The sequence below is a fragment of the Streptomyces flavidovirens DSM 40150 genome (genome assembly GCF_000429085.1).
Lineage (GTDB): Bacteria > Actinomycetota > Actinomycetes > Streptomycetales > Streptomycetaceae > Streptomyces > Streptomyces flavidovirens.
In genome coordinates this window covers 398,646-454,238 of the sequence record NZ_AUBE01000001.1, presented here as the reverse complement: position 1 = coordinate 454,238, position 55,593 = coordinate 398,646, and the positions used below count along the sequence as shown (strand labels likewise).

At 70.6% G+C, this 55,593-nt stretch carries 54 protein-coding genes and 1 pseudogene (2 of these 55 running past the window's edge); 29 read left to right on the top strand and 26 right to left on the bottom strand.

Features of this window, described 5'->3' with window-relative positions:
* The 4 genes from G412_RS0102135 to G412_RS0102120 form a co-directional block, all read left to right on the top strand.
* A protein-coding gene (locus G412_RS0102135) for an alpha-ketoacid dehydrogenase subunit beta (RefSeq protein WP_028810622.1) crosses the window boundary here: on the top strand, positions 1-144 show its end. It extends 846 nt beyond the left edge of the window; only the last 144 of its 990 coding nucleotides appear in the window; the start codon falls outside the window, past its left edge; its stop codon occupies positions 142-144.
* A 14-nt stretch (positions 145-158) separates the two neighbouring features.
* Entirely contained in the window at positions 159-1,619 is a 1,461-nt protein-coding gene (locus G412_RS0102130; RefSeq protein WP_028810621.1) for a dihydrolipoamide acetyltransferase family protein, read from the top strand.
* A 119-nt stretch (positions 1,620-1,738) separates the two neighbouring features.
* Entirely contained in the window at positions 1,739-2,404 is a 666-nt protein-coding gene (locus tag G412_RS0102125) for a GntR family transcriptional regulator (protein ID WP_028810620.1), read from the top strand.
* Between the two features lie 32 nt (positions 2,405-2,436).
* Positions 2,437-3,738, top strand: coding sequence for an MFS transporter (locus G412_RS0102120; protein ID WP_028810619.1), 1,302 nt, complete (start codon positions 2,437-2,439; stop codon positions 3,736-3,738).
* A gap of 45 nt (positions 3,739-3,783) precedes the next feature.
* Here the strand turns inward: G412_RS0102120 and G412_RS0102115 are convergent, their stop codons facing one another.
* Positions 3,784-4,608, bottom strand: coding sequence for a maleylpyruvate isomerase family mycothiol-dependent enzyme (locus G412_RS0102115; RefSeq protein ID WP_028810618.1), 825 nt, complete (start codon positions 4,606-4,608; stop codon positions 3,784-3,786).
* Between the two features lie 168 nt (positions 4,609-4,776).
* Between G412_RS0102115 and G412_RS0102110 the strand changes: the two genes are divergently transcribed.
* Positions 4,777-5,562 carry a carbon-nitrogen family hydrolase gene (locus tag G412_RS0102110; RefSeq protein ID WP_028810617.1) on the top strand — a complete coding sequence of 262 codons (786 nt, stop codon included), beginning with the start codon at positions 4,777-4,779 and terminating at the stop codon, positions 5,560-5,562.
* Positions 5,563-5,809: 247 nt separating this feature from the next.
* On the opposite strand, the gene G412_RS0102105 is transcribed toward G412_RS0102110, so the two are convergent.
* Positions 5,810-6,304 (bottom strand): LURP-one-related/scramblase family protein, encoded by a 495-nt coding sequence (locus G412_RS0102105; RefSeq protein ID WP_051338059.1) that lies wholly within the window; start codon positions 6,302-6,304, stop codon positions 5,810-5,812.
* A gap of 92 nt (positions 6,305-6,396) precedes the next feature.
* On the opposite strand from G412_RS0102105, the gene G412_RS0102100 reads away from it, so the two are divergent.
* Positions 6,397-8,211: an NHL domain-containing thioredoxin family protein gene (locus G412_RS0102100; protein WP_028810615.1), complete on the top strand. Its 1,815-nt coding sequence runs from the start codon at positions 6,397-6,399 to the stop codon at positions 8,209-8,211.
* Positions 8,212-8,310: 99 nt separating this feature from the next.
* Here the strand turns inward: G412_RS0102100 and G412_RS0102095 are convergent, their stop codons facing one another.
* From G412_RS0102095 to G412_RS0102080, 4 genes are all read right to left on the bottom strand, one after another.
* On the bottom strand, positions 8,311-8,532 hold the full coding sequence (locus G412_RS0102095; protein ID WP_028810614.1) for a DUF6458 family protein: 222 nt from the start codon (positions 8,530-8,532) through the stop codon (positions 8,311-8,313).
* A 132-nt stretch (positions 8,533-8,664) separates the two neighbouring features.
* Positions 8,665-9,972 (bottom strand): M18 family aminopeptidase, encoded by a 1,308-nt coding sequence (locus tag G412_RS0102090; RefSeq protein ID WP_028810613.1) that lies wholly within the window; start codon positions 9,970-9,972, stop codon positions 8,665-8,667.
* A 108-nt stretch (positions 9,973-10,080) separates the two neighbouring features.
* Positions 10,081-10,794, bottom strand: a complete 714-nt coding sequence (locus tag G412_RS0102085; RefSeq protein ID WP_028810612.1) for a hypothetical protein — start codon at positions 10,792-10,794, stop codon at positions 10,081-10,083.
* An 89-nt stretch (positions 10,795-10,883) separates the two neighbouring features.
* A complete protein-coding gene (locus G412_RS0102080; protein ID WP_028810611.1) occupies positions 10,884-12,710 on the bottom strand; it encodes an acyl-CoA dehydrogenase in 1,827 nt (608 codons plus the stop codon).
* A 134-nt stretch (positions 12,711-12,844) separates the two neighbouring features.
* On the opposite strand from G412_RS0102080, the gene G412_RS0102075 reads away from it, so the two are divergent.
* From G412_RS0102075 to G412_RS0102060, 4 genes are all read left to right on the top strand, one after another.
* Positions 12,845-13,309, top strand: a complete 465-nt coding sequence (locus G412_RS0102075; RefSeq protein WP_028810610.1) for an SseB family protein — start codon at positions 12,845-12,847, stop codon at positions 13,307-13,309.
* Positions 13,310-13,459: 150 nt separating this feature from the next.
* Positions 13,460-13,975 (top strand): LppU/SCO3897 family protein, encoded by a 516-nt coding sequence (locus G412_RS40405; protein ID WP_028810609.1) that lies wholly within the window; start codon positions 13,460-13,462, stop codon positions 13,973-13,975.
* Positions 13,976-14,106: 131 nt separating this feature from the next.
* Positions 14,107-15,069 (top strand): pirin family protein, encoded by a 963-nt coding sequence (locus G412_RS0102065; RefSeq protein WP_028810608.1) that lies wholly within the window; start codon positions 14,107-14,109, stop codon positions 15,067-15,069.
* 92 nt (positions 15,070-15,161) lie between these two features.
* Complete coding sequence (locus tag G412_RS0102060; RefSeq protein WP_028810607.1) at positions 15,162-16,241, top strand: AI-2E family transporter; 1,080 nt, start codon at positions 15,162-15,164, stop codon at positions 16,239-16,241.
* A 101-nt stretch (positions 16,242-16,342) separates the two neighbouring features.
* On the opposite strand, the gene G412_RS0102055 is transcribed toward G412_RS0102060, so the two are convergent.
* Positions 16,343-18,466, bottom strand: coding sequence for an ATP-binding SpoIIE family protein phosphatase (locus G412_RS0102055; RefSeq protein WP_028810606.1), 2,124 nt, complete (start codon positions 18,464-18,466; stop codon positions 16,343-16,345).
* Positions 18,467-18,622: 156 nt separating this feature from the next.
* Between G412_RS0102055 and aspS the strand changes: the two genes are divergently transcribed.
* Positions 18,623-20,389: an aspartate--tRNA ligase gene (gene aspS / locus G412_RS0102050; RefSeq protein ID WP_028810605.1), complete on the top strand. Its 1,767-nt coding sequence runs from the start codon at positions 18,623-18,625 to the stop codon at positions 20,387-20,389.
* Positions 20,390-20,576: 187 nt separating this feature from the next.
* Positions 20,577-21,374 carry a hypothetical protein gene (locus tag G412_RS0102045; protein WP_244282821.1) on the top strand — a complete coding sequence of 266 codons (798 nt, stop codon included), beginning with the start codon at positions 20,577-20,579 and terminating at the stop codon, positions 21,372-21,374.
* A 42-nt stretch (positions 21,375-21,416) separates the two neighbouring features.
* Here G412_RS0102045 and G412_RS0102040 read toward each other — a convergent pair whose 3' ends face one another.
* The 4 genes from G412_RS0102040 to G412_RS0102025 all read right to left on the bottom strand — a co-directional run bounded on the left by G412_RS0102040 (position 21,417) and on the right by G412_RS0102025 (position 27,893).
* The gene (locus G412_RS0102040; protein WP_028810603.1) at positions 21,417-23,501 is read right to left on the bottom strand and encodes a hypothetical protein; all 2,085 of its coding nucleotides are present in this window, start codon (positions 23,499-23,501) and stop codon (positions 21,417-21,419) included.
* Positions 23,502-23,813: 312 nt separating this feature from the next.
* Entirely contained in the window at positions 23,814-25,433 is a 1,620-nt protein-coding gene (gene metG, locus G412_RS0102035; RefSeq protein ID WP_028810602.1) for a methionine--tRNA ligase, read from the bottom strand.
* Between the two features lie 118 nt (positions 25,434-25,551).
* Positions 25,552-27,447 carry a VWA domain-containing protein gene (locus G412_RS0102030; protein WP_028810601.1) on the bottom strand — a complete coding sequence of 632 codons (1,896 nt, stop codon included), beginning with the start codon at positions 27,445-27,447 and terminating at the stop codon, positions 25,552-25,554.
* Positions 27,448-27,560: 113 nt separating this feature from the next.
* Positions 27,561-27,893 carry a barstar family protein gene (locus tag G412_RS0102025; RefSeq protein WP_051338058.1) on the bottom strand — a complete coding sequence of 111 codons (333 nt, stop codon included), beginning with the start codon at positions 27,891-27,893 and terminating at the stop codon, positions 27,561-27,563.
* A 188-nt stretch (positions 27,894-28,081) separates the two neighbouring features.
* Between G412_RS0102025 and G412_RS0102020 the strand changes: the two genes are divergently transcribed.
* Positions 28,082-30,136: a PhoX family protein gene (locus tag G412_RS0102020; protein ID WP_028810599.1), complete on the top strand. Its 2,055-nt coding sequence runs from the start codon at positions 28,082-28,084 to the stop codon at positions 30,134-30,136.
* A 75-nt stretch (positions 30,137-30,211) separates the two neighbouring features.
* Here G412_RS0102020 and G412_RS0102015 read toward each other — a convergent pair whose 3' ends face one another.
* Both G412_RS0102015 and G412_RS0102010 read right to left on the bottom strand, forming a co-directional pair.
* Positions 30,212-31,195: a hypothetical protein gene (locus G412_RS0102015; protein ID WP_028810598.1), complete on the bottom strand. Its 984-nt coding sequence runs from the start codon at positions 31,193-31,195 to the stop codon at positions 30,212-30,214.
* Between the two features lie 32 nt (positions 31,196-31,227).
* Positions 31,228-32,703: an APC family permease gene (locus G412_RS0102010; protein ID WP_028810597.1), complete on the bottom strand. Its 1,476-nt coding sequence runs from the start codon at positions 32,701-32,703 to the stop codon at positions 31,228-31,230.
* A gap of 196 nt (positions 32,704-32,899) precedes the next feature.
* Here G412_RS0102010 and G412_RS0102005 point away from each other — a divergent pair, with 196 nt between their 5' ends.
* Together G412_RS0102005 and G412_RS0102000 are read left to right on the top strand one after the other, a co-directional pair.
* Positions 32,900-33,298 carry an RNA-binding S4 domain-containing protein gene (locus tag G412_RS0102005; protein WP_028810596.1) on the top strand — a complete coding sequence of 133 codons (399 nt, stop codon included), beginning with the start codon at positions 32,900-32,902 and terminating at the stop codon, positions 33,296-33,298.
* Between the two features lie 20 nt (positions 33,299-33,318).
* Positions 33,319-33,537 (top strand): hypothetical protein, encoded by a 219-nt coding sequence (locus G412_RS0102000; protein ID WP_028810595.1) that lies wholly within the window; start codon positions 33,319-33,321, stop codon positions 33,535-33,537.
* 114 nt (positions 33,538-33,651) lie between these two features.
* Here G412_RS0102000 and G412_RS0101995 read toward each other — a convergent pair whose 3' ends face one another.
* The 3 genes from G412_RS0101995 to G412_RS0101985 form a co-directional block, all read right to left on the bottom strand.
* Positions 33,652-35,622, bottom strand: a complete 1,971-nt coding sequence (locus tag G412_RS0101995; protein WP_037647284.1) for an FUSC family protein — start codon at positions 35,620-35,622, stop codon at positions 33,652-33,654.
* Between the two features lie 115 nt (positions 35,623-35,737).
* Complete coding sequence (locus G412_RS0101990) at positions 35,738-35,998, bottom strand: DUF2630 family protein (protein ID WP_028810593.1); 261 nt, start codon at positions 35,996-35,998, stop codon at positions 35,738-35,740.
* A 113-nt stretch (positions 35,999-36,111) separates the two neighbouring features.
* Positions 36,112-36,906 carry an alpha/beta fold hydrolase gene (locus G412_RS0101985; protein WP_028810592.1) on the bottom strand — a complete coding sequence of 265 codons (795 nt, stop codon included), beginning with the start codon at positions 36,904-36,906 and terminating at the stop codon, positions 36,112-36,114.
* Between the two features lie 100 nt (positions 36,907-37,006).
* Between G412_RS0101985 and G412_RS0101980 the strand changes: the two genes are divergently transcribed.
* The 5 genes from G412_RS0101980 (at position 37,007) to G412_RS0101960 (ending at position 41,574) form a co-directional block, all read left to right on the top strand.
* Entirely contained in the window at positions 37,007-38,383 is a 1,377-nt protein-coding gene (locus G412_RS0101980; protein WP_037647506.1) for an aminotransferase-like domain-containing protein, read from the top strand.
* Positions 38,384-38,465: 82 nt separating this feature from the next.
* The gene (locus G412_RS0101975; protein WP_028810590.1) at positions 38,466-38,918 is read left to right on the top strand and encodes a hypothetical protein; all 453 of its coding nucleotides are present in this window, start codon (positions 38,466-38,468) and stop codon (positions 38,916-38,918) included.
* 90 nt (positions 38,919-39,008) lie between these two features.
* Positions 39,009-40,037: a daunorubicin resistance protein DrrA family ABC transporter ATP-binding protein gene (locus G412_RS0101970; RefSeq protein WP_028810589.1), complete on the top strand. Its 1,029-nt coding sequence runs from the start codon at positions 39,009-39,011 to the stop codon at positions 40,035-40,037.
* Positions 40,034-40,900, top strand: coding sequence for an ABC transporter permease (locus tag G412_RS0101965; RefSeq protein ID WP_028810588.1), 867 nt, complete (start codon positions 40,034-40,036; stop codon positions 40,898-40,900). Before G412_RS0101970 ends, G412_RS0101965 begins: the two co-directional genes overlap by 4 nt.
* A gap of 110 nt (positions 40,901-41,010) precedes the next feature.
* Complete coding sequence (locus tag G412_RS0101960) at positions 41,011-41,574, top strand: tellurite resistance TerB family protein (protein WP_028810587.1); 564 nt, start codon at positions 41,011-41,013, stop codon at positions 41,572-41,574.
* A gap of 186 nt (positions 41,575-41,760) precedes the next feature.
* On the opposite strand, the gene G412_RS0101955 is transcribed toward G412_RS0101960, so the two are convergent.
* The 4 genes from G412_RS0101955 to G412_RS0101940 form a co-directional block, all read right to left on the bottom strand.
* Entirely contained in the window at positions 41,761-42,417 is a 657-nt protein-coding gene (locus tag G412_RS0101955; protein ID WP_028810586.1) for a DUF433 domain-containing protein, read from the bottom strand.
* 63 nt (positions 42,418-42,480) lie between these two features.
* Positions 42,481-43,398, bottom strand: a complete 918-nt coding sequence (locus G412_RS0101950; RefSeq protein WP_028810585.1) for a hypothetical protein — start codon at positions 43,396-43,398, stop codon at positions 42,481-42,483.
* Positions 43,399-43,598: 200 nt separating this feature from the next.
* Complete coding sequence (locus G412_RS0101945) at positions 43,599-43,841, bottom strand: DUF397 domain-containing protein (RefSeq protein ID WP_028810584.1); 243 nt, start codon at positions 43,839-43,841, stop codon at positions 43,599-43,601.
* Complete coding sequence (locus G412_RS0101940) at positions 43,838-44,707, bottom strand: helix-turn-helix domain-containing protein (protein ID WP_028810583.1); 870 nt, start codon at positions 44,705-44,707, stop codon at positions 43,838-43,840. The genes G412_RS0101945 and G412_RS0101940 overlap by 4 nt, the downstream gene beginning before the upstream one ends.
* 123 nt (positions 44,708-44,830) lie before the next feature.
* Here G412_RS0101940 and G412_RS0101935 point away from each other — a divergent pair, with 123 nt between their 5' ends.
* Complete coding sequence (locus G412_RS0101935; protein ID WP_028810582.1) at positions 44,831-45,247, top strand: ATP-binding protein; 417 nt, start codon at positions 44,831-44,833, stop codon at positions 45,245-45,247.
* Positions 45,248-45,411: 164 nt separating this feature from the next.
* On the opposite strand, the pseudogene G412_RS40690 reads toward G412_RS0101935, so the two are convergent.
* The 5 genes and pseudogenes from G412_RS40690 to G412_RS0101910 form a co-directional block, all read right to left on the bottom strand.
* Positions 45,412-45,692, bottom strand: a pseudogene (locus tag G412_RS40690) (methyltransferase); the annotation flags it as partial.
* 44 nt (positions 45,693-45,736) lie between these two features.
* The gene (locus tag G412_RS0101925; protein ID WP_028810580.1) at positions 45,737-46,567 is read right to left on the bottom strand and encodes a helix-turn-helix domain-containing protein; all 831 of its coding nucleotides are present in this window, start codon (positions 46,565-46,567) and stop codon (positions 45,737-45,739) included.
* A gap of 82 nt (positions 46,568-46,649) precedes the next feature.
* Positions 46,650-47,888, bottom strand: coding sequence for a cation:proton antiporter (locus G412_RS0101920; RefSeq protein ID WP_028810579.1), 1,239 nt, complete (start codon positions 47,886-47,888; stop codon positions 46,650-46,652).
* A gap of 3 nt (positions 47,889-47,891) precedes the next feature.
* A complete protein-coding gene (locus tag G412_RS0101915) occupies positions 47,892-48,362 on the bottom strand; it encodes a cation:proton antiporter regulatory subunit (RefSeq protein WP_028810578.1) in 471 nt (156 codons plus the stop codon).
* Positions 48,363-48,644: 282 nt separating this feature from the next.
* Positions 48,645-48,830 carry a hypothetical protein gene (locus tag G412_RS0101910; RefSeq protein ID WP_028810577.1) on the bottom strand — a complete coding sequence of 62 codons (186 nt, stop codon included), beginning with the start codon at positions 48,828-48,830 and terminating at the stop codon, positions 48,645-48,647.
* Positions 48,831-49,560: 730 nt separating this feature from the next.
* On the opposite strand from G412_RS0101910, the gene G412_RS0101905 reads away from it, so the two are divergent.
* Positions 49,561-50,139: a DM13 domain-containing protein gene (locus tag G412_RS0101905; protein WP_425274430.1), complete on the top strand. Its 579-nt coding sequence runs from the start codon at positions 49,561-49,563 to the stop codon at positions 50,137-50,139.
* 22 nt (positions 50,140-50,161) lie between these two features.
* Here G412_RS0101905 and G412_RS0101900 read toward each other — a convergent pair whose 3' ends face one another.
* Positions 50,162-50,611 carry an ATP-binding protein gene (locus tag G412_RS0101900; RefSeq protein ID WP_051338057.1) on the bottom strand — a complete coding sequence of 150 codons (450 nt, stop codon included), beginning with the start codon at positions 50,609-50,611 and terminating at the stop codon, positions 50,162-50,164.
* 308 nt (positions 50,612-50,919) lie between these two features.
* On the opposite strand from G412_RS0101900, the gene G412_RS0101895 reads away from it, so the two are divergent.
* From G412_RS0101895 to G412_RS0101865, 7 genes are all read left to right on the top strand, one after another.
* Positions 50,920-51,303, top strand: a complete 384-nt coding sequence (locus G412_RS0101895) for a VOC family protein (RefSeq protein ID WP_425274429.1) — start codon at positions 50,920-50,922, stop codon at positions 51,301-51,303.
* Positions 51,304-51,445: 142 nt separating this feature from the next.
* Positions 51,446-51,691, top strand: coding sequence for an acyl carrier protein (locus tag G412_RS37615; RefSeq protein WP_279626751.1), 246 nt, complete (start codon positions 51,446-51,448; stop codon positions 51,689-51,691).
* Complete coding sequence (locus G412_RS0101885) at positions 51,688-52,941, top strand: beta-ketoacyl-[acyl-carrier-protein] synthase family protein (RefSeq protein WP_028810573.1); 1,254 nt, start codon at positions 51,688-51,690, stop codon at positions 52,939-52,941. Before G412_RS37615 ends, G412_RS0101885 begins: the two co-directional genes overlap by 4 nt.
* Before the next feature lie 30 nt (positions 52,942-52,971).
* The gene (locus G412_RS0101880; RefSeq protein WP_028810572.1) at positions 52,972-53,880 is read left to right on the top strand and encodes an alpha/beta fold hydrolase; all 909 of its coding nucleotides are present in this window, start codon (positions 52,972-52,974) and stop codon (positions 53,878-53,880) included.
* A gap of 119 nt (positions 53,881-53,999) precedes the next feature.
* Positions 54,000-54,653: a hypothetical protein gene (locus G412_RS37075; protein WP_028810571.1), complete on the top strand. Its 654-nt coding sequence runs from the start codon at positions 54,000-54,002 to the stop codon at positions 54,651-54,653.
* Between the two features lie 186 nt (positions 54,654-54,839).
* Positions 54,840-55,061: a chaplin gene (locus G412_RS0101870; RefSeq protein WP_028810570.1), complete on the top strand. Its 222-nt coding sequence runs from the start codon at positions 54,840-54,842 to the stop codon at positions 55,059-55,061.
* Between the two features lie 54 nt (positions 55,062-55,115).
* Positions 55,116-55,593: the 5' portion of a chaplin gene (locus G412_RS0101865; RefSeq protein WP_028810569.1), read on the top strand. 305 nt of this gene lie beyond the right edge of the window; the window shows 478 of its 783 coding nt (coding positions 1-478); the start codon lies at positions 55,116-55,118; its stop codon lies beyond the right edge, outside the window.

Below are 55,593 nucleotides of genomic sequence, written 5' to 3'. Positions count from 1 at the left end.
GAGCGGTGCTTCTACCACCTGGAGGCGCCGGTGCTGAGGGTGGGCGGCTTCCACGCGCCGTACCCGCCGGCGCGCCTGGAGGAGGAGTACTTGCCGGGGCTTGACCGGGTACTCGACGCCGTCGACCGCTCGCTTGCGTACTGAGGAGAGCCGTGACGATGACTGAGACTTCCCAGCGTTTCCGCGAGTTCAAGATGCCCGACGTGGGCGAGGGGCTCACCGAGGCCGAAATCCTCAAGTGGTACGTCCAGCCGGGCGACACGGTCACCGACGGCCAGGTGGTGTGCGAGGTCGAGACGGCGAAGGCCGCCGTCGAGCTGCCCATCCCGTACGACGGCGTGGTGCACGAGCTTCGCTTCGGCGAGGGCGTGACGGTCGACGTCGGCCAGGTGATCATCACGGTGGACGTGGCGCCGGGGACGCCGGCCGAGGCGGCTCCGGCCGCCGCTCAGGCTGCGGCTCCCGCGCAGGCCCCCCCTCAGGCTCCGGTGGCGCAGCCCGCTCCCGCGCAACGGGAGCCCGAGGCGGCCAAGCCCGCCGCCCGCCAGCCGGTGCTCGTCGGCTACGGCGTCTCCGAAGCCTCCACCAAGCGCCGTGCGCGCAAGGGGACGGCGGCTCCGGCGGCCGCGGTGGCGGCGGTCCAGACCGAGCTCAACGGCCACGGGCCCGACGCCGCCACCACGGCGGTGCCCGCGTCGCGCCCGCTGGCCAAGCCTCCGGTCCGCAAGCTCGCCAAGGACCTGGGCCTCGACCTGGCCACGATCACCCCGACCGGCCCCGACGGGATCATCACCCGCGAGGACGTCCACGCGGCGGCCGCGACTTCGGCGGCCGTGGCGCCGGCGCAGCCGGCGGCGCCCGGGCCCGAGCCGGCCGCGGTCCCGGCACCGGCGCCCGCCGCTGCCACCGCCGGTGCGGCCCGTGAGACCCGTACCCCCATCAAGGGCGTACGGAAGGCGATCGCGTCGGCCATGGTGAACAGCGCGTTCACCGCGCCGCATGTCACGGAATTCATCACCTTCGACATCACGCGCACGATGAAGCTCGTCGAAGAGCTGAAGTCCGACAAGGACATGGCGGGCCTGCGCGTCAACCCGCTCCTCCTGGTCGCCAAGGCGTTCCTGGTCGCCATCAAGCGCAACCCGGACGTCAACGCGGCCTGGGACGAGGCGAACCAGGAGATCGTGCACAAGGAGTACGTGAACCTGGGCATCGCGGCGGCCACGCCGCGCGGCCTGATCGTCCCGAACATCAAGGACGCCCAGGCCAAGACCCTGCCGGAACTCGCGGCGGCGCTGGGCGAGCTGGTGGCGACGGCCCGCGAGGGCAAGACGTCACCGGCGGCGATGCAGGGCGGCACGGTGACCATCACCAACGTCGGCGTCTTCGGCGTCGACACCGGTACGCCGATCCTCAACCCGGGCGAGTCCGCGATCCTCGCGGTCGGCGCGATCAAGCTCCAGCCGTGGGTGCACAACGGCAAGGTAAAGCCCCGTCAGGTCACCACCCTGGCACTCTCCTTCGACCACCGCCTGGTCGACGGCGAACTGGGCTCAAAGGTCCTGGCAGACGTGGCGGCCATACTGGAACAGCCGAAACGCCTGATCACCTGGGCCTGACGGCCACACGTGTGCGGCGCCGAGTCAAGCTCGGCGCCGCACACGTGCGTGACCGTCCGCCCCGTTCCGGGATGCGGACGGCGCTTTTGTTGAACACCTGTTGTATCTATGCTGTGCGCATGCCTGCCGCGCCCGCCCTCACCGCCATCAAGCAGCCCCCTGCCGCCGAGCGCGTCTACGCCCATGTCAAGAAGGGCGTACTCGACCGCCACTACGAAGGCGGCACCCTCCTCACCGAGGGCGACCTCGCCGACGCCGTCGGGGTGTCCAGGACGCCGGTGCGCGAAGCGTTGCTGCGGCTCGAAGTCGAGGGGCTCATCAAGCTGTATCCGAAGAAGGGCGCCCTCGTCCTCGCCGTCTCCGCCCAGGAGATCGCAGACGTCGTCGAAACCCGGCTGCTCGTGGAGGAGTTCGCGGTACGCCGCGCCGTACCGGCGTCCCCCACCCTCATCGCCCGGCTCGAAGAGCTGCTGGAGGAGCAGAAGCAGCGCGCCCGCGAAGGGGACCTCGCCGAAGTCGCCGTCACCGACCGGTGCTTCCACGCCGAGATCGTCCGCAACGCCGGGAACCAGATCCTCTCCCGCCTCTACGACCAGCTCCGCGACCGCCAACTGCGCATGGGCGTCACCATCATGGAGGCGCACCCCGACCGCATCGCCAAGAACATCACCGAGCACGCCGAGATGCTCGAAGCCATCAGGGCCGGTGACGCCGAAGGCGCCGCCCAGTGCGTACGCCGCCACGTCAGCCGGGTCAGGGTGCTCGTCCGGGGTGAGGACCGGTGAGGTGGAGTTCCAGGCCGGGTTCCAGAAAGGGGATCGCCGCTCCCGCCGTTTCCCTGCCCGGCGATCCGCCCGGCGGCCGGCGTGCCGCCGCCGTCTGGGGGATAGGTGTCGCCGTCTACTTCGTCGCCGTCATCTTCCGTACGAGCCTGGGCGTCGCGGGCCTCGACGCCGCTGACCGGTTCGACGTCAACGCCTCCGCGCTGTCGACGTTCTCGATCCTCCAGCTCCTCGTGTACGCGGGCATGCAGATACCCGTCGGCCTCCTCGTCGACCGCCTCGGGACCAAAAGAGTCCTGACCCTGGGCGTCGTGCTCTTCACCCTCGGGCAGGCCGCCTTCGCCTTCTCCCCCTCGTACGGCATGGCCCTCGCCGCCCGCGCCCTCCTCGGCTGCGGCGACGCGATGACGTTCATCGCCGTACTGCGCCTCGGCGCCCGCTGGTTCCCCGCCCGCCGCGGACCGCTCATCGCGCAGCTCGCGGGCCTGTGCGGGATGGCGGGCAACCTCGTCTCGACGCTCGTCATCGCGCGCCTGCTGCACGGCGTCGGCTGGACCGCCACCTTCGCGGGCAGCTCGCTCGCCGGTGTGCTCGTGCTCGTACTGCTGCTGCTGTTCCTCAGGGACCACCCCGACGGCCACGAGCCGGCGCCCGCCGAGCACGCGGGTGCGGCCTACGTCCGCAAGCAGATCGCCGCCGCGTGGCGCGAGCCCGGGACCCGGCTCGGGCTGTGGGTGCACTTCACGACGCAGTTCCCCGCGATGGTGTTCCTGCTGCTGTGGGGCATGCCGTTCCTGGTCGAGGCCCAGGGGCTCTCGCGCGGGACGGCCGGTGAGCTGCTGACGCTCGTCGTGCTGTCCAACATGGCGCTGGGGCTCGTGTACGGGCAGGTCATCGCCCGCCACGGCGCCGCCCGCGCACCGCTCGCCCTCGGCACCGTCGGGACCACCGGCCTGCTGTGGGCGGCGACCATCGCGTACCCGGACGACCACGCCCCCATGTGGCTGCTGGTGACGCTCTGCGCGGTGCTCGGCGCCTGCGGTCCCGCGTCGATGATCGGCTTCGACTTCGCCCGGCCCGCCAACCCGCCGGAGCGTCAGGGCACGGCATCCGGCATCGTCAACATGGGCGGCTTCGTCGCCTCGATGACGACGCTGCTCGCGGTGGGCGTGCTGCTCGACGCGACCGGCGACAACTACCGGATCGCGTTCGCCTCGGTCTTCGTGCTGGAGACCGTCGGGATCATCCAGATCCTGCGCCTGCGCAAGCGGACCGCCCGCCGGGAGCGCGACCACCTGGTCGCCAGCCGCGTCGAGGCGGTGCACGTCCCGGCGTGAGGGGGACCGCGGTGAGGGCCCGGCTGCCGTGAGGTCCGGCCGCCGTTACGGCGTGACCGCGAAGTTGCGCAGGATCGCGTCCGCCAGCCCCTGGTCGCCCTCGACCTTGACGCGGTCGGCGACCGCCTCGTGGCGGACCCGGCCGCAGGCCAGGCGTACGTACGTCTCCCAGTCCAGGGCGATCGTCGCCAGCGGGCCCAGCGACGGCGTGCCGTCGACCGTGCCGCGGCCGTCCGCGTCCACGCGGACCGTGCGCATGAACTCGACCGGGCCGTGTACGTCGAAGACGACCGCGGAGTTCGCGGGCGCGCCCGCCTCCTTCGCGACGACCTTCGGCAGGCCGTGGACGAGGATGTCGCGGGCGACGATCGCGCCGGGCGAGTCGAGGTTGCCGGGCCGGCCGAAGGTCGTACGCAGGTCCTGCTCGTGCACCCAGGTGTCGAAGGCCCGCATCCGCAGCGCCAGTTCCAGCGTCTGCTCGGCGCCGAGCGGGGCGCGGACCATGGTGTCGGGGGACCGGGTCTCGTTGCGGAGCTGACGCTGGCGGCGGATGATCGTGTACTCGAGCTCCGAGGTCATCTCCGGCGCCGTGTGGTGGCGTCGTACGTCGACCTGCATCTCCATGTACCGGGCGAACTCCGAGGTCACGTGGTACAGGTCGCGCGGCAGCGAGTGGATCGGCCGGGGGTCGCCGAGCATCTCGCTCTCCATGCCGATGATGTGCGAGACGATGTCGCGCACCGACCAGCCTGGGCACGGCGTGCGGCGGTTCCACTCCGCTTCGACGAGCGGTGTCACCAGCTCGGATATCGCTTCGATGGAGTGGGTCCAGGCTTCGGCGTATGTCTGGAGGCTGGGATGGACGGTCACGGGACCCCTCGTGCGGTTCACTTGCGGGCGGGCTGGACTTGACGGTGCGTGCCGGACTGCGTGGGAGGCTCGCACGCTAAGTTACGCTGCCCCGTGGCACCCTGGCAGTGCTTTGGTGTGACGATCGTAGGCCCGTGTTGACGGCTCGAATGCCAGGACGGTGGTAGTGTGCGCGCCTCCCTCATCCAGATCGCAGTAGACCAGGACGAATCGGTCAATTCCCGTCGGCAGCGCGTCGCTTCGCTCGTGCGCGAGCAGCGTGAGCAGCGCGGTGCGGATCTCGTGGTCCTTCCCGAACTGTGGCCGACCGGAGCCTTCGCGTACGAATCCTTCGTCGAGGAGGCCGAGCCGCTGGAGGGCCCGACGTACGACGTGATGTCGAAGGCGGCGGCCGACGCCGGGGTGTGGCTGCACGCCGGGTCGATCGTCGAGCGCGACCCCGAGGGCCCCCTCTACAACACCTCCCTCGTCTTCGCTCCCGACGGCGAGCTCGTCCGTACGTACCGCAAGATCCACCGCTTCGGCTTCGACAAGGGCGAGGCCGTGATGATGGGCGCGGGCGAGGAACTGGTGACGGTCGCGGCCGCGGGCCTCACGTTCGGCCTGGGCACCTGCTACGACCTGCGCTTCCCCGAGCTCTTCCGCGGCCTCGTCGACGCCGGCGCGCAGGCCTTCGTCGTCCCGGCCGGCTGGCCCGCCAGGCGCCGCGAGCACTGGACGCTGCTGGCGCGTGCCCGCGCGGTCGAGAACCAGGCGTACGTCCTGGCCTGCGGCACCGCCGGCACGCACGCGGGGGTGGAGCAGGCGGGGCACAGCATCGTCGTGGACCCGTGGGGCGAGGTGCTGGCCGAGGCGGGAGCGGCGGAGGAGACGCTGGTCGTGGACCTCGATCCGGCGAAGGTGGCGTCGACGCGGGAACAGTTCCCGGCCCTGAAGGACCGGCGCCTGCGGTAGGTGCGGTGGCGGCGGGAGTGCGGGTGAGCGGTGCGGGTACGGGTGCCTCTGGCGCTGTTCCCCTGCCCGCCGCCCCTGCCCGCCCCACTGGGGCGCTGCCCCAGACCCCGCTCCTCAAGCGCCGGAGGGGCTGAGAGTTGCCGTTGCGCGGCAAACTTGCCCACCCCGCGCGGCGGAGCCGCAAATGTCGCGGCCCGGAAGGGGCAGGGTGGGGATCAAGCACCGCAGGCACCCGTACCCGCACCGCTCAGCCGTCGCCGCGCTCCTTCTCCGCCATCCGGATCACGCACACCGCGACCGCGATCAGCAGCGCCGCGTCCGCGTCGTCCCGTACGACATCCACCGCGTACGTGTCCCGCACCCGCAGCCACTTGCGCGAGATGCGGGCCAGCAGCTCGCCGTCGTGCTCGACCGAGAACTCGCGGTTGAGCACGCGGCCGGTGACGTCCAGCTCGGTCCCCCCGGCCAGCGTGACGCGGTAGTGGTTGCGCAGCAGCGACAGCCGCTTCTTGCGTACGGTCGCGAGCGTCTGATCGTTCCGCTCGATGGTCATCGCATCCCGGATGCTGAGCACCTTCGCGCGCAGCGTGATGAGGACCCGGCCGGCCGGATCCTTGATCTCCAGGGTGTCGCGCAGCCGCAGCGCCTTGCCGTCGACGAGGAAAGCATGGCGGCCGTGCTCGTCCTCGATCCAGTAGTCGTCACCGATGCCGAAGATTTTGTCGCGTACGAGGTATTTCATGTGATGAGCGCTACCCCGCAGTGGCGACCTCGCACCACACGTACTTCCCGGCCGACCCGAATGCGGCAAAGCGGGGATGGCACCCTGGATCCATGAACGACGCCGCCGCCCCCAGTCCCCGCCGTGCCCGTGTCCGCGCCCCCGAACTGATCGGCAAGGGCGGCTGGCTGAATACGGGAGGGAAGGAGCTGACCCTTTCCGACCTGCGGGGACGCATCGTCATCCTCGATTTCTGGACATTTTGCTGCGTCAACTGCCTGCATGTCCTGGACGAGCTGCGGGAGCTGGAGGAGAAGCACCGGGACACGGTGGTGATCATCGGGGTCCATTCGCCGAAGTTCGTGCACGAGGCCGAGCACGAGGCCGTCGTCGACGCCGTCGAGCGGTACGGCGTGCACCACCCGGTCCTCGACGACCCCGAGCTCGCGACCTGGAAGCAGTACGCCGTACGGGCCTGGCCGACGCTCGTCGTCATCGATCCCGAGGGGTACGTCGTCGCCCAGCACGCCGGTGAGGGGCACGCGCACGCCATCGAGAAGCTCGTCGAGGAGCTGGAAGCGGCTCACGAGGCCAAGGGGACGCTGCGGCGCGGGGACGGGCCGTACGTCGCGCCCGAGCCGGTGGCGACCGACCTGCGCTTCCCCGGCAAGGTGCTGGTGCTGCCCGGCACCGGCACCGGCACCGGGAACTTTCTCGTCTCGGACACCACCCGGCATCAGCTCGTCGAGCTGGAAGCCGACGGCGAGACCGTCGTACGGCGCATCGGCGGGGACGGCGACTTCAAGGAGCCGCAGGGGCTCGCGCTGCTGCCGGACGGGCGGGTCGTCGTAGCCGACACCGTCCATCACCGGCTGCGTACGTACGACCCCGCGAGCGGCGCGATCGAGACCGTCGCCGGTACCGGAAAGCAGTGGTGGCAGGGCTCCCCCACCTCGGGGCCCGCCCGCGACGTCGATCTGTCCTCGCCGTGGGACGTGGCCTGGTGGCAGGGCAAGGTGTGGATCGCCATGGCCGGCGTACACCAGCTCTGGACGTACGACCCCGAGGCGGGCACGGTCCAGGTCGCGGCCGGGACGACCAACGAAGGGCTGGTGGACGGGCCCGCCGCCGAGGCCTGGTTCGCGCAGCCGTCGGGGCTCGCGGTGTCGCCCGACGGTGACCGGCTGTGGGTCGCGGACTCGGAGACGAGCGCGCTGCGGTACGTCGACAGTGAGCTGGTGGTGCACACCGCCGTCGGGACCGGGCTCTTCGACTTCGGGCACCGGGACGGCGCGGCGGGTCAGGCGCTGCTCCAGCATCCGCTCGGGGTGACGGCGCTGCCCGACGGTTCGGTGGCGATCAGCGACACGTACAACCACGCCCTGCGGCGCTACGACCCGGCGAGCGGTGAAGTCACCACGCTCGCGACTGACTTGAGGGAGCCCAGCGACGCCGTGCTCGTCGGTGACGACATCGTCGTCGTCGAGTCCGCCCGGCACCGGCTGACCCGGCTGCGGCTGCCCGACGAGGCGGTACGCGTGGAGGCCGTCGCACACCGGACGCAGCGTGCGGCGACCGAAGTGGCGCCGGGGAAGCTGCGGTTGGACATCGTCTTCCAGGCACCGAGTGGTCAGAAGCTGGACACGAGGTACGGGCCTTCGACGCGGCTGCTGGTGTCCTCGACCCCGCCCGAGCTGCTGAGCGGCGGCGAGGGGGCCGGAACCGACCTGAACCGCGACCTGGACCTGAACCCCGAGGTCACCGAGGGCGTGCTGCACGTGTCGGCGATGGCCGCTTCCTGCGACGACGATCCGGCCAATGAGTACCCGGCGTGCCACGTCCACCAGCAGGACTGGGGCGTGCCCGTCCGCGTCACCGCGGAAGGAACGCCCCGGTTGCCGCTCGTGCTCGCCGGCATGGACGGCTGAGCGGTATGGACGGCTGAGCGACCGGGGCCCCGGGGTCCGGTCCCTCCAGGGGCCGGTCTCTTCCGGGGGCCCGGCGCTGTGAACGGCCGCTGCCGGGCCTCAGGGGTGGTGGTGCTGGTCGTCGGACACGACGGTGGTGGTCGGGGGGACGACCATGCGGCGGCGCCTGGCGACGCTGGCGTAGACCGCGACCCCGATGATCCCGACGAGCATCATGATGACCCCGACGAGGGTGAGGTTGACGCTCTCCATCTCCCAGTCGGTGGCGAAGGCGAGTATCGCTCCGCCGGCGATGAGGAGAATGAATCCTCCCAGTCCCATGAGTTCCGCCTCCCTGTCGGCCCGGCAGTTCCGGGCCGGTGTACGTCCTTCGCGTACCCGGCCCTTCAACGTACAAGCCTGCGAACGGGATTCGGGATTCGTTTTCGGGGACTAGGACTGGGGATTCGGGAGTCAGCCTTCCAGGAACGCCGTCATCGCGTTCGCCAGCATGTACGGGTCGTCCGCCCCGCACAGCTCACGCGCACTGTGCATCGACAGGATCGCGACGCCGATGTCGACGGTCTGGATGCCGTGCCGGGCCGAGGTGATCGGGCCGATCGTCGTGCCGCACGGCATCGAGTTGTTCGACACGAAGACCTGCCACGGCACGCCCGCCTTCTCGCACGCCGCCGCGAACACCGCCTGGCCGCTGCCGTCCGTCGCGTACCGCATGTTGACGTTGACCTTGAGGATCGGTCCGCCGTTGGCGCGCGGGTGGTGCGTCGGGTCGTGGCGCTCGCTGTAGTTGGGGTGCACGGCGTGCCCCGTGTCGGACGACAGGCAGATCGTGCCGGCGAAGGCGCGCGCCTTGTCGTCGTAACTGCCGCCGCGCGCGAAGACCGAGCGCTCCAGTACGTTGCCGAGCAGCGGGCCGTCGGCTCCGGTGTCGGACTGCGACCCGTTCTCCTCGTGGTCGAAGCCGGCGAGCACCGGAATGTACGGAAGGGGCCCCTGCGGCCCGTCCGACGCGGCGCTGACGGCCGCCAGCGCCGCGACCCCCGCGTGCACGGAGAGCAGGTTGTCCATGCGCGGCCCGGCCACCAGCTCGCGGTCGCGGCCGAGGTAGGACGGCGGGTCGATGCTGTGCGCCATCAGGTCCCAGCCGGCGACCTCACCCTCGGCCAGGCCCTCTTCCTCCTCCAGGAACCGGATCAGGTCCCCTTCGTGTACGTCCCCGAGGCCCCAGATGGGCTGCATGTGCCGCTGCTTGTCGAGCTTGAGGCCCTCGGTGTTGACGGAGCGGTCCAGGTGCACGGCGAGCTGGGGCACGCGCAGCAGTGCCCGGTCGATGTTGACCAGGCGGTGCGATCCGTCGCGCAGCGTCAGCCGGCCCGCGATGCCCAGGTCGCGGTCGAGCCAGGTGTTGAGGAGCGTCCCGCCGTAGATCTCGATGGCGATCTGGCGCCAGCCCTCGGCGCCGATGTCGGGCAGCGGCTTAACGTGCAGGTGCGGGGAGTCGGTGTGCCCGCCGATGATCCGGAACGGGGTGCTCGCCTCCGCGCCCTCCGGTACGTACCAGGCGATGATCGCTCCGCCGCGCAGCACGTACTTGCCGCCCGTCGACCCGTCCCACGCGTCGGTCTCCGCCACCTGCCGGAACCCGGCCTTGTCCAGTCGCTCGGCGGCGTTCGCCACCGCGTGGTACGGCGACGGGCTGGCCGCCAGGAAGGACATCAGGTCGTCTGTGTGGCCGCGGTCGAAGCGGAGGGGTGCGCGCATGGGGTTCACCATAACGAGGGTTAACCGTGGGTACGCAGCGCCCGCCTCGGAGCCCCAGCGCCCGCCCTCGGAGCCTCAGTGCCCGCCCGCAGACCCCCGGTGCCCGCCTCAGAGCCCCGGTGGCCGCTCGAACCGCCGCTGTATCGTGCGGCGCTCCCCGCGGCGCACCTGCGGCAGCATCCGGGGGATGCCCGGTGGCCGCTGCTGCTGGCGACGGCGGCCCACGCAGAACAGGCAGCCCTCGCCGGGGGGTGCGGTCGGGTCGATGGGTGAGCCGGGGTGCTCGGCGCAGCCCGACGCGTTGCGCGGCCGGGAGAGCTCGCGGGCCACGATGAAGGCACGGTGCAGGGTGTCCGCGAGCTCCACGAACTCCTCACCGGGGGAGGAGACGGTGACGCTGAAGGCACGGTCGTTGACCTGCTGGACGTACCCCTTGAGCACGTCCAGCGTGTACGGCGGATCCGGCACGGGGTAGCCGAGGCGGCGCTGTTCGGCGGGGGCGGGCACGCTGCGCTCACCGCGGCGGCGGCGGTCGTTGCACAGCAGGCAGCGGCCCCACCCGGCCGGGGCCTCGGGGTCGATGGCGCCGTTGGGGTGCAGCTCGCAGCCGGTGTAGCTCTTGACGGGGGCGAGGTCGGCGGCCGTCTTGAAGGCGACGTACAGGGTGTCGGCGACCGGTTCGTACTCCAGCGGGTGGGAGCCGTCGTACAGGTCGCCGATCTGGTCGCCCACAGAGCCGAGCTTTCCGCGCAGCTCACTGAGCGCGTACGGCCGGCCGGCCGGGACGGAATAACCACCCCTGCGGGGTTCCATGGAACTCATGCCCACCAGAGTCGCACGGGGCACTGACAACGGGCCGGGCACAGAGTGCCCGGCCCGTCGCCAGAGGGTTTTTCAGGTGGCTGTGGTGGTTAGAACGCCGCCTCGTCCAGCTCCATCAGGGACTGGTCGACGGACTCGGCCAGGGCGCGCTCGACACCGACACCCGGCAGGACGTTCGCGGCGAAGAACTTCGCCGCCGCGATCTTGCCCGTGTAGAACGGCACGTCCTTCGGGGAGGCGGTCGGCAGCTTCTCGGCGGCCACGGCAGCGCCGCGCAGCAGCAGGTAGCCGACGACGACGTCACCGGAGGCCATCAGCAGGCGGGTGGTGTTCAGGCCGACCTTGTAGATGGACTTGACGTCCTTCTCGGTGCCCGCGAGGTCCGTCAGCATGGTGCCGACGATGGCCTCCAGGTCCACGGCCGCCTTGGCGAGGTGGTCGCGGGCCACGGCGAGCTCCTCGCCGCCGGTGCCGACCGCGAGGAACTTCTTGATGTCCTCGGCCAGCGAGTTCAGCGCCGCGCCCTGGTTGCGGACGATCTTCCGGAAGAAGTAGTCCTGGCCCTGGATCGCGGTCGTGCCCTCGTACAGGGTGTCGATCTTCGCGTCGCGGATGTACTGCTCGATCGGGTACTCCTGGAGGTACCCGGAGCCGCCGAACGTCTGGAGCGACTGCGCGAGCTGCTCGTACGACTTCTCGGAGCCGTAGCCCTTGACGATCGGCAGCAGCAGGTCGTTCATGGCGACGAGCGCCTTGGTGTCCTCGCCCGCGGCCTCCTTCGCCGTGATCTCGTCCTGGACGGACGCGGTGTGCAGGACCAGGGCGCGCATGCCCTCGGCGTACGCCTTCTGCGTCATGAGCGAGCGGCGCACGTCGGGGTGGTGCGTGATGGTGACCTTGGGCGCGGTCTTGTCCATGAAGTTGGCGAGGTCGGGGCCCTGGACGCGCTCCTTGGCGTACTCCAGGGCGTTCAGGTAGCCCGACGAGAGGGTGGCGATGGCCTTCGTGCCGACCATCATCCGGGCGAACTCGATGATCATGAACATCTGGCGGATGCCGTCGTGCTTGTCACCGATGAGCCAGCCCTTGGCGGGGTGCTGGTCGCCGAAGGTCATCTCGCAGGTGTTGGACGCCTTGAGGCCCATCTTGTGCTCGACGTTCGTGGCGTAGACGCCGTTGCGCTCGCCCAGCTCGCCGGTCTCCCAGTCGAACTCGAACTTCGGGACGAGGAAGAGGGAGAGCCCCTTGGTGCCGGGTCCCGCACCCTCCGGCCGGGCCAGCACGTAGTGAAGGATGTTCTCCGACATGTCGTGCTCACCGGACGTGATGAAGCGCTTCACGCCCTCGATGTGCCAGGAGCCGTCCGCCTGCTGGATGGCCTTCGTGCGGCCGGCGCCGACGTCCGAACCGGCGTCCGGCTCGGTCAGGACCATCGTCGAGCCCCACTGCTTGTCGACGGCGATCTGCGCGATCTTCTTCTGCGCCTCGTTGCCCTCCTCGAAGAGCACGCCGGCGAAGGCCGGGCCCGAGGAGTACATCCAGACCGCCGGGTTGGCGCCGAGCAGCAGCTCCGCGTACGCCCAGATCAGCGAGCGGGGAGAGGTGGTGCCGCCGATCTCCTCGGGGAGGCCCAGGCGCCAGTACTCGCTGTCCATGAAGGCCTGGTAGCTCTTCTTGAAGGACACCGGTACGGGCGCGGTGTTGGTGGCCGGGTCGAAGACCGGCGGGTTGCGGTCGGCGTCCTCGAAGGAGGCGGCGAGGTCGTTCTCCGCGAGGCGGGCGATCTCGTCGAGGATGCTCTTGGCGGTCTCGACGTCCATCTCCGCGAACGGGCCGGTGCCGTACAGCTTGTCGCGGCCGAGTACCTCGAAGAGGTTGAACTCGATGTCGCGGAGGTTCGACTTGTAGTGACCCATGGCAACGGCTCCGTTAAGGATCGGGAGGCAGGTTCCTCGTACATCTACTACTGGTAAGTAGCTACGATGATGCTACCCGTCGGTAATAAGGCGCAACCCCTTCCGGTGATGTGTGACTGAGTACGCTTGCGCGCATGTACGGCTACGACCAGAACCAGGGTGGACAGCAGCAGCAGTACGCGCCGCCGCAGCCTCCGCCCCAGGGCGGCTACGGCGAGCAGCCGCTCTACCCGGAGCCGTCACCGCCCTCGCTCGCCGACGCGGTGCGCGCCTTCACCACCGGATCGCTGTCCGCCGAGGACTTCCAGCAGATCTTCGCCACGTCGAAGGTCTACTGCCCGCGCGGTGACAATCCGGGATTCCTCGCGCTGCACAACACCCAGCAGCCGGTGATCCCGATGTTCACCTCGCTCAAGGAGCTGCGTAAGTACGCGGGCAAGGAGTCCAAGTACTTCGTGATCACCGGTGCGGAGGTGATCGACCTGCTGCCGACCGGATACGGCTTCGTCCTCGACATGGAGGGTGAGCACCGGATGGTCTTCGACGCGAAGGCGGTGGAGCAGATGGTCGACTTCGCGATGCGGCGGATGTACGGCTGAGCGGATGTGCGGCTGAGCGGACGTCCGTACGTGGAACCTTCATCGCTCCTGCGGTTGGTGTGCCCGAGGGCCCTCGAAGGAGGAGTGCCGGAGTGTGATGCCATAGCGTGCTCACGCCAAGCACTCGCGACGTCACGGGGGAACTTCCGCATGACCTATCCGCCGCAGCAGGGCCCCGGCCCGTACGGCCAGCCCTACCCGCAGGGTCAGCCTCCGCAGCAGCACCCGCAGCAGGGGTATCCGCCCCAGCCGGGCTACGGGTACCCGCAGCAGCCGTACCCGCCCCAGCAGCACTGGAACGCGCCGCCCCCGCCGGCCCCGCCCTCGCGGGGCGGCGGTTTGGGCGCCAAGAAGATCTTCCAGATCGTGGCCGGCGTGATCGTCGCGATCATGTGCGTGGTCGGCTACTTCGCGAGCCAGAACGACGCCGACCACGCGGAGGCCGGCGACTGCCTCAAGAACAACGGCACCACGGTGAGCCCGGACCTCCAGGTGGTGGAGTGCGGGGGCTTCGACGCCGAGTACAAGGTCGTCGAGGTGATACCCGACACCCTGGAGACCTCGAAGTGCGAGGGCAAGTCGGACATCGGCTACCAGGAGCGGCAAACCGGCCGGCGCAGCTCGGGCAAGCAGTTCGTGCTCTGCATCGACGAGATCAAGGAGTAGGGACCGGCGGCACGCGCGGAAGCGGTGCCCGTAAGCAGGAGACGTCCGGGAGGAATTCCTCCCGGACGTCTCCTGTTGTGGGTGGCAAGAAGTTCTACGTTCAACTAAAGTGACGTACAAGGAGGCCCGCCATGCCCGCAGTAACCGTTGAGAACCCGCTGACGCTGCCGAAGGTCGCCGCACCCGCCGACGCCACAGCGCGTCCTGTGCTGGCCGTGATGACCGCTCCGGGCGGTTTCGAGGGTGAGGGCTTCCCGGTACGCCGTGCCTTCGCCGGCATCAACTACACGTACCTCGACCCGTTCATCATGATGGACCAGATGGGCGAGGTGGAGTATCAGCCAGGAGAGCCGAAAGGGACCCCCTGGCACCCCCACCGCGGCTTCGAGACGGTCACGTACCTGATCGACGGCACCTTCGTCCACCAGGACAGCAACGGTGGCGGCGGCACCATCCGCAACGGCGACACCCAGTGGATGACCGCCGGGTCCGGCCTCCTCCACATCGAGGCGCCGCCGGAGTCGCTGGTCATGTCCGGCGGTCTCTTCCACGGCCTCCAGCTGTGGGTCAACCTGCCCGCCGCCGACAAGATGATGGCTCCCCGCTACCAGGACATCCGCGGCGGCCAGGTGCAGCTCCTGACCTCACCCGACGGCGGCGCGCTGCTCCGCGTCATCGCGGGCGAGCTGGACGGACACCAGGGTCCTGGCATCACCCACACTGCGATCACGATGATCCACGCGACGTTGCGGCCGGGTGCGGAGATCACGCTGCCCTGGCGCGCGGACTTCAACGGCCTGGCGTACGTCCTGGCCGGGCGCGGCGCCGTCGGTACGGACCGCCGGCCCGTCCACAAGGGCCAGACCGCGGTCTTCGGCGACGGCGGCTCGCTGACCGTACGGGCGGACGAGCACCAGGACTCGAACACCCCGGACCTGGAGGTCGTCCTCCTCGGCGGGCAGCCGATCCGGGAGCCGATGGCTCACTACGGTCCGTTCGTGATGAACACCCGGGAAGAACTGAAGCGTGCCTTCGAGGACTTCCAGCGGGGCCGTCTCGGCACCATCCCCGCCGTCCACGGCATGGGTGAGTAAAGAGGTCTGCGCGGACCGCCCGGTTGACGGCCAGTCACCCGGGCGGGTCCCTCCGGCGGGCCGCCGCGCGCCGTTCGTGATCCGCTGGGGCGGTGCAGACGACTCAGCCGCTCCTTCCCGAGTCCGCACGCCGGGTCGCCGCCTGGTGTGTTGTCGTGCTGCTCGTCACCGGGGTCACCGCGGTCGGCGTCTGGCTGTGCGTCACCTTCAAGACCGCCGTCACGCCCGTACTGCTCGCCATCCTCGGCACGGCGCTGCTCGGGCCCCTGCACCGGCGGCTCATCAAGATGCGGCTGAACCGGTCGCTCGCCGCCGGGCTCACCTGCGTGGCGGTGGTCGCCGTCGTGGGCGGAGCGACGTACATCGTCGTCAGCGCGCTGGTCGAGACCGGCGACCAGATCCTCGCATCGCTCCGGCAGGCGGCCAGGGACCTGTCCAAGCACCTCGGGGCGGCCGGCACCTCCCTCGACGATCTGGCCAAGAACGCCAGGGAGCTGCTCGGGAAGTTCGGCGGTACGGCGGCGTCCGGGCTGATCACCGGGCTGAGCGTGGTCGGTGAGATGACCGCGGTCGCCATCCTCGCGCTGCTGCTGATCTTCTTCTTCCTGCGGGACTCGGACAAGGCCGCCGGCACCCTCAAGTCGCTCGCGCCCGCCTCGACCGGCGAGACCGTCGAGGCGATGGGGCGCCGCGCGTTCGAGGCCGTCGAGGGCTTCATGCGCGGTACGACGTTCATCGCGCTGATCGACGCCCTGCTCATCACCATCGGGCTGCTGGTCCTGCGGGTGCCCGGCGCGGTCGGCCTCGGCGCGCTGGTGTTCGTCGGCGCGTACATCCCGTACCTCGGCGCCTTCATCTCCGGCGCGGTCGCGGTGCTCGTCGCGCTCGCCGACCGGGGGTTCGTGATCGCGCTGTGGGCGCTCGGGGTCGTACTGGCCGTACAGGTGCTGGAGGGGCACGTCCTCCAGCCCGTGATCCAGAGCCGGACCGTCCAGATGCACCCCGCCGTGGTGATGCTCGCGATCACCGCCGGGGCGTCCGTCGCCGGCATCCTCGGGATGCTCCTCGCCGTGCCGCTGACGGCGGCGGTCTTCGGGGTGATCGGGGAGATGCGCCGCGGGGAGTACGAGCGGCCCTCGCCCGGTGGCGGCGAGCGGCAGCCGCGCTCGTAGCGCGTCCGGTTCACCGCGTCAACGCCCTGCGGGAGCGCCCCGACACGTCCCCTCCCCGGCGGCGCGATATCGCAACGCCGCCACAGTCGGCCCCTCCGGCGTTAAAGGTTGCGTGAGTCGTCGTCCTCGTACAGCTCGAACCAGATCGACTTGCCCTCGCCCTTCGGGTCCACCCCCCACGCGTGCGCGAGCATCTCCATCAGGATCAGGCCGCGCCCGCTGGACGCCATCTCCCCCGGCCGCCGTTTGTGCGGCAGCTCGTCGCTGGAGTCCGTCACCTCGACCCTCAGGCGCCGTACGCCCGGTTCGCCCTTCGCCTCGGCGATCAGCAGCGCGTCGCCGTCCGTGTGCACCAGGACGTTGGTGACCATCTCCGAGACCATCAGCACGGCCGCGTCGAGCTGCTCCCCGTCCGCCCAGTCGTGCAGCAGGTCCCGCAGTTGCTGCCGGGCGGCGGCGATGCGTTCGGGCTCGGCCTGGGCCACGGTCAGCGCCGTACGCCGGACGGGGGCCAGCGTCACCGTCGTACCGGGTCCGCAGCCGCAGCCGTTGCCCTCGCGGCACAGCAGCAGTACCGCGATGTCGTCCTCGCGGCGGTCCACGAGCGGGCCGGTCGTGTGGTGCGAGGAGGGGCCGTGCACGCCCGATACGAGGGCGTCGGCGAGCTTCTCCAGGCTGTCGCCGGTGTGCTCCTCCATGATGCCGCGGAGCCTGGCCCAGCCGGTGTCCAGGTCGTGGCCGCCGGTCTCGATCAGGCCGTCCGTACAGATCATGATCGTCTCGCCCGGTTCGAGGACGAGGCGGGTCGTGGGGTAGTCCGTGTCCGGGACGATGCCCAGCGGCAGGCCGCCGGCCGTCGGCCGGACCAGCACTGTGCCGTCGCTCAGGCGCACCGCCGGTTCGGGGTGGCCCGCGCGGGCGATGTCGAGGTGGCCGGTGGCGGGGTCGGCCTCGATGTAGAGGCAGGTGGCGAAGCGCGGGCTGGAATAGTCGCCGGGGTCGTAGGTGTCAGCCCCCGGAAAATCGTGCAGCCCGTGCAGGAAGCGGGACGCTCGGGAGAGGACCGCGTCCGGGCGGTGCCCCTCGGAGGCGTACGCGCGCAGGGCGATCCGCAACTGGCCCATCAGACCGGCCGCCCGTACGTCATGGCCCTGTACGTCGCCGATGACCAGGGCTATTCGTCCGCTGGGCAGCGGAATCATGTCGTACCAGTCTCCGCCGACCTGGAGCCCGCCGCCGGTCGGCACGTACCGCGCGGCCACCGTCATGCCGGGGATCTGCGGTCCCAGCGTCGGCATCATCGAGCGCTGGAGGCCGAGCGACAGCTCGCGTTCGTTCTCGGCGACGGAGGCCCGTTCCAGGGCCTGCGCGAGCATCCTGGCGACCGTCGTCAGTACCGAGCGCTCGTCGGGGGTGAACGCCACGGGATGCGCGAAACCGGCCATCCAGGCGCCCATGGTGCGCCCGGCCACCGTCAGCGGCACGAAGGCCCAGGAGCGGCGCTCGGGGTTGCGGGCGAGGGGGCGGCCGGCGGGGTAGCGGCGGCTGTACTCCTCGGGGGAGGAGAGATAGATGGCCCGGCCGGTCCGTACGACCTCCGAGGCCGGATGGTCGGTGTCCCGCAGCATGTCCGTGAAGGGGAGATCGTCCTCCGGCCCGTACCCGTGGTGCCCCAGGACCGTGATGCGGCTGCCCGACGAGCCGAAGACGGCGAGGCTGTCCGGTGAGAACCCCGGCATGGAGAGCGAGGCCGCCACCCGCAGCACCTCGGCCGTCGACCGCGCCTCCGCGAGCGCCCGCCCCGCGTCCAGCAGGAACGCCTCGCGGGAGCGGCGCCAGTCGCCGGTGACGGGGGTGTGGGCGGCGTCGCCCGGCCGGGGCTCGGCGACTTCCTGGAGGGTGCCGAAGAGCTGGTAGTCGCTGCCTTCGATCACCGGCTTGGAGCGGCTTCGTACGGTCCTGAGCAGCCGTCCTTCGGTGTCCATGATCCGGAGCCGGGCCTCGGCGAGGGTGCCTTCGGCGACCGCGAGGTTGACGACGCCGTTGATTTCGTTCCAGTCGACCGGGTGGAAACGGGAGCGTACGGCGGCCTCGGGGAGCGCCACGGGCTCGGCGGGCAGCCCGAGCAGCCGGGCGGCCTCCGCGTCGAGCGTGACGACCCCGGATGCGTTGTCCCAGCGCCACAGGCCGGTCGCGATGGCGGCCAGGATGTCCTCGGTACGCATTGCTTCATCTTTACAGGTCGCGGCCGGACCGGCTGGGTGAGTCCCCCTGCGGACCCGTCCCGTACGGCAAATAAAAAGGCAAATTAAAGGGAACGCGCCGGGCGGTAACCTTGAGTGCTCCGACTACCCCGAATCCCGAAGGCTGGATGAACGACGATGCATCGGTACAGGTCCCACACCTGCGGCGAGCTCCGCGCCTCTGACGTCGACACCGACGTCCGGCTGAGCGGCTGGCTGCACAATCGTCGAGACCTGGGCGGCATCCTCTTCATCGATCTGCGCGATCACTACGGCATCACGCAGCTCGTCGCCCGCCCCGGCACCCCGGCGTACGAGGCCCTCGACAAGCTCAACAAGGAGTCGGTCGTCCGCGTCGACGGCCGGGTCGTCTCGCGCGGCGCCGAGAACATCAACCCGGACCTGCCGACCGGCGAGATCGAGGTCGAGGTCGCGGAGGTCGAGCTGCTGGGCGCCTCGCAGCAGCTGCCGTTCCAGATCAACACGGACGACGGGGTGGGCGAGGAGCGCCGCCTCGAGTACCGCTTCCTCGACCTGCGCCGCGAGCGCATGCACCGCAACATCATGCTGCGTACGGCCGTCATCTCGGCCATCCGGCACAAGATGACGGCGCTCGGCTTCAACGAGATGGCGACGCCGATCCTGACGGCGACCTCGCCGGAGGGCGCGCGGGACTTCGTCGTCCCGTCGCGTCTGAACCCCGGCAAGTTCTACGCGCTGCCGCAGGCGCCGCAGCAGTTCAAGCAGCTCCTGATGATCTCGGGCTTCGACCGGTACTTCCAGATCGCGCCGTGCTTCCGCGACGAGGACGCCCGCGCGGACCGCTCGCCGGGCGAGTTCTATCAGCTCGACGTGGAGATGAGCTTCGTCGAGCAGGAGGACGTCTTCCAGCCGATCGAGAAGCTGATGACCGAGCTCTTCGAGGAGTTCGGGGGCGGCCGCCACGTCACGTCGCCGTTCCCGCGGATCCCGTTCCGCGAGGCGATGCTGAAGTACGGCAACGACAAGCCCGACCTGCGGGCTCAGCTCGAGCTCGTCGACATCTCGGACGTCTTCGCGGGCTCGGAGTTCAAGGCCTTCGCCGGCAAGCACGTGCGTGCGCTGCCGGTGCCGGACACGGCGGGTCAGTCGAGGAAGTTCTTCGACGGGCTCGGTGACTACGCCGTCGAGCACGGCGCCAAGGGCCTCGCCTGGGTGCGGGTCGGCGAGGACGGTTCGCTCAGCGGCCCGATCGCGAAGTTCCTCACCGAGGAGAACGTCAAGGTCCTCACCGAGCGCCTGTCGCTGGCCCCCGGCCACGCGATCTTCTTCGGCGCGGGCGAGTTCGACGAGGTCTCGAAGATCATGTCGGCCGTACGGGTCGAAGCGGCGAAGCGCGCCGGGCACTTCGAAGAGGGCGTCTTCCGCTTCTGCTGGATCGTCGACTTCCCGATGTACGAGAAGGACGAGCTCACCGGGAAGATCGACTTCTCGCACAACCCGTTCTCGATGCCGCAGGGCGGCCTTGAGGCCCTGGAGACCCAGGACCCGCTGGACATCCTGGGCTGGCAGTACGACATCGTCTGCAACGGCGTCGAGCTGTCCTCCGGCGCGATCCGGAACCACGAGCCCGAGATCATGTTCAAGGCGTTCGAGATCGCGGGTTACGACAAGGAGACCGTCGAACGCGAGTTCGCCGGCATGCTCCGCGCCTTCGAGTTCGGCGCCCCGCCGCACGGCGGCATCGCTCCGGGCATCGACCGGATCGTGATGCTGCTGGCCGACGAGCCGAACATCCGCGAGACGATCGCCTTCCCGCTGAACGGCAACGCGCAGGACCTGATGATGGGCGCGCCGACGACGCTGGACGAGGCGCGGCTGCGGGAGCTCAACATTCAGCTCCGGAAGCCGGTTTCGGAGAAGTAGCAGGGTCGAGCCACCGAGAAGGGGCCCGGAACCGACTGGTTCCGGGCCCCTTCTTTGGGGCTGCGGGGTCGTGAAGGACCGAAGAACCTGCTCCAGACGGCGCCGGCCGCCCCCTCGGCGGATCGTGTCGAGGAGGTCACCGGGTACTGGACTCTCTTACGTTCGGCAGCAAGCAGAAGGGGACGAGATGAAGCGCCGGAACCGAACGATGGCTCCGCTGACCGCGCTGCTGACGGCCGCCGCACTCCTGGCAACGGGCTGCGGCACCACGACCACCCCCCGTGCCCCGGGCGCCGTCGCGGACCCCGGCACTCCCGCCCCCGGACCGTCCGGGGGCAAGGCCGGCAAGGCCGGCAAAGCCGCACCGCAACCCCGCAGGTCGCCCCGCCCGCTCCGCACCCTGCCGGGCCTCGGCCCCAAGACACTCAGCCAGGTCCCGGACGACACCCGCCAGGCGCTGGTCGTCACCGGCGAGGGCCGCGACGAGAACCGGGGCACGGCGGTCCTGTACGAGCGCGAACGCCCCGGCGCCGCCTGGCGGCCGGGCACCCCCTGGCCCGTCCACAACGCCGTACGCGGCTGGACCGACAGGCACGTCCAGGGGGACCTGCGCTCCCCCATCGGCGTCTTCACCCTCACCGACGCGGGCGGCCTGCTCCCCGACCCCGGCACGAAGCTGACGTACGACACGGGCCCGGCCTTCACCGCCCGCGGCACGGGCTCCGAGGGGGAACCCCTGGCGGGCGCCTTCGACTACGTCATCGCCATCAACTACAACCGCAAGCCCGGCACGACCCCGCTGGACTGGAACCGGCCCCTGGGCGCGTCCAGGGGCGGCGGGATCTGGCTGCATGTCGATCACGACGGGCCGACGCAGGGCTGTGTGTCGTTCGCCCGGCCGGTGATGAAGGAGCTGCTGCGCACCCTGGACCCGGCGAAGAAGCCGGTAGTGGTGATGGGCGACAAGTCGTCGCTGCGGAGGTGAGGACGGGCGGTCCCGGCCGCCCGCCCCCACCGGCGTCCGGCCCTACGCGTTGGCCGGCTCCGGCGAGCCGCCCGCGCCGGGCTCCAGCTCCGCCGGCGTGTCCTCGCCGGGCCCGCGCTGACTCGGGATCACCGACATGAGGCCGGCCGTCATGAGAGCGCGGCGTTCGTCGGCCTCGGCGCACAGGGCGAGGGCGGCCGCGTTGAAGCGGACCAGGGAGGGCGGGTCGCAGGGGCCGAGGAGGTGCGCCTTCAGCTCCGCGCGGGCCTCCTTGTGGGGGTCCTTCTCCGGGTGGCGTACGGACTCCAGGAGTTCCGGGACGCCGGACGCGTCGGGGGTGAGGACGGTGGCGGCGCGCACGGTCGGGAAGCTCGCCCGGAAGTCCGCCTCCGTCATGCCGCTGGTGTTGGTCACGGCGTACGGCTTCTCGCTGTGCAGGTAGTCCGACACCACGCTCGACACATCGCTGATCAGCAGGTGGGCCTGGTTGAAGCAGCTGTAGAGGCCGAGGCTCGGGGTGACGACGATCTGGTGCTCCCACTCGGGGAACGACGCCCAGTACGCCTCCTCCCAGGCCTCCGTGGCCGCCGCGACGAGCGCCGCGCGGCCCTCCTCGGGCCTGCCCTGGAGCATCATCCGCTCCAGCTCGTCGGCCCCGGCCCGCAAGTCGCTGCTGGTGAGCCGGTCGAGCTCGGCCCTGCGGCGGGCGGCTTCGGCCACCGCCTCCAGGTCGGGGCGGGGACCGGAGCGCCTGGCGGCGGCCTCGGTGATCAGCGCCCGGATGCGCCGGTCCGCCGCGCCGGCTGCCGGGTCGACGGAGCCGGTCATCGGGTGCGGCTTGTAGAGCAGCCGTACGCCCTCGTCGTCCAGGAGCGCGCGGACGAGGTTCTCGCCGGCCAGGACGACCGAGGTGTTGCGGGGGTTGCCGTCCCAGCCCTCCCAGGTGGGTGCGTACAGCACCGTCGTGTACGTGCTCTCGGGAGCGCCCGTCCAGGGCTGGATCGGGGCCAGCTGCGGGCGGCCCACCTCCACCACGTCGTTGTCGTCGACGCCTATCTCGGCGAGCCGGTAGCGCTCACGGGCCGCCGGGCCCGCCACCCACACCTCGTCGTACGCCTTGGCGTACGGGTTGCAGCTGGACAGCTTGTCGCTCTCGCCGTGGTTGGTGAAGGCGTGCTTGATGGAGGGGATGCGCAGCACCTGCGAGGTCTTACCTGAGTTCGCCGGGTGCAGCATCATCGCCAGCGTCGAGTTCTCCAGGGCGAACAGGTGCGAGACGCGTGGGATGCAGAGGATGGGCACGTCCGTGGCCTGGATCTTCTGCACCATGAAGCGTTCGCGCAGCACGATCAGCGGTTTGCCGTCCAGTGCGGCGAGCGTGGAGAGCCACATGTTCGCCTGGTACGCCGACGAGGTGCCGCCGGAGAAGTACATCGCCACGGTCGGCCGGTACTCCGCGAGCCAGGTGTCCAGCCACTCCAGGGTCTGCTCGGTGTTCGCGGGGCGCTTGCCCGGCAGCAGCCACGTGGCCAGGTGGACGGTTCCGGCCGCCATCAGCAGGAGGGAGACGCCGATGCCGGCGGCGCCGCCGTGCAGGTCCCCGGTCACGGCGGTGACGAGCAGTCCCGTCGTGGCGGGCGCCGAGAAGGTCAGCAGCCGGTGGCCCGGGCGGCGGGCCAGGAGGCGCGGCGGAGCGGCGCGCAGCCGCAGCGCCGAGGTGTCGATGTTGCGGGTGACGACGGGCAGCGTGCGGGTGCGCCGGACCAGCACCGCGATGGCCTGGCAGGCGAAGTGCAGTGCGTAGACGAGGAGCAGCGCGACGGTCAGGGGAGCCTGCTCGCGCAGCGGATCGATGCCGTCGATGCGCAGCAGGCCGAGCAGGATCAGCATGTCGCGCAGCAGTTGCCGGACGGTGACGTCGAAGCGGATTCTGCTCAGCACCGAGAGCAGCAGGGGCTGCCGGTGCCGCAGGTACAGATCGAGGGCGAGGCCGGCGGCGGCAGCGGTGACGAACACCGGCACCTGGGCCAGCAGAGCGCCGAGCAGCTGCGCGCAGAACGCGGCTGCCATCGCGAGCAGCGCGGCGAGCTGCTTGATGCGGCGGGGGGACGGTCCGGCGGAGAGCATGGTGAGTGGACTCCTGGCGGGGAGAGGTGATCGGCCGGGGGAAGCCGTTCTGGGGAGCCGCGTCGGCGCGTCCGCGTGGGGGTGGGGCGGCAGCGGCGGTGGGGGGTCGGCGGGTGACCGTATGCCGTGCTCGGGCGTCGTCACGACGCGCCGCGGACGGCAATCACCACGGATGCGGCACATGCCAGTGGCATGGGAACCGCATCCGGGCGCCCTGCCCGCCCTGCCCGCGCGTATGTGCGGACAACGCGGCGGGGCCGGTCCGGGAGAGTGTCCCAGACCGGCCCCGCCGCGCGGAAGCTCCTGTTCCGATTACACCTTCTTCGGCTCCTCGAGGCGGGGGAAGAGCACCGCGCCCTTCGTCACCGTCACGCCCTGCCGGAGCCGGCCCCAGTCGGCCGCCTCCTGGAGCGGCTGGTCCGCGAGCGCGCCCAGTACGGGCTCCGCGCCGAGGGAGTCCCACAGCTTCTGGGACGTCTCCGGCATGACCGGGTTCAGCAGGACCGCGACCGCGCGCAGCGACTCCGCGGCGGTGTAGAGGATCGTCGCCAGACGCGCCCGGCCCTCCTCGGAGGTGTCTTTGGCGACCTTCCAGGGCTCCTGCTCCGTGATGTAGCCGTTGACCTGCTTCACGAAGTCGAAGATCGCCAGGATGCCGCCCTGGAAGTCCAGCTCCTCGCCGATCTTCCGGTCCGCCTCGGCGACCGCCTTGCTCAGGCCGTCCTGGACGGCCTTCTCCGCGTCACCCGGCACCGTGGCCGCCGGCAGGGCGCCCTCGAAGTACTTGCCGACCATGGCCGCGACGCGCGAGGCCAGGTTGCCGTAGTCGTTGGCCAGCTCGGAGGTGTAGCGGGCGGTGAAGTCCTCCCACGAGAAGGAGCCGTCACTGCCGAACGCGATCGCCCGCAGGAAGTACCAGCGGTAGGCGTCCACACCGAAGTGGGAGGTCAGGTCCTGCGGCTTGATGCCGGTCAGGTTCGACTTCGACATCTTCTCGCCGCCGACCATCAGCCAGCCGTTGGCCGCGACCTTGCCCGGCACCGGCAGGCCCTGCGCCATCAGCATGGCCGGCCAGATCACCGCGTGGAAGCGCAGGATGTCCTTGCCGACCAGGTGCACGTTGGCCGGGAACGTCTCGTCGAACTTCGCCTGGTTCGCGCCGTAGCCGACGGCCGTCGCGTAGTTGAGGAGCGCGTCGACCCACACGTAGATGACGTGCTTGTCGTCCCACGGGATCGGGATGCCCCAGTCGAAGGTGGAACGGGAGATCGACAGGTCCTGCAGGCCCTGCCTGACGAAGCTCAGGACCTCGTTGCGGGCGGACTCCGGCTGGATGAAGCCGGGGTTCTGCTCGTAGAAATCGAGGAGCTTCGGGCCGTACTCGCTCAGCTTGAAGAAGTAGTTCTCCTCCTTGAGGATCTCCACCGGCTTCTTGTGGACGGGGCACAGCTTGGTGCCGTCCTCGGTCTCGATGAGGTCGCCGGGGAGCTTGTACTCCTCGCAGCCCACGCAGTACGGGCCTTCGTACCCGCCCTTGTAGATCTCACCCTTGTCGTACAGGTCCTGCACGAACTCCTGCACACGGTCCGTGTGCCGCTTCTCCGTCGTACGGATGAAGTCGTCGTTCGCGATGTTCAGGTGCTCCCAGAGGGGCCGCCAGGCCTCCTCCACGAGCTTGTCGCACCACTCCTGGGGCGAGACCCCGTTCGCCTCGGCAGTGCGCATGATCTTCTGACCGTGCTCGTCCGTGCCGGTGAGGTACCACACCTTCTCGCCGCGCTGACGGTGCCAGCGCGTGAGCACGTCCCCTGCAACGGTCGTGTAGGCGTGGCCCAGGTGAGGAGCGTCGTTGACGTAGTAAATGGGGGTCGATACGTAGAAGGCCTTCGCGCCTTCGTTCGTCCCCTGCTTCTCGGATCCAGTGGCCGCCATGGGCGAAATCCTAACGGTCCATGGATGATCCACTCACACGCGTAACCGGGGGGTGAGACGGCGAAGGCGGTGCCGGTCCCAGGGGGACCCGCACCGCCTTCGCCGTGGCGCGTGCTGCTTACGCCTTGAGGCCGGTGACCAACTGCGCGTACAGCTCGGCGTCCGCGACCTTGCGCGGGGCGGGGCCGGCGTGGAAGAACGCGGCGTTCGGGACGTCGAGCTTCCGCAGGAAGTCGAAGCCCTTGGCGTCGTGCTCACCGAACGCGACGAACTGCCAGAACAGCGGCTTGCCGGCGGCGTCGGCCAGGGCCTGCTTGGCCGGTCCCTTGGCGTCGGGGGCGCCGTCCGTCTGGAACACCACCAGAGCGGGGCGGCCGCTGCCGGACTTCTCGTGGTGCGCGACGACCTCTTCGACGGCGCGGTGGTAGCTCGTACGCCCCATGTGCCCGATGGCGGCGTGCGCCTTGTCCACGAGACCTTCGTACGCGTCGAGGCTGACGTCGACGGTGCCGTCGATGTCGGTCGAGAAGAAGACGACGTGTACGGCGGCGTTCTCGTCGAGGTGGGCGGCGAGGGCGAGCGTCCGGTCGGCGAGGTGCTGGGCGCTGCCGTCCTTGTAGAACGGCCGCATGGACCCCGACCGGTCGAGGACCAGGTAGACGTCCGCCCGCGTCCCGTGCAACTGCGCGGCACCGAGTGCGGCACCGGCGGCCGCGTAGTGCGCGACGAGCGCGGGCGCCCGCGACTCGACATCCCCAAGCGAAACCGCGGCCTCCCCACCCACCGCCTCCGCACGGCCCGCGACCGACTCAGCCGCGACCTCGGCGGTCGGCCCGGCGGAGGGCTCTGCCTCCGGCTCGGTGTGCGTTTCCGGTACGGCGACGGCCGCAACGGTGAGCTGCGGCTCGGCCTCGGGCTCGGTCTCCGCGACCGGCTCACCCTTGGCGGCCTCGGACGTGACCGTCTCCGGCTCGATGCCGGCCGTGGCCGGGGCGGCCTCGGTGGCGACCGGCTCGGGCTCGGCCGTGACCTCGGCGGTCGGCTCGGCCTCCGGCTCGGCGTCGGCCGGGGCCGGAGCTGCCACCTCTGCGGCGGCTTCCTCACCTGCGGCTGCGGCTGCGGTCGGCTCGGGCTTGGCCTCGGGCTCGGCTTCGGCCGTGACCTCGGCGGTCGGCTCCGTTTCTGTCTCAGCGGCGGCCGTGGCCTTCGTGGCGGGCTCGGTTTCCGGGGTGGCGTCGGCGGTCGCGGTGGGTTCCGCGACCGGCTCGGCCTCGGCCTGCGGCTCGGTGCCGGCCGGGGCCGGAGCTGCCACCTCTGCGGCGGCTTCCTCACCTGCGCCTGCGGCTGCGGCTGCGGTCGGCTCGGGCTTGGCTTCGGCCGTGACCTCGGCGGTCGGCTCCGCCTCCGTCTCGGCGGCCGCCGTGGCCTTCGTGGCGGGCTTGGTTTCCGGGGTGGCGTCAGCGCTCGCGGTGGGTTCCGCGACCGACTCGGCGTCGGCCTGCGGCTCGGTGTCGGCCGGGGCCGGAGCTGCGACCTCTGCGGCGGCTTCCTTGCCTGCGGCTGCGATCGGCGGGGTGTTGGATTCCCCGGTGGGCTGCGACGGGACCGGGGCCGGGGCCGAGGGCTTCGGGGTGGACGGGGTGGACTGGGCCGGGACGTTCGGTCCCGGTGCGGGGGTCTTCGTACGGGACGCGGACGGATTGTCGAAGGCCGCCGCCACCAGGTCCGACGCGATACCCGGCGTCGACTTCCTGGCCGGCTGCTCCGCCGCGGTCGCCGTGGCCGACGCCTCCTCCTCGTTGACCGGGGCCTGGGCCGGGGCAGGTACCGACGCCACCGTCTCCCTGGCCTCGGCGGTTGCGGATTCCGGTTCCGGCGCGGTGGCCGGGTCCGGCTTACGTTCGGCCTGGGACGGAACGGAAGCTGCCGCCGAGGTCTCCCGTGCCGGCGGCTGCTCGTTGCTCTCCGCTCGATCGCGTCCGAACACCTTGCGCAGCAAGCTCCGAATGCCCATGGGCGAGGCCTTTCGCATGAGTTGGGTGCGATGCACGCCCGCACCCGGCGGATGATCCCTGGCCAGGGCGGACACGTAAGGTTAGCGGCCCCGCCCGCCGATCTTCGGGAGGGTCAGCCGTGCCGTTCCACTTCCAGGCGCGCGCGGCTCGCATCGGCGAACACCGATGCCAAACGCGCCCCCTCCGGCCGGCCCGGCGCGAAGAGACCGGCCGCGTCGGCCCGTACCACCAAAGTCTCATGCGCGTCGATCACTTCCGAGACGCCACGCGTCTCGATCGTGTCCCACCAGGCGTCGAGATTCCGCCCGAACCACTCCGGCAGCCCGCACGGCCCGGCCACCGCGTCCCAGAAGTCGTCGAGTGAGTCGAGCGGCAGGCCCCGCAGGTCCACCTTGAGGTGATCGCCGCGGTCGTCCGTCAGGTCATCGGCCTCGTCGTCGCGCATGAGCCGGAGCCTAGCCGTCAAGTCAACTTCCGCCCGGCCGTCCCCCATTCACCTCACGTTCACCCCAAGGCTGCCGGAACGCGCACGTACGCCCCTAACGTCACGGCCGGAGACATTCCGACCCACCGTGTCGGCGCAGGGCGCGCCGCACCACAGCCCGTACAGCCACAGCCCATATGGAGGGGTCCGTGCGCAATCTGCTGCCGCTGCTCAACTCGCCGCACTCGGGTGGGCGCTCCGCGCTGACCTGCCGCTACCGGTGCGGAGACGCCTGTTTCCAGGACGTCCCGAACACCAGCGACAACGAGTACGCCGGTGACGTCATAGCCGGCGCTCTGTCGAGACGATCGATGATGCGCGCCGCCGCCGTGGTGACCGTCGCAGCAGCCGCCGGGACCTCGGCCCTCGCCGGCCCCGGCACGCCCCGGGCCGTGGCCGCCGGGAGCACGCGTAAGCCCCCGGCCGGCCGGACGGACGGCGCCCGCGGGCTCCGCTTCGCGCCTGTCGCGCCCAACACCGCCGACGCCGTCACCATCCCCGACGGCTACGCCCAGAACGTCGTCATCCGCTGGGGGGAGCCGATCCTGCGCGGCGCGCCCGCCTTCAACCCGGACAAGCAGTCCGCCAAGGCGCAGGCCGGCCAGTTCGGCTACAACAACGACTTCCTCTCCCTGCTCCCGCTGCCCGGCGAGCACGGCCGCCAGGTACTCGTGGCCAATCACGAGTACACGGACGAGATCCTGATGTTCAAGGGGTACGACCCGGCCAAGCCCACCCGCGAGCAGGTCGAGACCGCCTGGGCCGCGCACGGCCTGTCCGTCGTCGTCGTCCAGGAGGAGCGCAAGTCCGGCAAGCTCACGCCGGTCACCCGCCACCACCTGAACCGTCGCCTCCACACGACCTCCGTCTTCAGGCTGACCGGCCCGGCCGCCGGCAGCGACCTCCTGAAGACGTCCGCCGACCCGACCGGCACGAAGGTCCTCGGCACGCTCAACAACTGCGCCGGCGGCACCACCCCCTGGGGCACCACGCTCCACGGCGAGGAGAACTTCAACCAGTACTTCGCCAACGGCTCCAGCGCCACCGACAAGCGCTACGGCATCTCCACCGGCGCCACCGAGCGCAAGTGGGAGCTCTTCGACAAGCGCTTCGACGTCAAGCAGGAGCCGAACGAGCCCCACCGTCAGGGCTGGGTCGTCGAGCTCGACCCGTACGACCCCGACTCCACGCCCCGCAAGCACACCGCGCTCGGCCGCTTCAAGCACGAGGCCGCACAGCCCCGCCTGACCGCCGACGGCCGCCCCGTCGTCTACATGGGCGACGACGAGCGCTTCGACTACTTCTACAAGTTCGTGTCGTCGAAGCGGATGAAGAAGGGCACCTCGCGGGCCGCCCGCGAGCACAACCTCACCCTCCTCGACGAGGGCACGCTGTACGTCGCCAAGCTCACCGGCGACAGCCCCGCCACCGAGATCGACGGCACGGGCAAGCTCCCCAACGACGGCGAGTTCGACGGCAGCGGCGTGTGGATCCCGCTCGCCACCGGTAAGACCTCGCACGTCCCCGGCATGACCGCCGAAGAGGTGTACGTCTTCACCCGCGTCGCGGGCGACAAGGTCGGCGCGACCAAGATGGACCGCCCGGAGGACGTCGAGCCGAGCCCTCGCACCGGCCGCGTGTACGTCGCGCTCACGAACAACACCGACCGCGGCAAGACCGGCAAGGCGGGCGCCGACGAGGCCAACCCGCGCAACCGCAACAAGCACGGCCAGGTGCTGGAGCTGGCCGAGCACTGGGACGACCCGGCGTCGGACGGCTTCGCCTGGCGGCTGTTCCTGGTCGCGGGCGACCCGGACGACCCGGCGACGTACTTCGCGGGCTTCCCGAAGGACAGGGTCAGCCCGATCTCCTGCCCGGACAACGTGGCCTTCGACCCGCACGGCAACCTGTGGCTCTCCACGGACGGCAACCAGCTCGGCTCCCACGACGGCCTGTTCGGTGTGGCGACGCGCGGTGAGCGTCGCGGTGAGCTGAAGCAGTTCCTGACCGTGCCGAAGGGTGCGGAGACCTGCGGTCCGGTCATCCAGGACCGCCGCGTTCTCGTCTCGGTCCAGCATCCGGGCGAGGTCGACGGCGCGAGCGTCGAGAAGCCCGCGTCGGCGTGGCCGGACGGACCCGGCAAGCTCGTCCGCCCGTCGGTGGTGGCGGTCTGGCGCAAGGACGGCCGCGACATCGGCGTGTGACCGGTAGCCGTATGACCGGTAGCCGTGTGACCGGTAGCGGTGAGAGGGGCTGAGACCTGCCGGCGACGGCGGGCCTCAGCCCCTCCCGCGCTCCTGGCCCACCTGCTCGCGCCACCTCACGTACTGCTCCCGAGCGTCCCCCGTGTACGACCACGGCACCCGCGCCGCCAGCCCGCCCAGCAGGGCGAAAGCCTCCCGTGCCACCTCCGGGAGCCCCGCGTAACAGGCCGCATGCGCCAGGTGGTTGAGCTCTCCGACCTCCTCCGGGCGCACGGGACCGGGCGTGCGCCCGCCCAGCCACCGCTCCCTCGTCCGGCGTACCTCCGTCACCGCCAGCTCGTGGTGCCAGTGCTGGTCGAATCCGCGCACCGGCCGGCCCTTCGCCGCCGCCGCGATGTACCGGTACTCCTCCACCCGCGCGATCTGCACCAGCACCGGCAGCGGCGACCCTTCGGGAGCCGCGCCCGCCGCGTCGCGGGCGAAGTCGTACATCCGGCCGTGCGTGCCGTGCCAGCGCGCCGAGTGGTAACGCAGCAGCTGCACATGGCCCTCGATGTTGTACGGGTCGCGGCGCCGCAGCTCCTCCCACCACTCGCGCAGCTCCGCCCGGCCGACCCCGTCGCCGTACAGCCGCGCGACCGTCAGCAGCGAGACCCACGGCATCGGGTCGGCGGGCCGTGCGTCGGCCGCGCTCAGGCAGGTCATGACGGCGACGTCGATACGGGTGCGGTCGACCTCGGTGCCGCGTCCCGCCTCGATGGCCTGGTTGAAGACGCGTACGACCTCGGTGGCGGCCCGCAGCACGGCGGCGTCCGGGTTGTCCGGTTCGGCCGCCCGCCACGCCTCGACGACGGAGCTGGCGGCCGCCGCGTACGAGAGCAGGCGCAGCCGGTGGGTGCGCAGGGGCCAGTTGTCGCCGGTCGCGTGCAGCAGATTGCGTACGCCCTGCCAGCGGCCGATGACGATGTCCTGCCGGGCCGCGGTCAGCGGCCGGTCGCCGAAGTCCGGGTCGAAGTCGGGTGCGGAGCCGGAAGAGAAGTGGCGGCGCAGTGCGGCCATCGGGACACCTCCTGCTCAGAGAGAAGAGACGGTCAGTAGTCGGTGGGGAGGCCGGCGTCGGCGTAGTCACCGCGTTCCGCACCGGAGTTGACGTGCACCGCCTCGATCTCGATGGCGCGGGTGGCGTCGAGCCGCGCGGGGCTGTAGTACGTACTGCCCTGCCGCCAGTACCAGAGCATCGGGACGACGCCGGCCGCCAGGGCGCCGAGGCCGATCGTGACCGCCGCCGCGCTGAGCTCGGTGAGGGAGGCCGCGAAGACGCAGAACATGAACACCGATCCGAGCAGCGGCCAGGCCCCGCCGAGCAGGAAGTCCTTCGGCGAGGCGAGCAGCGTCTTGCGGTAGGCGACGACGGCGGCGAGGCCCGCGAGCCCGTAATACAGCGTGGTCTGTAGGCCGATCGCGGCGAGCGCGTCGGACATGATCTCCTCGGTCGAGCCGAGCGCGTTCGAGGCGACGAAGAGAACGAGCGCGACCGTCCCCACAACCGCGCCGGCGACCCACGGGGTGTTCCACCGGCGGTGTACGAGGCCGAGCGCGGCCGGCATCGTACGGTCGCGGCCCATCGCGAAGAGCGAGCGCGTGACCTGGATCAGGGTGGTTTCGAGGGTGGCGATGGTGGAGAGCACCACGGCCAGGACCATCAGCTTGCCGCCGATGCCCGGCCAGATCGCGTCACCGAGGACCGCGAGCACGTTGGTGTCGTGGGCCGAGATCTGCTCAGTCGTCAGAATGATGTTGATGGCGATCGTGAAGACGACGAAGAGAAGAAAGACGACGCCCACGCCCACGAGCGAGGCGAGCCCGGCGGTGCGGCGGCTGTTGCGGGTCTCCTCGCTGAGGTTGCTGGTGACGTCCCAGCCCCAGTAGTAGAAGGCGGCGATCAGGGTGCCGGCGGCGAAGCCGGTGAAGCCGTCGAAGTGGCTGAAGCCGAGCCACGACCATTCGAAGGCGGCCGCTGAACCCCGGTGGAAGAGGGCGCCGACCACGAAGAGGACGAGGATCACGAGCTCGACACCGGAGACCAGCAACTGGGCGCGGGCGGAGAGGCGGGCGCCGCCGAGTACGACGGCGAGCATCAGCAGGAACCAGCCGGCGCCGGCCGTGGTGGCGAGCGCGGTGTTGGACGCGAGGTCCGGATCGAACAGGGAAAGGGTCATCTGACCTGCGGGAAGCGAGCCGGCGACCATGAAGATGGTGGCGGCCACGACGAGCGCCCAGCCGCTGATGAAGCCGAGGAACGGGTGCAGGGTCCGGCCCACCCACGAGTAGGTGGCGCCCGCGTTCACGTCGATGCGGCCGAGGCGGCCGAAGGCCAGGACGATGCCGAGCATGGGTATCGCGCAGTACAGCAGCGCGGCCGGACTGGCGAGGCCGACGGCTCCGACGAGCACGGCGGTGGTGGCGGCGAGGGAGTAGGCGGGGGCGCTGCCCGCGACGGCCATCACGATCGTTTCGAAGGTGCCGAGGGCGTTGGGCTGGAGCCCTCTGCCGGAGTTGCGGCTCATGCTGTTCTCAACTTCCAGAGGTGTGCCGGGCACCACGGGAATCCTCTGTCCCCGTTGTGCGGCACGGCATTTGGCGACAAGTCAGAGATGTGGGCCCGGAGTGGAGGAGCCCCCTCCGGGCGGGAGATGGTGCGCATAGTAGTGCGGTCGGCGGGGAAGCGGGCACGGAGCTGGTGGCGGTCGTACCCTCGGTGGCATGGCTTCGGACGACGTGAATACCGGGACCGTACGTATCGACGTCTGGATCTGGTCCGTACGGCTCACCAAGACCCGCGCCCAGGCGGCGGCGGCCTGCAAGGCGGGCCACGTCCGCGTCGGCGGCGAGCGGGTCAAGCCGGCGCACGCGCTGAAGGCGGGCGACGAGGTGCGGCTGTTCCACGCCGGGCGGGAGCGGGTCGTGGTCGTCTCGCGGATCATCCGCAAGCGGGTGGGCGCGCCGGTCGCGGCCGAGTGCTACGTCGACAACAGCCCGCCGCCTCCGCCGCGCGAGTTCGTCGCACCGGTCGCGGTGCGGGACCGGGGCGCGGGGCGGCCGACGAAGCGCGACCGGCGCGAGATGGAACGGCTTCAGGGGCCGAAGCCGGCGGCGGGCTGACGGCTGGCAGAGTGGGGCACATGTCGTCGACTTCTCCGCGCCGTCCGTGCCCGGTCTGTGGCCGTGAGGTCGCGGTGGTCGCGGGCCGCTTCGTACGCCACGATCCGCGCACGCGGGCTGCGGTGGCGGAACTGACGCTGTGCGCGGGCTCGAAGCGCCCCGCGCCGCCGGCTGCGGCACAGCGCACCCTGGACGGCTACGAACCACCACCCTTCCCCGGCCAGCTCCCCCTGTTCTGAGCGAACGCATGCACGACCCGCTGCGCGGAGCTTTCCCCACCCCGCCCCTTCCGCTGTGACACTCTGCGGCTCCGCCGCGTGGGGGGCAAGCCCCAGACCCCGAAGCCCCCGCCACTACCCCCGCGGCCGTGCCGGTGAAGCCACCGCTCTCGCTGCCGCTACCTCCTGGCGCAGCGGGGCCAGGACCGATTCGTCGTCGCGGGGGAGGTCCGTTCGTACCTCTACCAGGGTGTCGCTCGCCCGGAGCCCCGCCGCCAGCTCGCGCAGCTCCCGTGCCACCTCGGCCACTTCCGTCTCGTCCGGCGGCTGCGCCCCGTGGTTGATCCGGACCCGCGCCGCCGTCGTCGCGTCCACGATCCGCTCGGTCGCGACCACCAGCGGCCACCACGCCGCCGCCCGGCGCCCGGTCGGCGGGGGCTCCGTCAGCGCCCGCTGGAATTCGGAGCGTACGACCGACAGGTCCCGGTAGAGCCGGCGCCGCAGCCGCTGCCGCTGCCGTTCGCCCTGCGGGTCCGGCGGACCGAACGCGCACTCCACGTAGCCCGCCGTGTCCGCCACCGTGTCCGCCAGCCGCGCCCCCACCCGCGTGTTCCAGCTCTCCGGCCACAGCAGATACCCGGCCAGCAGCGCGATTGCGCACCCGATGAGGCTGTCGTACAGCCGCGGCAGGACCAGCCCGAACCCCTGGTGGTTCAGAATGTCCGACAGCAGCAGGATGACCGGCGTGATGGCCGCCGTCTGGAACGCGTACCCCTTCGCCGTAAACGCCGGGATGAGCGCCGCGAGCACCAGCATCACCGGTACGTCCCACCACCCCCGCTCCAGCTCCGCCAGAACCGCCGCCGCGACCACCAGCCCCAGCGCCGTCCCGAACGCCCGCTGCACGGCCCGCGAGAACACCGACCCGAAGTCCGGTTTCAGTACGAACACCACGGTCAGTGCCACCCAGTACGAGCGCGGCACGGCGATCAGCGAGACCAGCGCCTGCGCCAGCCCGATGCACAGGGCGAGCCGCAGCCCGTAGCGCCAGGACTCCTTGGACAGCAGCACGTTCCGGGTGGCGCGGCGCACCCGTGCGCCGAGCGCCGACGGACGGCCGAGCCGGTCGTCGAGGGTGCCGGCGTCGGGGTCCGCGCTGAGTACGACGGCGGCCGCGTGCCGCAGCGCGTGGTCGACGGCGCGCCCGGACTGCGACGTCGGCTCGGGCAGCCGCAGTTCCAGCTCGGAAACGCCGCCCGTGCGGCCCTGCGCGACCGCGTCGGCCAGCTCCCGTACGGCGGCCGGGATCTCGGGCGGCAGCGGCCGCCGCCGCAGATGCGCGGCGGGCGCCGACTCAAGGAGTGGCACGACGACGTTGAGCTGCGCGAGCAGCCGGACGAGCGGACTCCGCCGCCCGTGGTCGCGCGCCCGCCGGGCCAGGACGAGGTCGTACGCCGTGTTCAGGGCCTGGGTGACGGCCTGACGGCCCGCGTCGTACGTCTCGGTGTCCCGCCCCGCCGCCTCCAGCAGCCCGGCAGCCGCCCGGTACGTGTCCGCGACCGCGTCCCGCTCCGGCACCCCGCCCCGCAGCGGCCAGGCGATCAGCGTCAGTACGAGAACGAAAAGGCCGCCCAGGGTCAGCAGCAGGGGCGCCGTCCACCAGGGGTCCGGCATCGGCAGCCCGGCTCCGACGACCGCCTGGAGCAGGAGCAGCAGCCCGGACACGGACGCGACCGCGCCGATGGTCGAGATCATCCCGGACACGAGGGCGACCAACGTCAGGACTCCGACAGCGAGCCACCCGTGCCCGTACGCGAGCGTTCCCAGCGTGACGCCGATCGCGCCGAAGAGCTGCGGCACGGCGATGTTGAGCAGGCGCATCCGGTACGCGTCGGCGGTGTCGCCGATGACGCCGGAGAGCGCGCCCATCGAGACGAGCGCGCCGTACGTCGGCTCGTCGACGGCGAATCCGACGGCGAGCGGAGCGGACATCGCGATCCCGGCCCGCACGACGGCGGCCCACGGCACGGGCGCCGACTGGGGCCGCAGCCCCTGCGTCAGCCACTCGGGCGGCGTCAGCCGACCCCCTGCTCTCTGCTCAGCCATGCCCTTAACAGATCGAAACTGATCTCCTTATGCAAGTCTCCGCCCGATCCAAACTTCTCCACAGGCTGTGGACAAGGCGCTGGGACGCAAGGGTGCGGGTCTCAAACCGCGAAGCTCAGCTCTTGTAGTTCTCCACCTCGTCCGCCGGCCGCACCCGCGCCTCGCCCGGGTCCTCGCCGAACTCCGACTTCGCGCGCCGCTGGCGCAGCAGGTCCCAGCATTGGTCGAGCTGCACCTCCACGGCCTTCAGTCGGGCGCGCTCGGCGTCGTCGAGTCCCAGCTTCCGGGTGGAACGCTCGCGCAGTTCGCGCTCCTCACCGACCAGGCTGCTGATGTTGTCGAGAATCTTCTGGTTGGCGTCTCGCCTGTCTTCCATGTTCTCCATGGCGGACTCGCCTCCGTCGGATCGTTCGGGTCCACCCCTCACCCACCCCAGCACACCTCGCGCCGCTGTGCAGCTCAGCGACGCGACGATCAGCGGCGCGACGATCAGCGGTCCAGTCCCGCGAGGTGGGCGCGGAGCACGGCGTTGAAGGCCTCAGGACGTTCCAGGTTCGGCAAATGGGCCGCCGACTCGATGACGGCGAGCGTAGAGCCGGGGATCGCGGCATGCATCGCCTCCGCGTCCGCCACGGGCGTGTACGTGTCGTCGCGTCCCACGACGACCAGGGCGGGGACACTCACGCGGGTCAAAAGGTCGCGGTAGTCGGGCCGCTCGGCCCGCCCGCGCAGGGCGGCCGCCGCGCCCTCGGGGGAGGCGGCGGTCATCATGCGGTGGACGTGGTCCGCCGCCTCGGTGTTGTACGGGGCGACCATCGTGTCCAACACCTCGTCGGCGTACCCCTTCATGCCCTCGGCGAGGAGGCGGTCGGCGGCGGCGTTGCGCGACCGCTTCCCGTCCTCCGTCTCGGCGGCGGGGAAGGTGTCGGCGAGGACCAGGCCGGTGACGCGCCCGGGGAAGAGGCGGTAGTACTCCATCACGATCTGGCCGCCCATGGAGAGCCCGCCGAGTACGGCGCGCTCGACGCCGAGGTGGTCGAGGAGGGCCGCGATGTCCGCGGCGAAGGTGGAGAGCGGGGTGAGGCCCGCGACGACGTCGCTTTCGCCGTAACCGCGCAGGTCGGGGGCGATCACGCGGTGAGTGGGGGCGAAGGCGTCGATCTGGGGGGCCCACATGGTGCGGTCGAAGGGGTGGCCGTGGACGAGGACGAGAGGAGAGCCGGTGCCCTCATCGGTGTAGCCAACGGTGATGCCGCCGGCGGCTGCGAGCTGTGCGGTTGCCATGCCAAGGAGGCTAGGCGCGGTCAACTACGCGGTGCAATAGGCTCTTTGCTCTCGGTGCAATGTGCCGAATGGCAAGTGGGGGAACGGGAGAGTGGTGGCCGTGGCGCAGGACTTCCGACGGGTGGCCGATCAGGTGGCCGCCGAGATCGCAGCGGGCCGGCTGCGCCCCGGCGACCGGCTGCCCACGCAGCGCGCCTTCGCCCGCAGCCGCCGGATCGCGAATTCCACCGCGATCAGGGTGTACGGCGAACTGGTGCGGCGGGGCCTCGCGGTCGGCGAGGTGGGCCGCGGCACGTTCGTACGGGCCGCGCCGCCGTCACCCGGACACGCGCTCGCGGAGGAGCCGGCGGCAACGGGGAGCCCCGCCGGGCGCCCCATGGTCAACCTGGAGCTCAACTACCCCGTGGCGGACGGCCAGTCGCAGCTCATGGCGCAGTCGCTCGCCGGCCTCCTGCGCCCCGACGTACTCGAAGCGGCCACCCGCCCGGCCGCCGCCGACGGCACCCCGCAGGCGCGGGAAGCGGCGGCGTCCCTGCTGGCCAGAGGCGGCTGGCGGCCGGAAGCCGGGCAGTTGCTCTTCGCGGGCAACGGCCGGCAGGCCATCGCCGCGGCCATTGCCTCGTTCGTACGCCCGGGGGGTCGGCTCGGTGTCGATGCGCTGACGTATCCGCTGGTCAAGGCGGTCGCGGAGCGGCTCGGGGTGAGTCTGGTCGCGATCGCGGCGGACGGTGACGGGGCGGACGGTGACGGCCTGTGCCCCGAGGCGCTGTACGCCGCACACCGGAGCGCCCCGCTCAGCGCGGTGTACGTACAGCCGACCCTGCACAATCCGACATCGGTGACGATGAGCGAGGAGCGAAGGGCCGAACTGGCCGAAGCGTGCGCGCGCTTGGACATCGGCGTGGTCGAGGACGCCACCTGGGCCTTCCTCGCCGCCGAAGCCCCCGCTCCCCTGGCCGCCCACGCACCCGCCCGCACGGTCCTCGTCGACAGTCTCTCCAAACGCCTCGCCCCCGGCCTGACGACCGGCTTCCTGGTCGCACCCACCGATCGCACCGGCCTGCTGGCGGACGCCCTGCGCTCCGGCGCCTGGACCGCCGCCCGCTTCAACCTGGAGGCCGCCACCCGCTGGATCACGGACGGCACGGTGGCCACCGTCACCGCCGCCAAGCGCGCGGACACCGAGGCCCGCCACCGCCTCGTACAGCGCCACCTCGGCGGCTTCCGCATCCGCACGGACCCCCGCGCGTACTACTGCTGGTGGGAGCTGCCCGCGCCCTGGCGTACGGACACCTTCGTCGCGGCGGCCGCGGCACGCGGCATCGCGATCACCCCCGGCCAGGCCTTCGCCGTACCGCCGCACACCGCTGCGGACGCGGTGCGGATCGGCCTGGCGTCGCCGCCGCGCGAAATCCTGGCGTACGCGCTGGAAAAACTCGCGGAGCTGGCGGCACAGGGCCCGCCGGGCGGCCCGTAGATCCACTTGCCGACCACCTCCCACGGGTGTGACCTGGTAGCGAGGGCGGGGTGTGCGTGTGCGCTGCGGAAGGAGTGCTGCGATGGCTGGACATGCGGCGATCCCGGACCGGTCACGCAGGCCGGTCAGTCCGTCAGGCCAGGAATCAACCGAACCAACCGGAGCCGGAGCCGGCTCCGGCTCCGACTCCGGCGTACGACGCCACCGGGGCATCGTGCCGGTGGTGCTCGGCGCGGTGTACGGAATGTACGCGTCCTTCCTCGCCCGCGACGCCGGCCCGGTCACCGGCTGGAACGTCGGTTTCGGTGTGCTGTGCGCCGTGGTCGTGGCGGCCCTGTGCTTCCTCCTCGGACGCACCGAGGGCGCGCTGATCCCCCTGGTCCGCGCCGCCGCCTACGGAGCGCTTTTCGGCGTCGCGATCGGCTTTCTCCACAGCCTGGCCGGCAACAGCATCCTCGACTCCGTGATCGTCGGAGGGGCGACCGGGGCCGGGCTGGGGGCCGCGGCGTTCTATGTCTTCTACACGCGGGAGTGAGCCGTAGGACCAAAGGACGATTACTTCCGGGCTCCGGGGCGGTCAACACTGGGTAAGACGATCCGACGACCCCTCGGAGGGGCGGAAGACATGAGTGGACACCCCGGCCCGGAGCTCGCCATCGAGACGGCGGGCCTGGTCAAAGTATTCGGTGAGAACCGGGCCGTCGACGGCATAGACCTGGCCGTGCCGGCCGGCACCGTGTACGGCGTACTGGGGCCCAACGGCGCCGGCAAGACCACCGCCGTGAAGATGCTCGCGACGCTCCTGCGACCCGACGGCGGCGAGGCCCACGTCTTCGGCAAGGACGTGGTGCGGGAAGCCGACGCGGTACGCGGCAGAGTCAGCCTCACCGGCCAGTACGCGTCGGTCGACGAGGACCTGACGGGTACGGAGAACCTGGTGCTCCTGGGCCGCCTCCTCGGCCACTCCAAGCCCGCCGCACGCGACAGGTCGGCCCAGCTTCTGGAGGCTTTCGGACTCGCCGAGGCGTCCGACCGGCAGATCAAGAACTACTCGGGCGGCATGCGCCGCCGTATCGACATCGCGGCGAGCATCCTCAACACCCCCGACCTGCTGTTCCTCGACGAACCGACGACCGGCCTCGACCCGCGCAGCCGCAACCAGGTGTGGGACATCGTCCGGGCGGTCGTCGCCCAGGGCACGACGGTGCTGCTGACCACGCAGTACCTGGACGAGGCCGACCACCTGGCTTCCCGTATCGCCGTGATCGACCACGGCAAGGTCATCGCCGAGGGCACGAAGGGCGAGCTCAAGGCGTCGGTCGGCTCGGGCTCCGTACACCTGCGACTGCGCGATCCCGCGCAGCGCCCGCAGGCCGAGCAAGTCCTGCGCCGGGCGCTGAACGTCGCCGTACAGCTCGATCCGGACCCCGTCGCCCTGACGGCGACGGTCAACGGACACGCGAGCGACCTCGGCGCGGCGGAACAGGCGGCGCGGGCGCTGTCGGAGCTCGCCGCGTCGGGCATCACGGTCGACAACTTCGCCCTGGGGCAGCCCAGCCTGGACGAGGTCTTCCTGGCGCTGACCGACCGGAACACGAAGAGCGGCAAGACGAACGACTCGGTGGACGACTCGACGACAGGAGTGCGGGCATGAGCACCGTCGCGACCAAGGACAAGGGCCAGGGCCCCGACGAACTCACTTTCCAGGCTCCGAAGGCGGAGGAGCTCGCCGCGCTGCTCGTGAGCAAGGACCGCCCGCCGCGCCCGAGCGCGCTCTCCGCGTCCCTGACCTTCGGCTGGCGCGCCATGCTCAAGATCAAGCACGTGCCGGAGCAGCTCTTCGACGTCACGGCTTTCCCGATCATGATGGTGCTGATGTACGCGTACCTCTTCGGCGGGGCACTCGCCGGATCGGTCGGGGAGTACGTCCAGTTCCTGCTGCCCGGCATCCTCACCATGAGCATCGTGATGATCACCATGTACACGGGCGTCTCCGTCAACACCGACATCACCAAGGGCGTCTTCGACCGCTTCCGTACGCTGCCGATCTGGCGCCCGGCGCCGATGGTCGGCTACCTGCTCGGTGACGTGATCCGCTATCTGATCGCGTCCGCCGTGATGCTGGCGGTCGGCCTGATCATCGGCTACCGGCCGCAGGGCGGCGCACTGGGCGTCGCCGCGGGTGTGGCGCTGCTGATGGTCTTCTCGTTCGCGTTCTCGTGGATCTGGACGATGTTCGGCCTGCTGCTGCGCACCGAGAAGTCGGTGATGGGCGTCAGCATGATGGTGATCTTCCCGCTGACGTTCCTGAGCAACGTCTTCGTTGACCCGAGGACGATGCCGGGCTGGCTCCAGGCGTTCGTCAACAACAGCCCGGTGACCCATGTGGCGACGGCGGTGCGGGAACTGATGGCGGGCAACTGGCCGGCCGCCGACATCGGCTGGACGCTCGGCTGGTCGGCGGTGCTGCTGGTCGTGTTCGGCACGGTGACGATGCGTCTGTACAACCGTAAGTGACGGCCCTTCTTTACTCCACCTTTGCCATGTGGGAACCAGGTCGCTCCGGGGAACGTTCACCTCACAGATCGCGAAGGCAATCGACAGCCGTACAAGCCGAGGTGGCACCAATGGTGATGTGGGACCGGATCAAGGACCAGGCCAAGAGCTTCCAGCAGTCCCAGAGCACGCGGGGCACGGGCGGAGGGCACGGCCAGGGCGGGGCCCACGGATCGGGCTCGGCCTCCGGCGGGTCCAAGGCCCAGCTGATCGGGCTGTTCAAGACCCAGCTCGCGTCGGTCAAGACCGAGCTCAAGAGCGGCGCCTACCGGGACGCCAGCATGGCGATGTGCGCGCTGGTGGCGGCGGCCGACGGGCAGGTTGAGCCGGCGGAGCGACAGCGCGTGGAGGAGCTGATCGTCTCCAACGAGGTCCTGCAGAACTTCCCGGCGGACCAGCTCCGCCAGCGCTTCAACCAGCATGTGGACCGGCTCCTGGCCAACTTCGAACTGGGCAAGGCCGACGCGCTCCAGGTCATCGCCAAGGCCGCCAAGAAGCCCGCGGAGGCCCGCGCGGTCATCCAGACCGGCATCGTCGTCGCCGGTGCCGACGGTCACTTCGAGCCGTCCGAGCAGTACGCCATCCGCGAGGCCTGCGCCGCTCTCGGCGTGCCCCCCACGGAGTTCGGCATCTGAGCGGGTACCGACGGACGATCCGGGTGCGCGTCCTCGTAGCCGACGCGCCCCGGATCGGCCGACGTGCCTACGATGCCCCCACGGCGTCGAGCGGCTCCGGGCCTGCGGACAGCGATCACGGCCATGTGCGGTCGATACGGTCGGACCGCACGGCGTAGGCAGCGGGGCCGCCTCGGGCAACCGCACTCAGGCGGCAAGACGCACCACTGCCCGGCACAGAGCGTCCACCTGCTCCGGCTCCATCTCGTATTCGTACGCGATGTCCTCGACCGACTCCCCGGCCTCCCACAGGTCTGTCAGCGCCTTCACAGGTACCCGGTTCGCCTCGATCACGGGAAGCCCGTGTCCGAACCGCGGGTCGATGACAACAGGGACCGTGGCCGGGTACTGCCGCAACTGAAGGCTGAAGGGGAATTCGTCCCCCGCCTCCCACGACAGATAGCGCAGATACTCCGCGACGACCTCGTGGATGGGAGCCTGCCCGTCCCGAGCCCTTCGCAGGTCACCGAGTCCGTGCTCGACAAAGATGTCCACTCCGTCGGTCGCGATCCGCTTCGAGACCAGGCCGTAAGGGGTGTCGAAGGCTGCTCGTACTGCCTCGGCCGCTTCGTGGATCTCACTCATCCGCAGGCCAAGATCCCGCAACGACCGGAGCACGTACGCCTCGGCGACGGCGACGAACGGCACTGAAGGCTGCCCAGGGCCTGCTGGGTCGACCCGATGGACCAGTGGCGCGCCGGCCGCTCTGCCCCTCAGCCAGCTGTGCAGCGTCGACTGCGGAATCTGGAGGTACGAGGCCGTCTCCGCAGGTGTGAGGAGCCCATCCGTGAACCTGTCGATCACGACCGTCTCCTCTCCGCCGATCCCGTTGCTCAAATCCTTCCACATCGGCATGCACGGCGGGCCTCAGCTCGTACCCGTCGCTGGAACCGGGCCGCGGGGTGGGTACTTCGCGAGGTGGGTCTTCCAGGCCGCTTCCTGGCGGCAGTGGCCGCACTGCGTCTCGTCGCCCAGGGGGCGGAAGACGTGTTCGTGGCCCGGCCCCTCGCAGGTGATGAGTGGCCTCGGCACGCGGTCCGTCTGCGGGGGTCCCTCGGGCCTGCGGGGTACGAGGGCCCGCTCCTGCGGCATCTTCACCGTCAGCCGGTGCCGCAGGAACCCGACGGCGGACCGGACACCGTTGGGCGGCAGCGCGCTGGTCAGCGCGTAACGCAGGTCCGCCGGGCTGATGCCTCTGCGCAGCCAGTCGGCCGCGATCGTGGAGAGCGTACGGGCCTCGCTCTCGCCCAGGTGCAGTTCGCGGCGCGACTGCCGCAGGGACAGCAACACGCCCTCCGCGACAGCGCGTTCCTCGTCGGCTTCGGCTTCGGCTTCGACCTGGGTCACGGGGGGTGGGTGGGGAGTGTTCTCTTCCCTGTTGTTATCCCCTGAAGGGGAGTCACCGACTACCTGAGGCGCCGGGTCACCGACCGTCCGCATGTGCGTACTCGGTACGTCGCCGTCCCGGACGGCCGCCGCCTCCTCGGTGGTGAGGTGGACGTTGGTGAGGAGCTGGTCCGTCACCCACCGGCCGCGCTCGTTCTGGTGCCGCCACTCATGCAAGTACCCGCACGTGGTGAGGAGTTGCTTGACCTTCTGGTACGCCCGGCCCTTGATCCCGAGCCGCTCCGCGTGCGCGCTCAGCGGCTTCTCGTACGAGCCCTCGGGGAGCCCCTGTACGTACAGAAGCAGGATCTTCGCGTCGCTGTTCAGACGCGGGTGCTGCACGACGTCGTGCGAAGCCTTGGTGTAGCGCCGAATGGGCGCGATAGCATGCCGAAGCATCCTCGGGACTCCCTTTTAGTCCTCGAAGGTGAAGGTCCTCGGATTGGTGTTCGCAGCACCGCCGGGGACCGCCCCGCGTCCGGACGGACACGAAGCGTGATGATGCGGTCACCGTACAGCACCGCGCCCAACTCCCGCATATGCCCAGCGAAATGCCCCCACCGACAGGTGAGGGCACTCGGCTGCTGCGGTACGTGCGGTCAGGCGCGGGCGTACGAGACGAACGCGGCCCAGGAGTCGGGCGCGACCGCCAACTGCGGGCCGTCGGTGACCTTGGAGTCGCGGACGTGGATGGTGTCGGGGTGCGCAGCGATCTCTATGCACTGACCGCCCTCGCCATCGCTGTAGCTGGACTTCCGCCAGTCGTAGGCGACTTCGAGGCACTCGCCGCCCTCGCCGCCGCTGTAGCTGGACTTGAACCAGTGGAGCTCCGTGGTGTTCATCGTTCTCCCAGCATCTTCTCGATCAAGCCCAGTGAGTCCCCAGGCGTCAGGGCCTGCGCCCGGATGATCCCATAGCGAGAGGCGAAGGAGTGGACCTCTTCCAAGTCGGTGATCAGCCGGGGATGCCCGTAGCTTTCGGTGTACGCCACCTGTTGGCGCCCCTTGGGCGTCAGCAGGGTGAACGGACCTCCCACGCTTGGGTGTTCCTCTCGATCAGTCGGCATTACCTGTAGTTCCACGGTCCGCAGTTGCCCTATGCGCAGCAGGTGTTGGAGCTGGCCCCGATGAACAGCTTGTCCGCCGATGGGGCGTTGAAGTACGGCTTCCTCCATGATGAAGCTGAAGGTCGGGGAAGGCCACTGTTCAAAAATTTGCTGTCGCGCCAAGCGGTCAGTCACTCGCTTGCTGATGGTTTCTTCGCTCAGTAACGGCCGTCGTTGGGAGAAGATCGCCCTGGCGTAATGCTCTGTCTGTAGGAGCCCGAGTACGACCTGATTGCTGTAATCGAGCAGCTCAACCGCCTCCGCCTCCAGTTTCGCGTAGCTCCGGTACCAATCAGGGTGTCGCGTTCGCGCCTTTTTCTGCGCCTCCCGCACATCCGCCATCGCCGCCCGCAGCACCCCGCCCGCCTTCAGCGCGTCATCGGCCCGGTCCAGGAACTCCGGCTGCGGGGTCCGTACGCCCCGTTCCATCGCGGAGATGAGGTCGAGCCCGCAGTGGGTCGCCATGGCCAGTTCGCGCTGGCTCATGCCGAGGTTCTCGCGCAGCACCCGGATCTGTTTGCCGATCGCGCGGAACAAGTGCGCGGTGCCGTCCGCCTCCGAGGGCAGCTCGGGGCGTGGTTCCTGGTTCGCGGATTCCGTCATGCCGTACCGCTCTCTCGGTCACGGCCGACGTGCCGTACATCGTGCCGTGCGTACCCGTACAGTTACCCAGCGTCCAACGGTCATACCTGGCCAGGGTACGGCCGGGCAGCCACGCTCTGTCACATGAACGCCGAAATCGCTTCCGTCACCGCCGAGTTCGTCCAGCGCTTCAGCTCCACCCGTCGTGGGGCCCGGCTCGCGCGTGTTCTCGCCGTCCAGCAGCTCGACGCCTGGGGCGTGCCGTTCGGCACGCCGCCCTCCGACGCCGTCGCCCACGTCGTGGCGGAGCTGGCCGCGAACGCCGTGACGCACGGGCACGTACCCGGCCGGGACTTCGAGGTGCGTCTCCTGCTGCTGCGGGGAGGGCGGGTCCGTATCGAGGTGGCGGACACGCGGGGTGAGCGGTGGCCGCGTGCCCGCCCCGGTGGGGACGGCGAGGGCGGGCGCGGACTGCTCGTGGTGGAGGCGCTGGCGGACACGTGGGGTGTGACGGAACGTAACGTCGGCAAGGTCGTGTGGGCGGACCTCGCCGTCACATGAACCGGAGCCCGCGGCTCATCCCCGCCGGTCAGTCGGCCACGGCCTCGATGGGGAGAACGGTGCGGCCTCCGTGAGCGGGGTGACCGATGTGAGGGACAGGCCCGCGCGGTGGCACACGTCCTCGAAGTCCTTGCGGGTGCGCTCTCTGCCGCCCACGTTCATCCGTCCGTGACCGTGGTGAACCGGCCGAAGTCGAAGGCGCGCGGCAGCGCGGCGGCGGTCTCCGAGACGGCTTGGCTCATCGCCGCGTTGAACTGCGCGGACAGCTCGGGGTGCTGGGCGAGGTGACTGAAGAAATCCGTGCCGAAGAGCCCGCCGACCAGCTCCACCACCCTCAGCCGGACCGCTGCGCGCAGGGTCTGCGCGGCCATGCTCCCGAACGCGAGACGGACGATCAGGTCGCGGAGCCGGCCATGCCTGCTGCCCGGACATCGGTGTTCGCCACAGGTGCTTTCCTTCCTGCGTGTGGGTCTTCGGGGTGGGCACCGGCTAGCCGGCGGACGACGCATTCATACGGGCCAGGGCGCCCGGCGTGCACCCGGCGAGGGCCAGTACGTCGCGATGGAGATGGGGCTGGTCGGCGTATCCGCACGCCAGGGCGACGTCGCTGGCGCTCTCGCCCGCGCGGAGTGCTCGGGCGGCGTGGTCGAAGCGGACCAGCATGGCGGCACGCTTGGGGGTGAGGCCGGTCTGGGCACTGAACCTGGACCACAGCCGCTTTCGGCTCCAGCCACAGGACGCGGCGAGCTCACCGACCCGTATCCGGCCCCGACGGGCCACGATGGTGTCCCAGGCAGCGGTGACCTCGGGCGACATCGACGGTGCCCCCGCAGCCCGCTGCGTGAGGAACTCGTTCGTCAGTGCGAGGCGTTCCTGCCACGTCCTGGCGTCGGTCAACTGCTCGCGCAGGCGTCGCTCGTGCCGCCCCCACAGGTCGTCAAGGCCGGTGACAGACCCGTCCAGTTCGCGTGGGGAGACGCCCAGCAGCGCATAGGCGGCACGGGGTGACAAGCACACTTCGACGCACTCGACGCGCTCGCCGCGGATGCGGGCCGGGCCGGGCGACAACGAGGCAACGAGGCTCCTCATGGGCTGCTGCCCAGTGGCGCTCTCCACCGTGAGCGGGTCGCCCCCGAGCCCGATGACGACGATCACGGCGGGCTGGGGGAGCACCCGCATGTCCAGCCCGGCGGCGACGCGGTCACGGAATCCGGCCATCCGGACGCCGTCGAGGGACGGGCCGCCGAGCGGGCGGGCGACCTCCCAGCCGTTCTCGGCATCGCGATCCACGGGTGCGGCCCCCACTTCGTGTCTGCGCATGCCTCTACCGTCGCCGACTTCGGCGTCCCTGTCTTGGACGAAAGTTCCGCCGCCGAAGGCCCCTCCACCACGGACCGGGTCCCTACCCCCGCACCCCCGTCACAGAATCCCGCGTCTCGTCAGGGGCCGGTAGGCCGGACGCCCGTGTCACGGGCGTCCCGCCGGCCCCCCTCCCCCGCCGCAGGTGCGAAACCAGGGGCTCTGTCCACCGTGCGGCCAGCGGCCCCAGGATCACCAGGATCAGTACGTACGCCGCGGCGATGGGGCCGATCCGGGGCTCCGTCGCCACCGCCAGGCCCGCGATCACGACCGAGAACTCGCCACGGGCAACCAGCGCCCCGCCCGCCCGCAGCCGGCCGCGCCGACCGATGCCGGCCCGCCGCGCGGCGTACCAGCCGGTGGCGATCTTCGTGAACGCCGTCACGACCGCCAGCAGCAGCGCGGGCAGCAGCACCGGCGGAATGTCCGCCGGATCGGTCGACAGACCGAAGAAGACGAAGAAGACGGCCGCGAAGAGGTCCCGCAGCGGCGTCAGCAGCCTGCGCGCACCCTCCGCCACCTCCCCCGACAGTGCGATTCCGACGAGGAACGCCCCGACCGCCGCCGAGACCTGGAGTTGCTGCGCCACTCCGGCCACCAGCACCGTCAGCCCCAGCACGACCAGCAGCAGCAGCTCCGGGTCGTCCGACGACACCGCCCGGCTGATCAGGCGCCCGTGCCGCAGCACGACGTACAGGACGAGGCCGACCGTACCCAGCGCGATCAGCAGCGTCACACTGCCGCCCGCCAGGCCGACGCCCGCGAGCAGCGCCGTCAGCAGCGGCAGGTAGACCGCCATCGACAGGTCTTCCATCACCAGTACGCCGAGCACGGCCGGTGTCTCGCGGTTACCCAGGCGCCCGAGATCCGTGAGCACCTTGGCGATGACACCTGACGACGAAATCCAGGTGACACCGGCCAGCGCGACCGCCGCCACCGGCCCCCACCCCAGGATGAGCGCGGCGACCGCGCCGGGTGTCGCGTTGAGGACGAAGTCGACCGCTCCCGACGGATATTGCGTCCGCAGGCTGTTGACCAGCTCGGACGCGCTGTACTCCAGGCCCAGCAGGAGCAGCAGCAGGATGACGCCGATGTCGGCGCCGACAGCCACGAAGTCCTCGCTCGCGTCGAGCGGCAGCAGCCCTCCATGGCCGAACGCGAGCCCCGCCAGCAGATAGAGCGGAATGGGGGAGAGACCGACCCGGCCCGCCAGTCTGCCCACGAGGCCGAGGACGAGGATGAGCGCGCCGAGTTCGATCAGCAGCGCGGTGGTGTTGTGCACGGCTCAGCCCCCCGCGATGATCTCGACGAGCGCGTCGACGCCCTCACGGGTGCCGACGGCGACCAGCGTGTCCCCGATGGACAGGCGGAAGTCCGGTCCCGGGGAGGGTGTCGCGGCGGTCCGCCGGAGTACGGCCACGATGGAGGCGCCCGTACGCGAACGGGCCCGGGTTTCGCCGAGCGTCCGTCCGACGTACGGCGACTTGCTGGTCACGTGGATGTGCTCGGTGACGAGGTCGATCCCGTCCGTGCGTACGACGTCGATGGGCGCCGCGTCGATCAGGTGGGCGAGGGCCGTGGCCTCCTCGGACGACAGGGGTACGGAGAGCAGACAGGCGTCGGGGTCGTCGCGATCGTAGAAGCCGATGAAGCGCCGGCCGTCGTTGTGCACGACCACCGAGATGTGCTGGCCGCCTTCGGTGGTGAAGTCGTACTGCGTACCGACTCCCGGCAAGGTGGTCCGGCGCGTGCCCATGATCTGCCTCCCGGTCTCCCTCCCGGTCCCCCTGCCCGATCCGCTGCCCAGGGCTGCGGCACGTGCGGACTTCCGGGCACAGCGGCCGAAAGTGACAACTGGGCGACCGGCGACTTTGCCTTGCCATTACCCTACTCCGGACCTGTGCGGGGCTCCTGTTGGACGTACGCCCAGCTCAGCCGCACACGGCGAAGGCGGCGGCGTCCGCGTTCCGGGAGCGCCGCCGCCTCGTGTGCCGTGCTGTGCCGTGCTGTTAGAGGCCGAGCGATGAGTGGGAAGCCATCAGGGGCGGTGAGTGACCCTCGGGTCCTCTCCGCTCCCGTGGTCGGCGTCGCCGGCCTCACCGCCCGCGCCGGACTGCTGCGGCTCGTGCCGTCCGGGGGACGTGGCGGCAACGTGCGGTTCGGACGAGCGGGCGACTTCGGCGCGCACCATGGCGTTCAGGGCGGCGTACGGGTCGATGGGCATGATGAACGTCCTCACGGTCGGGGGTGGTTCGGCGCTTCACTGGAGCGGCGGCGACGGCGGCCCAGTCGGCCGGTCGGCCGCGCGCGGCCCCCTCAGCAGCGCAGAACCACGCACCGCCGCACCGCGAGCCGCGACGGCGGCGCATCGACCGGCCCCCCTGGCGGCCGGACAGGGCACAGGTGCCGCTGCCGTGTCCGTGTACGTGTCCGTGTACGCCGGTACGACGCTCCCGCCCCCGCCGCCCGGCCGTTCCCGCCGTTACGCACGTGCCGCCGCCGGGCGCCCCGAGTGCTGTGTCCGGCCCCGCGCACTTCACTGTCGGCGGCGTCCGACGGCTGCCCCTCGGCCCCGGAGCCGCTGCCACTTCCGCTACCGGTTCCGTTTCCGGTTCCGTTTCCGGAGGGAACTGTCTCGGCAGCCAGTGACACCGGCGGCCGGGCCTGCCCGGCCCCGCCCTCCCCCCGTACCACCGCGAGAACCGAGGTGAGCACCAGCACCAGCAGCACTACCAGCACCATCACCGCACGGCCACGCACCGCACGGCCACGCACCGCACCGCCGCGCGCCGCGCGCGGGACATGGCACATGGCAGACATGTGCCTCTCGTCCCACGGGCGGGCCGGTTCGTAGCCGTACGAGCGCCAAGTCCCCTCCTCCGGGCTAGTGCCGTAAGACTTTCGTCACGCACATGCCGAGGTCGGAGCCGTCTTCCGGGCGTTGAATGGGGGGCATGAGGCGCACACTCGGCAAGCCCGTGGTCATCGGAGTACTGCTCGTCGGCATGGTCGTGGCCGGCGTGGGCCTGTACTGGTTCCAGCCGTGGAAGCTGTGGGTGGACGACACGGTGCGGGACGAACTCCCCGTCGCGGCCCCCGCCACCACGGTGCCGGACGCCAAGCCCGACACCGAACCCGAGGCCCCCTCCACCCGTCCCTCCACCCCGCCCGCCCTCCGCACCCTGGCCGCCGGCACCCTGATCAGCCACGAGCACAGCACCACCGGCACGGCGAAGATCATCCGGCTCCCCGACGGCACCCGCACCCTCCGTCTGGAGAACCTCGACACCAGCAACGGCCCCGACCTGCGCGTCTGGCTCACCGACGCCCCGGTGAAGGAAGGCAAGGCGGGCTGGCACGTCTTCGACGACGGGAAGTACGTCAGCCTGGGCAAGCTCAAGGGCAACAAGGGCGACCAGAACTACGTGCTGCCCGCCGACCTGGACCTGAAGGGCCTGACGAGCGTCAGCATCTGGTGCGACCGCTTCGACGTGTCATTCGGCGCCGCCGAACTCGCCGCCACCCCGGCATGAGGGCCCGGCATGACCGCCCGTCTCAGCCCGGCAGCCACATGGCGAACGCCACGACACTGCCCCGCGCACCGTCCACCCCACCCGTGATCACCAGCCGGTCCGTGATGAGCCGCGTGAGCCACAGCCCCCGCCCGCAATGGCTGCCGGCCAGGCCCGGCGCCAGCTCCGGGATCACGGAGGAGGCGAAGCCGGGCCCCGAGTCGCTGATCGCGCATTCGAGCGCGCGCGGGGACCCGGCGCAACGGTGCAGCAGCAGCCGGCCGCCCCCGCCACCGTGCTCCACCGCGTTCGTCGCCACCGCGTCCGCCGCGAGGACGAAGTCGCCCCGCCGGGGCTCCGCCAGCCCCGCCCAGGCGGCGTACTCGTCGACCAGTACGCGCAGCCGGGGCATGTCCTCCCGGCTGAAATCGAGCTCCAGCAGCCGCTCCTGCGGCCCGCCCCCGTTACCGAGGTGCACCCCGTCCCTCACCATGCCCGGACCGCCTCCGTCAGTGTGGGGCGGATGTCTGCCCGTTCACGCATCGCTTCTGGGGGTCCCTTCTCGCCTCCGCAACCCTAGGGATAGCGGACGAAGTTGAGTACCCGTACGCGAAGTCGCGCAACGACACCCGAACGGAGCGCACCACGACCGGCGCGCTTCGCCGGGTCCCGAACAGGATGACAGGGGCGGGAGCCCGTCCTAGGATCGCCGCACGGCATCGCGTGTCGGTCACCGGCCGGGTGAGGCATGGAGGTGCCCGTGAGTTTGCCTTACGGAGGCATTCCACAGTGCCAGTGCAGTTGAATCACACCATCGTTCACGCGCGGGACAAGCGGGAGTCCGCCGAGTTCTTCACCCACATCATGGGCCTGGAGATCTCGGCCGAATGGGGCCCGTTCATCGCCGTCGAGCTGAGCAACGGCGTCACCCTCGACTTCGCCACCATCCCCGCGGAGTCGATCACCGTCCAGCACTACGCCTTTCTCGTCACGGAGGAAGAGTTCGACGGGATCTTCCAGCGCGTCCAGGACGCCGGAATCACGTACTACGCCGACCCGCACGGCAAGCAGCCGGGCGAGATCAACCGCAATGACGGCGGCCGCGGCATGTACTTCATGGACCCGTCGGGCCACGGCCTGGAAGCGATCACCCACCCGTACGGCAGCGGCGGCGAACAGCAGTAACGGCCGTACTCCGTGAACTCCTCCGGGTGCCGACGGAATTCCGTACGCGCGCGCTAACCCTCATCAGCACGGGCGAACGTTGTAAGGGGCCGTCCGAGTGGGCGCGTATAAAGGTTGCCGGACGAACTCGGAGGAGCGACGAGTGGCCAGTGCGACAGATGCCGTCAGCACACTGATGGTGCAGAAATTCGGAGTAGAACCAGCGGCTGTCCGTCCCGAGATCCCACTCTACGAATTGCGCATGGATTCACTCGCCCTGGAAGAATTCCGCATCCTCATCGAGGAGCAGCTCGAAATCGACCTTGAGGACGCCGCGCTGACCTCCCGGAACACCGTGGGTGAGCTGGTCGAAGTCGTAGAACTCGTACACAGCAGGACACTCCGATGAGCAGGCCGGTGAATCCGCCCTTCACGGCGGCGGTGACAGGACTCGGCCTGGTCACCGCGGCGGGGGCCGGGACCGACAACGTGTGGCGAAACGTCACGCGAGGTGTGGTTGCGGCCTCCTCCGTGGGCCCGCGCGAGGAACTCCGGGACCTTCCCTGCGACTTCATGTACGCCATCGGACCGGACCTCCTCGACACCACGCGACTCCTCGGCGTGGCGACCCAGCGGCTGATGGACCGGTTCGCGCAGCTCGCCGTACTGGCCGCGCGCGAAGCCGTCGCGGACGCCGGCCTCGATCCCTCGGTCTGGGACAGCGGCCGGGTCGCGGTCGTCATCGGGTCCGCCCATGGAGGCCTCCCCTTTTACGACGAGCAGCACACCGCGCTGACCACCAAGGGCCCGCGCCGGGTCTCCCCCAAACTCGCCCCGCTGACCGTCGTCAACAGCGCGGCCAGCAGCGTCTGCATGGACCTCGGCGTCCGTGGGCCGAGCATGGCGGTCTCCACCGCCTGTTCCTCGGGGACCGTGGCGATCGGAACCGCGCACCAGATGCTGCGTACCGGCGCCTGCGACATCGCCATCGCCGGCGGCGCAGAGTCGGTCTGCTCACGCTTGCTGATCGCCAGCGCCTGCCAGATGAAGGCGGTGTCCACCCGCCGCGACGATCCCGCCGCGGCCTGCCGCCCGTTCGACGCGGACCGTGACGGGTTCGTCGTCGGTGAGGGCTCCGGGCTCCTCGTCATGGAACGCCCCGAGCACGCCACGGCGCGCGGCGCCCGGATCCGGGCCGGCATCGCCGGATACGGCGCGACCAGCGACTCGTACTCGGCCGTCGCCCCCGACCCCGACGGCAAGGGCATCGAAAACGCGCTGCGCACCGCGCTGACGGACGCGGGCGTCACCCCGTCGGACATCGGCCACGTCAACGCGCACGGCACGTCGACGGTGTTCAACGACCTCATCGAGGCGACCATGCTGCACCGGCTGCTGGGCGCGGACCCGCTGGTCACCTCGACCAAGGCCATGACCGGCCACACCCTGGGAGCCGCCGGGGGTATCGAGACCGCCCTGACCGTGCTCGCGCTGGAGCACCAGCTCGTACCGCCGACAGCCAACCTGGAGTCGCTCGACCCGCGCGTCCCCGTCGAGGTGGTCGCCAAGGCGAGCCGTCCCGCGACGTTCGACTGCGCGGTCAAGACATCGCTCGGCTTCGGCGGCCACAACGCCGCGCTGGTCCTCACCCGCGGCTAGTCGGGAAGGAGAAAGGGAAGGAGAAGGAGCATGCCCGAGGAAACCGTCCGCTCGCTGTCGGTGAACGGGGTGCGCTACTCCTACCGCCTGCTGGAGCGGACCGGCCCCGTCACCGGCCCGGTCACCGAACCCGTCGTCGTCCTCGGCGGCGCCCTGCAGGGGATGCTCGGCTGGCCCCAGATGGAGGGGCGGCTGGGCCCGGTGGCGAACGTCGTGACCGCCGACCTGCCGGGCATGGGCACTGCGGCACCGCTGCCGCCCGGACCGAGCGCGGACCTTCTGTGCGCCGCCGTCACCCGGATCATCGACGATCTCGGCGTACCCCGCGTCAACCTCTTCGGTTTCTCCTACGGCGCCGCACCCGCCTTCCGGTGTGCGCAGCGCGATCCGGGGCGCATCGCCCGGCTCCTCCTCGGCGGGGTCCCGGCGCACATCACGGACGCCCAGCGGGCCCACTGGCGGCGGGCCACGGACCGGCTCGCCGCCGGGGACAGGGACGGGTTCGCCACCCTGGTGACGGAAGCGCTGATGTGTCTCGACCCGGAGCGTTACGTCGCCCGCAGGGACCTCGCGTACCGGTACGTCAAGCGGTCCATGCTCCACGCCGTCACGCACTCCCCGCACGCCGCGGATTCCGTGTACCGCTCCCTCGGCGACCGGCCGGACTTCTCGGGTGGCCTGTCCGGCGTACCGGCGCTGGTGTTCACCGGGGAACACGACACGGTGACATCGGCAGAACGTCAGCGGGCCTTCGCCGCCACGATCCGGGGGAGCCGGTTCACCACCATCCGGGACGCCGATCACTGGGTCGTACTCGAAAAGGCCGAAGAGGTCGCGGACTTGGCGCTGCGCTTCTTCACCGACCGTCCGCTGGAGCCCGGCGGCTACCTGGCGTCGGTTCCGCAGCAGGAGCGCGTGTCCGGTCGCAGTAAGGCCTGAGCAGCTCCCGTCCGACGGCTTCTCCTTACGCAGAGTGCGCGAAAAGTTGCGGAGCGTTGTCACCGGTTGCACGGTGGCGTTGTCCCCACTCTCCAACGACCTCACGTAAGGACACTCGCATGCGCATTTCCCGAACCGCTGGCCTCGTTGTCTCCTGCGCGGTGTGCGGGGCGCTGGCGTTCGGCTCGGCCGGGGCCGCAGCGGCGGCCCCGATACCGGCTCCGCCCACCTCGAACGGCTCCGTCGTCGCAGAACCGCTTCCCAACGCCGAGAAGCTCGCCGCCCCGGTGAAGCTGCTCGGTCAGATGGCCGGTGTGCTGGTTCCCACTACCAACATGCTCAATGCCGTCATCGCGGCCGGAAAGCTGTCGCCGGAAGAGGCCGCCAAGCACGCGAAGGCGATGGAGGAGGCCCTGAAGGCCTTCCCGAAGGCATCCCCGTCCCCGGCAACTCCGCTCTCCCCGCCGGAACACGCGGCCCCTGTCTTCCCCGACACCCCGGCCGGTGGGGGGTCGGCACCCGGCATGCCCGGTCCGTGGTCCGACGCTTCCGCGGCCGACCCGGCCATTGACCTCCAGGTGAAGGCGGTCGCCGACCTGCGGGTCAGTGTCGACGTATTGCTCAAGGCTGCGGCGAAGGGTGACGCGAAGGCCGTGACACCGGCCGTCGAGGCCACGATCAAGGCCACCAGCAACCTGGTCGGTGTCATCGTCATGGGCGGCGGCCTCCCGAAGCCCGACCTCGCGGGGATGCCCGCGCAGCCCAAGGGCTGACGGTTCGACCGAGTGCCCGGTTCTTCCCCGTGGGAAGGCCGGGCATTCGGACGTTCGGGTGACAGTGGAATGCCAAATTCTTTTATTGAGTTTCCTCGGCACGGGCGGGTCGTTACCGATGTCGACGGCGACTTGCGCAGGTGACCGACAGACCTGTGCAGGTGTCGCTGCCGGAAAGGTTCCTCAATGAAATATATGAAAAGCGCCACCTTTGTCGCCGGCTCGCTCATCGCCGTCGGTTTCGCCTCCCCGGCACTTGCGGAGGCCACATCGGAGGGAAAGGCCGGGTATGCCCGTGGCGCCTTCTCCGGGAAAAAAGTACAGGATCCGATGAACGTCTGCGGCAACACCGTCAACGTCATCGGCCTTCTCAACCCCGCCGTCGACAACGTCTGTGTCAACAAGTAGTTCCCAGGCCGAAGCCCAGGAAATCGGCTCGTCCGCAAGCATGAAAGACAGGGAATGGCAAAGCGACAGGTTTTGAGCAAAGGCGTGTTCGCTGCGGCGGCTGCCTCCGGAATGCTCGCCATGGCCGGCGGCTACGCTCACGCGGATACGGCCTCCTATGGCGAGACCACAAACGCGTCGGGCAGCCTGTCCGGCCACAACGCCCAGAGCCCCGTACAAGTTCCGGTGAACGTGTGCGGCAACACCGTCGACGTCGTCGGCGCCTTCAACCCGGCCGTGGGCAATGAATGCGCCAACATCGCGTCGAACGCGCCCGAGATGGGCCACTCCGAGATGGGCTACCCCGGCATGGCCGAGTCCGGTATCAACGAGTCCGGCATGGATGTATCCGGCCAGGGCTACCCCGGCATGGCGGACTCCGGTATCAGCGAGTCCGGCATGGGCCACTCCGGCATGGGCGGCCCCGGTGGCGACGGGTCCGGAGAGTACAAGGGTGAGGAGCCGCCGTGCGACGAGGAGAAGCCGCCGGCCG

Bases quoted from the DNA above. Each gene is read 5' to 3' on its own strand.
- G412_RS0101905 (WP_425274430.1), top strand. From the start codon at position 49,561: ATGAGGCGCACACTCGGCAAGCCCGTGGTCATCGGAGTACTGCTCGTC.
- G412_RS0101870 (WP_028810570.1), top strand. From the start codon at position 54,840: ATGAAATATATGAAAAGCGCCACCTTTGTCGCCGGCTCGCTCATCGCC.
- G412_RS0101945 (WP_028810584.1), bottom strand. From the start codon at position 43,841: ATGAACACCACGGAGCTCCACTGGTTCAAGTCCAGCTACAGCGGCGGC.
- G412_RS0101940 (WP_028810583.1), bottom strand. From the start codon at position 44,707: ATGACGGAATCCGCGAACCAGGAACCACGCCCCGAGCTGCCCTCGGAG.
- aspS (WP_028810605.1), top strand. From the start codon at position 18,623: ATGCATCGGTACAGGTCCCACACCTGCGGCGAGCTCCGCGCCTCTGAC.
- G412_RS37075 (WP_028810571.1), top strand. From the start codon at position 54,000: ATGCGCATTTCCCGAACCGCTGGCCTCGTTGTCTCCTGCGCGGTGTGC.
- G412_RS0101885 (WP_028810573.1), top strand. From the start codon at position 51,688: ATGAGCAGGCCGGTGAATCCGCCCTTCACGGCGGCGGTGACAGGACTC.
- G412_RS0102125 (WP_028810620.1), top strand. From the start codon at position 1,739: ATGCCTGCCGCGCCCGCCCTCACCGCCATCAAGCAGCCCCCTGCCGCC.
- G412_RS0101880 (WP_028810572.1), top strand. From the start codon at position 52,972: ATGCCCGAGGAAACCGTCCGCTCGCTGTCGGTGAACGGGGTGCGCTAC.
- G412_RS0101960 (WP_028810587.1), top strand. From the start codon at position 41,011: ATGGTGATGTGGGACCGGATCAAGGACCAGGCCAAGAGCTTCCAGCAG.
- G412_RS0101915 (WP_028810578.1), bottom strand. From the start codon at position 48,362: ATGGGCACGCGCCGGACCACCTTGCCGGGAGTCGGTACGCAGTACGAC.
- G412_RS0101975 (WP_028810590.1), top strand. From the start codon at position 38,466: ATGGCTGGACATGCGGCGATCCCGGACCGGTCACGCAGGCCGGTCAGT.
- G412_RS0102095 (WP_028810614.1), bottom strand. From the start codon at position 8,532: ATGGGACTGGGAGGATTCATTCTCCTCATCGCCGGCGGAGCGATACTC.
- G412_RS0101950 (WP_028810585.1), bottom strand. From the start codon at position 43,398: ATGCTTCGGCATGCTATCGCGCCCATTCGGCGCTACACCAAGGCTTCG.
- G412_RS0102000 (WP_028810595.1), top strand. From the start codon at position 33,319: ATGTCGTCGACTTCTCCGCGCCGTCCGTGCCCGGTCTGTGGCCGTGAG.
- G412_RS0101925 (WP_028810580.1), bottom strand. From the start codon at position 46,567: ATGCGCAGACACGAAGTGGGGGCCGCACCCGTGGATCGCGATGCCGAG.
- G412_RS0102030 (WP_028810601.1), bottom strand. From the start codon at position 27,447: ATGGGCATTCGGAGCTTGCTGCGCAAGGTGTTCGGACGCGATCGAGCG.
- G412_RS0102065 (WP_028810608.1), top strand. From the start codon at position 14,107: ATGCCCGCAGTAACCGTTGAGAACCCGCTGACGCTGCCGAAGGTCGCC.
- G412_RS0102015 (WP_028810598.1), bottom strand. From the start codon at position 31,195: ATGGCCGCACTGCGCCGCCACTTCTCTTCCGGCTCCGCACCCGACTTC.
- G412_RS0102105 (WP_051338059.1), bottom strand. From the start codon at position 6,304: ATGAAATACCTCGTACGCGACAAAATCTTCGGCATCGGTGACGACTAC.
- G412_RS0102010 (WP_028810597.1), bottom strand. From the start codon at position 32,703: ATGAGCCGCAACTCCGGCAGAGGGCTCCAGCCCAACGCCCTCGGCACC.
- G412_RS0101990 (WP_028810593.1), bottom strand. From the start codon at position 35,998: ATGGAAGACAGGCGAGACGCCAACCAGAAGATTCTCGACAACATCAGC.
- G412_RS0102090 (WP_028810613.1), bottom strand. From the start codon at position 9,972: ATGCGCGCACCCCTCCGCTTCGACCGCGGCCACACAGACGACCTGATG.
- G412_RS0101935 (WP_028810582.1), top strand. From the start codon at position 44,831: ATGAACGCCGAAATCGCTTCCGTCACCGCCGAGTTCGTCCAGCGCTTC.
- G412_RS0102075 (WP_028810610.1), top strand. From the start codon at position 12,845: ATGTACGGCTACGACCAGAACCAGGGTGGACAGCAGCAGCAGTACGCG.
- G412_RS0101900 (WP_051338057.1), bottom strand. From the start codon at position 50,611: ATGGTGAGGGACGGGGTGCACCTCGGTAACGGGGGCGGGCCGCAGGAG.
- G412_RS0102045 (WP_244282821.1), top strand. From the start codon at position 20,577: ATGAAGCGCCGGAACCGAACGATGGCTCCGCTGACCGCGCTGCTGACG.
- G412_RS0101965 (WP_028810588.1), top strand. From the start codon at position 40,034: ATGAGCACCGTCGCGACCAAGGACAAGGGCCAGGGCCCCGACGAACTC.
- G412_RS0101995 (WP_037647284.1), bottom strand. From the start codon at position 35,622: ATGGCTGAGCAGAGAGCAGGGGGTCGGCTGACGCCGCCCGAGTGGCTG.
- G412_RS0102085 (WP_028810612.1), bottom strand. From the start codon at position 10,794: ATGAGTTCCATGGAACCCCGCAGGGGTGGTTATTCCGTCCCGGCCGGC.
- G412_RS0102005 (WP_028810596.1), top strand. From the start codon at position 32,900: ATGGCTTCGGACGACGTGAATACCGGGACCGTACGTATCGACGTCTGG.
- metG (WP_028810602.1), bottom strand. From the start codon at position 25,433: ATGGCGGCCACTGGATCCGAGAAGCAGGGGACGAACGAAGGCGCGAAG.
- G412_RS0102040 (WP_028810603.1), bottom strand. From the start codon at position 23,501: ATGCTCTCCGCCGGACCGTCCCCCCGCCGCATCAAGCAGCTCGCCGCG.
- G412_RS0102080 (WP_028810611.1), bottom strand. From the start codon at position 12,710: ATGGGTCACTACAAGTCGAACCTCCGCGACATCGAGTTCAACCTCTTC.
- G412_RS0102100 (WP_028810615.1), top strand. From the start codon at position 6,397: ATGAACGACGCCGCCGCCCCCAGTCCCCGCCGTGCCCGTGTCCGCGCC.
- G412_RS0101910 (WP_028810577.1), bottom strand. From the start codon at position 48,830: ATGCCCATCGACCCGTACGCCGCCCTGAACGCCATGGTGCGCGCCGAA.
- G412_RS0101970 (WP_028810589.1), top strand. From the start codon at position 39,009: ATGAGTGGACACCCCGGCCCGGAGCTCGCCATCGAGACGGCGGGCCTG.
- G412_RS40405 (WP_028810609.1), top strand. From the start codon at position 13,460: ATGACCTATCCGCCGCAGCAGGGCCCCGGCCCGTACGGCCAGCCCTAC.
- G412_RS0102055 (WP_028810606.1), bottom strand. From the start codon at position 18,466: ATGCGTACCGAGGACATCCTGGCCGCCATCGCGACCGGCCTGTGGCGC.
- G412_RS0102025 (WP_051338058.1), bottom strand. From the start codon at position 27,893: ATGCGCGACGACGAGGCCGATGACCTGACGGACGACCGCGGCGATCAC.
- G412_RS0102130 (WP_028810621.1), top strand. From the start codon at position 159: ATGACTGAGACTTCCCAGCGTTTCCGCGAGTTCAAGATGCCCGACGTG.
- G412_RS0101985 (WP_028810592.1), bottom strand. From the start codon at position 36,906: ATGGCAACCGCACAGCTCGCAGCCGCCGGCGGCATCACCGTTGGCTAC.